General features: G+C 74.5%; 8 protein-coding genes (1 of these 8 running past the window's edge). 7 read left to right on the top strand and 1 reads right to left on the bottom strand.

Going from position 1 to position 57,671, the window contains the following annotated elements; all coding sequences use genetic code 11:
• The 6 genes from ACFVT2_RS26690 to ACFVT2_RS26665 all read left to right on the top strand — a co-directional run.
• On the top strand, nucleotides 1-2,189 hold the 3' portion of the coding sequence (locus ACFVT2_RS26690) for an AAA family ATPase (RefSeq protein ID WP_390021936.1). The gene continues 631 nt to the left of window position 1, outside the view; the window shows 2,189 of its 2,820 coding nt (coding positions 632-2,820); the start codon falls outside the window, past its left edge; the stop codon is at nucleotides 2,187-2,189.
• Nucleotides 2,190-2,192: 3 nt separating this feature from the next.
• Nucleotides 2,193-4,901, top strand: a complete 2,709-nt coding sequence (locus ACFVT2_RS26685) for an AAA family ATPase (protein WP_390021935.1) — start codon at nucleotides 2,193-2,195, stop codon at nucleotides 4,899-4,901.
• A 354-nt stretch (nucleotides 4,902-5,255) separates the two neighbouring features.
• The gene (locus tag ACFVT2_RS26680; RefSeq protein ID WP_390021934.1) at nucleotides 5,256-5,957 is read left to right on the top strand and encodes a LuxR C-terminal-related transcriptional regulator; all 702 of its coding nucleotides are present in this window, start codon (nucleotides 5,256-5,258) and stop codon (nucleotides 5,955-5,957) included.
• 352 nt (nucleotides 5,958-6,309) lie between these two features.
• On the top strand, nucleotides 6,310-34,833 hold the full coding sequence (locus ACFVT2_RS26675) for a type I polyketide synthase (RefSeq protein ID WP_390021933.1): 28,524 nt from the start codon (nucleotides 6,310-6,312) through the stop codon (nucleotides 34,831-34,833).
• Between the two features lie 56 nt (nucleotides 34,834-34,889).
• Nucleotides 34,890-40,226: an SDR family NAD(P)-dependent oxidoreductase gene (locus tag ACFVT2_RS26670; RefSeq protein WP_390021985.1), complete on the top strand. Its 5,337-nt coding sequence runs from the start codon at nucleotides 34,890-34,892 to the stop codon at nucleotides 40,224-40,226.
• Nucleotides 40,227-40,260: 34 nt separating this feature from the next.
• Nucleotides 40,261-47,289 carry an SDR family NAD(P)-dependent oxidoreductase gene (locus ACFVT2_RS26665; protein WP_390021932.1) on the top strand — a complete coding sequence of 2,343 codons (7,029 nt, stop codon included), beginning with the start codon at nucleotides 40,261-40,263 and terminating at the stop codon, nucleotides 47,287-47,289.
• Nucleotides 47,290-47,354: 65 nt separating this feature from the next.
• Here the strand turns inward: ACFVT2_RS26665 and ACFVT2_RS26660 are convergent, their stop codons facing one another.
• Nucleotides 47,355-48,545: a cytochrome P450 gene (locus tag ACFVT2_RS26660; protein ID WP_390021931.1), complete on the bottom strand. Its 1,191-nt coding sequence runs from the start codon at nucleotides 48,543-48,545 to the stop codon at nucleotides 47,355-47,357.
• Nucleotides 48,546-48,794: 249 nt separating this feature from the next.
• Between ACFVT2_RS26660 and ACFVT2_RS26655 the strand changes: the two genes are divergently transcribed.
• The coding region (locus tag ACFVT2_RS26655; protein WP_390021984.1) for a type I polyketide synthase at nucleotides 48,795-57,671 on the top strand (8,877 nt) is incomplete at its 3' end.

Raw genomic sequence — 57,671 nt, 5'->3', positions numbered from 1 at the left:
CCGCCGTACTGCACGCGGCACTGCACTGCCTCGCCGACGCCGGCCACCGCCCCACCGCCGACCTCGTCCCGCAGCTGCGCACCGTGATCACCGGCATCATCGGCGAGCGCGCCGGGCGCGCCCTGCGGGGCCTGTCCGACGAGTCCACCGCCGTCCTGCGCGCGCTGGCCGTCGGCGGCGACCTGCTGGACTTCACCCTGATCTGCAACCTCGCCGGACTGCGCACCGAACCCGAATCCCGGCTGCGCTCGGCGCTGGAATCGGCCGGCTTCACCGTCCCCGACGGCCCCTACGAACGCATCCGCCTGCCCATCGTCAGAGCGCGCATCCTGGAAGACACGCCGGCCGCCGAACGCGGCGGCCTGTACGCCCGCGCCGCCGACCTCGCCTACCGGTCCGGCGCCGGCGACGAGGACATCGCCCGCCTCCTCCTCCACGCACCCCCCATCGGCGAGCCCTGGGCGGTCCACGCGCTGTACGGCAGCTTCGGCGCCGCCGCACGCCGCAGCGAGGACATCGCCCGCACCCTCCTCCACGCGTCCCCCAACGGCGAGCCCCGGGAGGCGCCCGCGCCGCACGGAGGCTTCGGCGCCGACGTGCACCGCAACGAGTTCGCCCGTGCCGCCGCCTACCTGAACCGCGCCCTCGACGAGCCCCAGCACCCCGTTCAACGCGCGCAGATCAGTCTCGACCTGGCCAGCGCCGAGGCCGTGGCCGCCCCCGTGGCGAGCGACCGCAGGCTCGCCGCCGTCGTCAACAGTACGGGCGAGGGCGAACTCTGGTCCCAACTGCGGGTACGGGCCCTGGACATGGGCCTGGCCCGCGGCGACGACTCCTGGGGCCGTTGCATCGCCCCCCGGGCCCTGGCCACCGCCCACGGCACCGAGCGCGACGACCTGATCGCGCTGTACTGGTACGCCGTCCAGACCCGCCCCGAGGTCACCGACGTCCCCGCCCCCGGCGTCCCGGCCCTGCCCGAACACCCCCTCGCCCCCGCCCAGGCCGGCATCCGCGCCGGGCAGATGGTGGTACGCGGCCAAGACCGGGAACGGGCCGCGGAGCTGGCCCGCCGTGCCCTGGAAGCAGGCCACACCGCACCCGTCATGCCCCGCCTGGTCGCCGTCAGAGCGCTGTGGCTCACCGACGCCGCCACCGAAGCCGAGGACCACCTCGCCGCCATCGTCGACGAACTGCGCCGCCGCCACTGCCGCCCCACACTCGCCCGCGCCCTGGTCCTGTCCGCCGAACTCCACCTTCGGGGTGGCCGGCTGGCCGCCGCCGAACGCACCGTGGACGTCGCCGAACAGGCACTGCCCGCCACTGCCTGGCACCCCTTTGCCGTCACGCACCTCGTGGCCGTACGCGGCATCATCGCCGTCGAGACCCGCCAACGCGACGTGGCCCGGGCCGTGACCGGCGCCCCCGCCCCGCCCGGTTCCGAATCCAGCGTCCACTGGCCCTTCCTCCTGTTCGCCCGGGCTCGGGTGGCTGCCGACGAGGGACGCTGGGCCCAGGCCGCCGAACTGTTCAAGGAGAGCGGACGCTGGCTGCTGCGCCGGCAGTGGGTCAACCCCGTCATACTGCCGTGGCGTTCGCTGGCCGCCAGAGCCTGTCTCACCCTCGGCGACCGGGAGCAGGCCCGGCGCCTGATCGACGAGGAACTCACCCTCGCCCGCCGCTGGGGCGCCCCCAGCGCACTGGGCCTGGCCCAACTGTGCGCCGGAACCCTCGACCACCTGGGGCCGGCGGACGCCGCCGGCGAACTCACCGGCATCCCGCGCGGACCCAACCAACTCGCCTACGCCTGGGGCCTGGCCGATCTCGTCACCGAAGAGGCCACCAAGGGCGACCGCACCACCGCGGCCCGTCTGCTGACCGAACTGTCCGGCCACTGCGTCACCCGCACCTCCAGCCGCTTGGCCGAACGCGTACGGTGGCTGTCCGCCCGGCTGGAACAGACCGCCGCCCCCGACGAGTCCGCCGCCGCCAAGGAGTGGGCCGCCCTGTCACCCGTCGAGCGGCAGACCGCCGAACTGGCCTGCCGCGGCCTGGGCAACCGCGAGATCGCCGAACAGCTCTCGGTGAGCCGGCGCACCGTCGAGCTACGGCTGAGCAGTACGTACAAGAAACTCCGGATCACCTCACGCGAGGAACTTCGTGCACGGAGCCGGCCGACGGAAGGGACATAACCGATGCTGTACGAGCGGAAATCCGAACTGGCCCGTATCGACACCGCAGTGCGTCAGGCACAGGAGGGCCGTTCCCCCCTGCTCCTCCTGACCGGACCCCTGGGCATCGGCCGGTCCACACTCCTCCAGGAGGCCGGCAGCTCACCGCCGGGCAACTTAAGGGTGTTACGAGCCAACGCCGCCCCCATGGAGCAGGACTTCGCCTTCGGCATCGTCCACCAGCTCCTCGGGCCCCTCGTGGCCGATGGCCTCCCCGCCCCCGGCGACCACGACGTCCCCGCCTCCGAAGCCGTTCTGCACGATCTGCGGTCGCTACTGGCCGACGTCTGCGCAACCACCCCCGTCCTCATCCTCGTCGACGACCTGCAGTGGGTCGACCTCCCCTCCCTGCGCTGGCTCACCTACCTGGCCCGGCGCGCCCACGGGATGCGCGTCGCCCTCGTGTGCACCCTGCGGGACGGCGACCCCCGAGCCCGGCACCCGCTCGTCGGCGATCTCGCGGCCGCCGCCGACATCCTGCGCCTCACCCCGCTCTCGCTCGACGGCACCCGGGCCCTGATCCAGCACCACCTGGGCGAACCCGCCGACGACAGTTACGCCCGCGCCTGCCACGACTCCTGCGCCGGCAACCCGCTGTTCCTCCACTCCGTCCTGCGCGACCAGGCCCTCAACGGCCACCGCCCCACCGCCGACCAGGCCGACCAGGCCCGCGCCTCGCGCCCCACACAGCTCCGCGATCGGCTGGCCGGCTGCCTCCACGACCAGCCCGGCTCCGTACGCGACGTGGCCGCGGCCATCGCCGCCTTCGGTGATCACGGCGAGCCCGACCTCATCCAACGCCACGCACGACTCGACACCATCAGCTATCAGCGGGCCCTGCGCGCCCTGCGCCACCTCGGCCTGCTCGTCCTCCACGACACCCCGCGCTTCCTCCACCGCGTCGTACGCGACGCCGTCGAATCCGCCCTCACCATCGCCGAACGGGAACGCTCCCGGGACGCCGCGGCCGAAATCCTTCACCAGGCCGGCCGCCCCGCCGAACATGTCGCAGAGCTGCTGATGGCCGTCACCGCGACCCACCGCCCATGGGCCGTCGGGGTACTGCGGACGGCCGCGGAAGTCGCGCTGCGCCGCGGCGAGCCGGCCGCCGCCGCCCGCCACCTGCGGCGCGCACTGCTGGAGTGCACCGCGGGCGACGGCGAACGGGCCCGCCTACTGATCGACCTGGCCAAAGCCGAACGCGGCATCGACCCCGCCGCCTGCGAACGCCACATCAGCCAAGCCGTCCGCCTCCTGTCGTCGGCCACCGACCGGGCCGCCGCCACCCTCCTCATCCCGCCCAGCTACCTCGGCGAGGCCACCCCCTCGGTGGTGGACCTGCTGCGTAACGTCTCCGAGGACTTCGAGCCCGCAGGGCCGCAGCAAGGGTGTCCTGGCGAGATCGCCCTGCGCCTCGAAGCGCGCCTGTGGCACGCCGGGCACGAGAACCCGGCGGAGCTGACCGGTGCGGTGAAACGCCTGCGCTCATTGGGCAGCTCGCTCCCCTTGGAGACCGGCGGCGCCCGGGAGCTGGCGGCCGTCCTGATCAACGCGGGGGTCCTCTCGACCGCCCTGCCGGCACCCGACATCGCGGCCCTGGCCGGACAGGTCCTGGAACGCGAGCCGGTGACCTCCGCAGGTGCCCGCACCGCACTACCACTGGTCGCGTTGGCCCTGTACGCCGCGGACGCGGTGGGAGCCATCAACGCCCACCTGTTCTGTGAGCAGCACACCGACCGCCCGCACGCGGGCGTGTACGCCGAGAACGCTCTGATCCAGCTCGCCCGCGGTCGCCTGACCGAGGCCCGCGAACATGCCGACCGGGCCGCCGAACTGGCCGACGCGGACTGGCGCGAGCCGACCGCGGTGGTCCGGGCCGCGGTGGCCATGGAATCCGGCGACATCCCGCTGATCGAGCACCTCCTCAAGGACTCCGGCAAACGCTGGCCGGCCAACCTCGCCACGACGGCCATGTGGCAACTCCTCGAAGCCTCGCTCGACACCCGCCACGGCCGCGACGCCGACGCCCTGAAATCCCTCTTGGCCTGCGGCCGCCAACTGGATGCGGCCAGTTGGCGCAACTCCACCCTCTTCCCCTGGCGGCCCCGCGCCATCGTCCTCCACCACCGCCTGGGCGAGACCCGGCCGGCCCTGGCCCTGGCGGATGAGGAACTGGCCCGGGCGCGACAGTGGGCGGCCCCCGCCGCTCTCGGCCGCGCCCTGCGCCTGCACGCCCTCCTGCCCGGCGGAGGGGGTGTCCCCGCCCTGCGCGAGTCTGCCGAGATCCTCCGCACGTCGGCCAACACCCTCGAACTGTCCCGTACGTTGCTCCAGTTGGGCCGGACCCTGGAGGGTGGCAAGGAAGCGGAGGCGGTACTGCGCGAGGCCGTTGACCTCACCACCGCCTGTGGCGCCCCCTGGCTGACCGAACGCGCCCGCGCGGCCCTGGGATCCGCAGCCCCCAGCCAGGAGGCACCGCTCACCCACGGCGAGCGCCAGGTCGTCTCGTTGGTGGGCCGGGGCCTGACCAATCAGGAAATCGCCGATGAACTGGGCGTGAGCACCCGTGCGGTGGAGAAGCGTCTGACGTCCTGCTACCGCAAGTTGGGCGTCGCGGGGCGACGTGAGCTGTTGGGCGGTCGGAGTGCGCGCGGGGCGTTCGTGTCGCGCTGAGTGCGCCGGGTCGAACGCCGCTCACGGTACGGGGATACCGGCGGTAAGTGGTGCGGAGTGTTCGGGGGGCCGAAAGATCGTGGCCGGACCGTACCGTGCGGAGTGTTCGACCGCAGGATTAGGGATGGGGGCCGGGTCAGCGTTGACGCTTGTCCGGATCGATCCTTAGTGTCGTTTGTGCAGGGGAGTTCAGAATTCCTTCCCGGTAGCTGTCGGGCCCTCGAACCCCCTCGTTCGCTTCATTCTCTGGATTTCTCCATCTCGCTCGATCTCTCTTGATTTTCTGGTTTGTAGGCGGGGGTTGGAAAGGATGTCGGTCCCTTGAGGTTTTCTGCTCTGGTGGACTCTCTGCAGTTGTCAACAAGCCACAGTACGGTCGGCGTGGCCGGTACGGCGGTTCGTGAGGAGGAACGGCCGAGCGTCTGCATATCCGTACTGGATCCGGCCCTGACGATCCGTCAGGCCAATCAGGACTTCTTCCGTGCTTTCGCGACGCCCGCCGAGGGTTCTGTCGACGTACTCGCCCCGCTCCCCTCCGATTCCTCGACGGCGGCCCCCGACGTCTTCGGGCGCAATTTCCGTGATCTGGTGCACCCCAGCGTGCGGCAGCCGCTCATGCGGCAGTTCGAGCGGCTGCTGGAGGGCCGCCGGGACCGGTTCGCCACGCAGGTCGTGGCGCTGCGGCCGACCGGCGACGTGTTCAACGGCAGCCTCACGGCCGCAGCCGTGCGCGGCTACGGCCCCGACCCGGCCGCCGTTCTCGTCGTGATGCGGTCGGGCGGGGACTCGGAGGACGATGCGGTGGTGGCGCCGCGAAGGAAACTCCTCAGCGAGATCGACGCGCGAATTCTGGAAGGAATCGCAGCGGGCCTGTCCACGATTCCGCTGGCGTCGAGGCTGTATCTCAGCCAGCACGGAGTGGAGTATCACGTCACCGGACTACTGCGGAAACTGAAGGCCCCCAACCGTGCGGCGCTGGTCTCCCGCGCATACGCAATGGGGGTGCTGACGGTGGGTACCTGGCCGCCCCGTGTCGTGGACGACTACATCAAGTAGTACCCCCTCCGCATTCTGGTGGTTCGCCGTGCGGGCTCGGGCCGAGGTCTGCCTTTGGGACCCGGACCGTTCGGAAGGCGAACCGAGAAGGTACAAGGCGCCGGGAGTGCCGTCGGGCATCCCCGGCGCCCTGGCGCATCCGTGCGCGGCAGGCCCAGAGCCCTGCCAACTCTACGGAATTCCATGGCCACCCCCACAGAGACTGGGCGTGTGGCGTGCGGGAAGTCGAGCTGCCTCGTGCAGGGCACGCAGATAACTCAGTCGTTGTGGAACAGCCGTCCCCAGTGCCGGCTGCCCACAGCGAAATCCTCTGCTGTCCGACGGTCTTGAGATGGGTTGGAACGTGGCGAACATGGATCAGGAACAGAAACTCCGCGACTACCTGAAGCGGGCCAGCGCCGATCTGCGGCGTTCCCGGCAGCGGGTGGGCGAGCTGGAGGCGGCGAACCGCGAGCCGATCGCGATCGTGGGCATGAGCTGCCGCTTCCCGGGGGGCGTCAGCAGCCCCGAAGAGCTCTGGTCCCTGCTCGCCGACGACGGGGACGGCATCACGGCTTCCCCCGATGACCGCGGCTGGGAGCTGCTGACCGAGGACGCGGGGAAGTTCTCCGGCGGATTCCTCCACGACGCGGCCGAGTTCGACGCCTCCTTCTTCGGGATCTCCCCCCGTGAGGCACTTGCCATGGACCCGCAGCAGCGACTGCTGCTGGAGTCCTCCTGGGAAGCCTTCGAGCGGGCCGGCATCGACCCGGCGGCGGTCCGGGGCGGCAGGACGGGCATGTTCGTCGGGGCGATGCCCCAGGAGTACCGGGTGGGTCCGGACGACGATGTCCAGGGCTTCGCCCTGACGGGCACGACCACCAGCGTCATCTCGGGCCGGCTCGCGTACTTCTTCGGGACCGTGGGCCCGGCGGTCACCATCGACACCGCCTGCTCGTCCTCCCTCGTGGCCCTGCACCTGGCCGCCCACTCCCTGCGCCAGGGCGAATGCTCCCTGGCACTGGCCGCGGGCGTCACCGTGATGTCCAGCCCCACCACCTTCGTGGAGTTCAGCCGCCAGGGCGGGCTCGCCGCCGACGGGCGCTGCCGCTCCTTCGCCGACTCCGCCGACGGCACCGGCTGGGGCGAGGGCGTGGGCGTCCTGGTCCTGGAGCGCCTCTCGGCGGCCCGCCGCAACGGGCACGAGGTCCTGGCCGTCATCCGGGGATCCGCCATCAACCAGGACGGCGCCTCCAACGGCCTGACCGCGCCCAACGGCCCCTCGCAGCAACGCGTCATCGAGCAGGCGCTGGTCAGCGCGCGACTCTCGGCCAACGAGATCGACGTCGTCGAGGCGCACGGCACCGGCACCGCACTGGGCGACCCGGTCGAGGCCCAGGCGCTGCTGGCGACCTACGGCCAGGGCCGGGACGCCGAACACCCCCTGCTGCTGGGCTCCGTCAAGTCGAACCTCGGCCACACCCAGGCGGCGGCCGGCATGGCCGGCGTCATCAAGATGGTGCTGGCCATGCGGCACGGCCTGCTCCCGCGCACCCTCCACGTGGACGCGCCGTCCTCGCACGTCGACTGGACACAGGGGGCCGTGCGCCTGCTCACCGAGCAGGTCCCCTGGCCGCAGGGCGAACAGCCGCGCCGCGCCGGCATCTCCTCGTTCGGGCTCAGCGGCACCAACGCGCACACGATCCTGGAGGAGGCCCCGGCCGCCCCGTCCCCGGAGGCAGGCCAGGGGAACCAAGAGGACACCGCGCTCCCGGCCGCTGCCGCACCCGTGGCGCCGGGCGCCGTCCCGTGGCTCGTTTCCGGCCGCACCCGTGAGGCACTGCGCGCCCAGGCGACGCGGCTGCTCGAACACCTCACGTCCCGCCCCGATCTCGCACCCGTGGACGTGGCCTACTCCCTGGCCACGGCCCGCTCCGGCCTTGAGCACCGCGCCGCGTTCACCGCAGCCGACCTGGACCGGGCCCGTGCCGCCCTGACCGCGCTGGCCGACGGCGCGCCGGCCCCCGGCCTGGTGCAGGACACCGCCCGGACCCGGTCCAAGCTCGCCTTCCTCTTCGCGGGCCAAGGCTCCCAGCGGCCGGGCATGGGGCGTGAACTGGATGCCCGCTTCCCCGCCTTCGCCACCGCCCTCGACGAGGTCGTCGGCCACCTCGACCAGGGCCTCGAACGGCCCCTGAAGGACGTGCTGTTCGCCGCCGAGGGCACGCCCGAGGCCGCCCTGCTCGACGAGACCGGCTACGCCCAGCCCGCGCTCTTCGCGATCGAGGTGGCGCTGTACCGGCTCGCCGAGTCCTTCGGCGTCAAGCCGGACTTCCTCGCCGGGCACTCCATCGGAGAGATCGCCGCTGCGCACGTGGCCGGGGTCTTCACCGTGGCCGACGCCGCGGCCCTGGTGCTCGCCCGTGGCCGCCTCATGCAGGCGCTGCCCGAAGGCGGCGCCATGGTCTCCCTCGAAGCCACCGAGGAGGAGGTCCTGCCCCTGCTGGCGGACCGGTCGGACCGCGTCTCGATCGCCGCGGTCAACGGGCCCGCCGCCGTCGTCGTCGCCGGCCGGGCCGACGACGTCAGCGCCGTCGCGGAGCACTTCGGCGCGCTGGGCCGCAAGACCAAGCGGCTGCGCGTCTCGCACGCGTTCCACTCGCCGCTCATGGAGCCCATGCTGGAGGACTTCCGCACCGTCGTCTCCCGGCTCACCCCTCAGGCGCCCGTCATCCCGGTCGTCTCCGGCCTGACCGGGACCCTCGCCACGGTCGAGCAGCTGACCTCCGCCGAGTACTGGGTGAACCACGCCCGGCACGCCGTACTGTTCGCCGACGCCGTCGACTGGCTCCACGGCCACGGTGCCGCCACCTTCCTGGAGTTGGGGCCGGACGGCGTCCTGTCCGCCATGGCCCAGACGTGCCTGGCCGCGACCGGCGCCCCCGACTCCGCCGACTCCGCTGACGCGGCCGTCGCCGCTGACGGCATCCCCGCCACGCTCGCCGTGCTGCGGCCGGGCCGCCCCGAGGCCGAGACCCTCACCGCCGCGCTGGCGGGCCTGCACACCCGCGGCGCGGCCGTCCAATGGGAGCCCTACTTCCAGGGCACCGGCGCCCAGCGCACCGTGCTGCCCACCTACGCCTTCCAGCGCCGCCGCTACTGGCCCAAGAGCCTGCCCGCGACGGGCGGTGACGTGCGCGCCGCCGGCCTGGGCGCGGCGCACCACCCGCTGCTGACGGCGGCCGTGTCGGTCGCCAACTCCGACGGCCTGCTGCTGACCGGTCGACTCTCGCGGCGTACCCACCCCTGGCTCGCCGACCACGCCGTACGCGGCACGGTGCTGCTGCCGGGCACCGCCTTCCTGGAGCTGGCCGTGCGCGCCGGGGACGAGGCCGGCTGCGGTCGCGTGGAGGAACTCACGCTGGCCGCCCCGCTGCTGCTGCCCGAGGAGGGCGGCGTCCAGGTGCAGGTCTGGGTGGGCAGCCCCGACGAGTCGGGTCGCCGCGCCGTCAGCGTCCACTCCCGCCCCGACGGGCCGGAGGAACTCCCCTGGACCCAGCACGCCTCAGGCACCCTCGTCGCCGGCGAGCACCACGCCGACTTCGACGCCACCGCCTGGCCGCCCGCCGACGCCCAGCCGCTGGACCTCGACGGCTTCTACGACCGGATGGCCGACACCGGCTTCGGCTACGGCCCGCTGTTCCAGGGCCTGCACGCCGCCTGGCGCAGCGGCGACGACGTCTACGCCGAGGTGACGCTGCCCGACACGAACGGCTCCGACGCCGACTCCGCGGCGTCGTTCGGGATCCACCCGGCCCTGCTGGACGCCGCCCTGCACGCCGCGGCCTTCGCCGACCTGGGCGAGCACGCCCGCGGCGGCCTGCCCTTCTCGTGGCAGGACGTGACGTTGCACGCGAGCGGGGCGACGACGGTCCGGGTGAAGCTGACCCCGGTCGGCGACGACGCCGTGGCGATCGCCGTCGCCGACACCGCCGGCGCCGCCGTCGCCTCCATCGGCTCGCTGGTCCTGCGCGCGGTGCCCGACGAGCGGTTCGGCGCCGCCGACTCCCTCGTCCGGGAAGCCCTGTTCGAACTGCGCTGGACCGCACCACACCAGTCCCCGCAGACGGCGCCCGCCTCGGTCGGCGTCCTCGGCCCGGACCTCTTCGGCCTGGAGCGGGCGCTTTCGTCGCCGGACCTCACCGTCATGGCGCTGCCCGGCGCGGACGGCACCCGAGCACCGGACGTGGTACTCGCCCCCCTCGCGGGTGCGGACGCCGACACCGGTGACGAGGTCGTCACCTCCGTGCACGCCCGCACCGCCCACGTCCTGGCCTGCCTGCGGAGCTGGCTGGACAGCGAGCAGTACGCCGGGTCCCGGCTGGTCTTCGTCACGCGTGGCGCCGTCGCCACCGACGCCCGACAGGCGCCGGACCCGGTGGCCGCCGCCGTCTGGGGCCTGGTGCGCGTCGCGCAGAGCGAACACCCCGGCCGCTTCGGCCTGTTGGACCTCGACCCCGCTCTCGACGAGCCCACCGCGCAGCCGCTGCTGCGGGCTCTGGCCCTGGACGAGCCGCAGACCGCCGTCCGCGGCACCGCCGTGCTCACCGCCCGGCTCGCCCGCGCCCAGGCGCCGCAGACCGCCGCCGAGTGGGCCCCCGAAGGCACCGTGGTCCTCACCGGTGCCACCGGCGGCCTGGGCCGCGTCATGGCCCGGCACCTCGTCACCGAGCGCGGCGTACGGCACCTCCTGCTCGTCAGCCGCCGCGGCGCCGACGCCGAGGGCGCCGGCGAACTCGTGGCCGAACTCGCCGGACACGGCGCCCAGGTGGCCATCGCCGCCTGCGACCTGGCCGACCGCGCCGCCGTGGACCGCCTGCTGGCCGGTGTGCCCGCCGAGCACCCCGTCACCGCCGTCGTGCACAGCGCCGGCACCCTCGACGACGGCGTGCTGGAGTCGCTCACCCCCGAGCAGATCAGCGCGGTCCTGCGCCCCAAGGCCGACGCCGTCTGGCACCTCCACGAGGCCACCCGGGACCTGGACCTGGCCGCCTTCGTCGTCTTCTCCTCCCTCTCCGGCACCGTGGGCACCGCGGGCCAGGGCAACTACGCCGCCGCGAACGCCTTCCTCGACGCGCTCGCCCAGCTGCGCCGCGCCCAGGGCCTGCCGGGCCTCTCCCTGGCCTGGGGCCCGTGGGAGCCCACCGCCGGTATGACCGGCGGCCTCACCGACGAGGACCTCGCCCGGCTGGCCCGGATGGGCACCCCCGCGCTCACCGCGGAAGAGGGCACCGCCCTCTTCGACGCCGCCACCGCCATGGACACCGCCGTCCTCGTGCCGACCAGGCTCGACCTGTCCGTCCTGCGCCTCCAAGGTGCCCAGGGCGCAGTACCGCCGCTGTGGCGCGGCCTGATCCGCACCCCGGCCCGCCGTTCGGTCGTCTCGGGCTCGGAAGCGGCCGTCACCCTCGTCCAGAAGCTGTCCCGGCTGGCGGAGACCGACCGCCGCGAGGTCGTGCTCGACCTCGTCGCCGGGCAGGTGGCGGGCGTACTCGGCCATTCCGGCACCGCCGACATCGACGCCCGGCGACCCCTGCGGGACCTGGGCTTCGACTCGTTGACCGCAGTCGAACTGCGCAACCGGCTCAGCGCCGCCACCGGCCTGCGCACCGCCGCGACGGTCATCTTCGACTACCCGACCGTCGACGCCCTCGCCGCGCACGTCCTCGCCGAACTCATGGGCTCCGAAGCCGCCACCGCGACCAGCGCGCCCCGCGCCGCCTCGGACGAGGACCCCATCGTCATCGTCGGCATGAGCTGCCGCTACCCGGGCGGCGTCGCCTCGCCCGAGGACCTGTGGCGGCTGGTCAGCGAGGGCACCGACGCCATCTCGGGCCTGCCCACCGACCGCGGTTGGGACCTGGACGGGCTCTACGACCCGGACCCGGACCGCACCGGCACCTCCTACTCCCGCTTCGGCGGATTCCTGCACAACGCCGCCGACTTCGACCCCGCGTTCTTCGGGATGAGCCCCCGCGAGGCCCTGGCCACCGACTCCCAGCAGCGGCTGCTGCTCGAAGCGTCCTGGGAGGCCATCGAGCGCACGGGCATCGACCCGGCATCCCTGCGCGGCAGCCGGACCGGTGTGTTCGCCGGCGTGATGTACAACGACTACGCCACGGTCCTCTCCGGCGGACAGTTCGAAGGCCACCAGGGCAGCGGCACCGCCCCGAGCGTCGCCTCCGGGCGGATCTCCTACACGCTCGGGCTGGAAGGCCCCGCCGTCACCGTCGACACCGCCTGCTCGTCGTCGCTGGTCGCCATGCACTGGGCGATGCAGGCGCTGCGCGCGGGGGAGTGCTCGCTCGCACTCGCCGGCGGCGTCACGGTCATGTCGACGCCGGGCGCCCTCATCGAGTTCTCCCGGCAGCGTGGCCTGTCCCCGGACGGCCGCTGCAAGGCGTTCTCCGACGGCGCCGACGGCGTCGGCTGGTCCGAGGGCGTCGGCGTCCTCGTCCTGGAACGCCTCTCCGACGCCCGCCGCAACGGGCACCAGGTGCTGGCCGTCGTCCGCGGCTCCGCCGTCAACCAGGACGGCGCCTCCAACGGCCTGACCGCCCCCAACGGCCCCGCCCAACAGCGGGTGATCCGGCAGGCGCTGTCCGCCGCCGGCCTGTCCGCCACGGACATCGACACGGTCGAGGGCCACGGCACCGGCACCACCCTCGGCGACCCCATCGAGGCGCAGGCCCTGCTCGCCACCTACGGCCAGGACCGCGACCCGCAGAACCCGCTGCTCCTGGGCTCCGTGAAGTCCAACATCGGCCACACCCAGGCCGCCGCCGGCGTCGCCGGCGTCATCAAGATGGTCATGGCCATGCGCCACGGCGTGCTGCCCCGCACCCTCCACGCCGACCAGCCGTCCTCCCACGTGGAGTGGGATGCCGGCGCGGTGCGCCTGCTCACCGAGGAGACGCCCTGGCCGCAGGCCGACCGGCCGCGCCGCGCCGCCATCTCCTCCTTCGGCTTCAGCGGCACCAACGCCCACCTCATCGTCGAGGAGCCGGCGGCCGTCCCCGAGCGGCGCGAGGAGCCCGCGCGCACCCCGGCCGTCGTGCCCTGGACGCTGTCCGGCACGAGCCGGGCCGCGCTCCGGGACCAGGCCGCCCGCCTGCGGTCCTTCCTCGACGAGCGCCCCACTCTTGACCCGGTCGACGTCGCGCTCTCCCTCGCCACCACCCGCACGGCCTTCGACCAGCGCGCCGTCGTCACCGGCGACCGCGACGAACTGCTGCGTGCACTCGCCGACCTGGCCGCCGACCGGCCCGGCTCCGCACTCACCGAGGGCGAGATCGGCGGCGCCGGCAAGCTGGCCGTGATGTTCTCCGGGCAGGGCAGCCAGCGCCCCGGCGCCGGTCGTGAACTCGCCGCCCGCTTCCCCGCTTTCGCCCACGCTGTCGACGAGGTCGCCGCCGCCCTCGACCCGCACCTGGACCGTCCCCTCAAGGAGATCCTGTTCGCCCCGGAGGGCAGCCCCGAGGCCGCGCTGCTGGACCACACCGAGTGGACCCAGCCGGCGCTGTTCGCCGTCGGGGTCGCGCTCCACCGGCTGCTGGGCACCTGGGGCATCCGCCCCGACGTGCTGCTGGGCCACTCCATCGGCGAGATCACCGCCGCGCACCTCGCGGGCGTCCTCTCGCTGCCCGACGCGGCCCGCCTGGTGGCCGCACGGGGACGGCTGATGCAGGCGCTGCCCGCCGGCGGCGCGATGATCTCCCTCCAGGCCACCGAGGAGGAGACCGCGCCGCTGCTCGCCGGGCGCGAGCACGAGGTCTCCCTCGCCGCCGTCAACGGCCCCCACAGCGTCGTGGTCGCCGGCGACCTGGCCGCCACCGAGGAGATCGCCGCCCACTTCGCCGCCCAGGGCCGCAAGACCAAGCGCCTGGCGGTCAGCCACGCCTTCCACTCGCCGCTCATGGAGCCCGCGCTCGACGGACTGCGCGAGGTCGCCGCCGAACTCACCTACCATGCGCCGGACGTGACCGTCATCTCCGGCCTGACCGGGCGCCCCGCCACCGACGACGAGCTGCGCTCCGCCGACTACTGGGTCGCGCACGCCCGCCAGGCGGTCCGCTTCGCCGACACCCTGCACGCCGCGCACGACTGCGGCGCCGGCACGTTCCTCGAAGTCGGCCCCGACAGCGTGCTGTCGGCCCCCGCCCAGGAGGCCCTCGGCGACGCGGCGGACGTGCACGTCGTCCCGCTGCTGCGGTTCGGCCGCGACGAGGAACGCTGTGCGGCCACCGCACTGGCCCGCCTGCACGTGCGCGGCACCGCCGTCGACTGGCCCGGCTACCTCGCCGGCACCGGCGCCCGCACCGTCGAGCTGCCCACCTACGCCTTCCAACACGAGCGCTACTGGCCCGAACCGGCCCCGGCCCGCTCCGCCCAGGCCGCCGTCGACCCGGCGGACGCCGCACTGTGGGGCGCCGTCGAACGCGGCGACGCGACCGAACTGGCCACCCTCCTCGGGCTGCGCGACGAACAGCACGCCTCCCTCTACGCGCTGCTGCCCGCACTGTCCTCCTGGCGCCAACTGCGGCAGGAGAAGGCGCTGCTGGACTCCACCCGCTACCAGGTCGCCTGGCGTCCCGTGACGGCCGCCGCCGCGCCCGTACTCGACGGCACCTGGCTGTTCGTCACCGCCGACGGCATCGACGGCGACGAGATTCTGGACGCACTGCGCGGCCACGGCGCCCAGTTCGAGACCCTCACCCTGGACGACGCCTGCCGCGACCGGGCCGAACTCGCCGCCCGGCTCGACGCCGTACGGGCCCGGGAGGACCGCGCCTTCGCCGGCATCCTGTCCCTGCTCCCGCTCGCCGACCGCCCCGGCACCGAGGTCAGCGCGGACCTGCCCACCGGGCTCGCGCTCAGCCTCGTCCTGGCCCAGGCGCTGGTCGACGTCGACCTCGCCGCCCCCCTGTGGACCCTGACCCGCGGCGCGGTCGCCACCGACCCGGCCGACCCGCTCGGCAGCCCCCTCCAGGCAGCCGTCTGGGGACTGGGGCGGGTCGCCGCCCTGGAGCACCCGCAGCTGTGGCGCGGCCTGATCGACCTGCCGGCCACGCTCGACGCCCCCGCCACCCAGCACCTGGTCAGCGCGTTGGCCACCCGTGGCGGCGAGGACCAGCTCGCCATCCGGGCCACCGGTGCGCTCGGCCGTCGCCTGGTGCGCCACCCGCAGGCCGAACTGCCGCCCGCCGACGCCTTCACCGCGCCGCGCGGCACGGTGCTCGTCACCGGCGGCACCGGTGCGCTCGGCGCCGAGGTGGCCCGCTGGCTCGCCCGCAGCGGCGCCGACCACCTCCTCCTCACCAGCCGCCGCGGCCCCGACGCCCCCGGCGCGGCCGAACTCGCGGCGGAAATAGAGGACTTGGGGGCTCGGGTCACGATCGCGGCCTGCGACACCGCCGACCGCGACGCACTGGCCGCCCTGCTGGCCGCCGTCCCCACCGAGCACCCGCTGTCCGGCGTCGTGCACGCCGCCGGCGTCGGCCAGAACGCCGCCCTCACCGACACCCCGCTGGCCGACGCCGCGGACGCGATGGCCGCCAAGATGCTCGGCGCGGCCCACCTCGACAGCCTCCTGGACGGCCACGACCTGGACCTCTTCGTCCTGGTCTCCTCGATCGCGGGCGTGTGGGGCAGCGCCGGACAGAGCTCCTACGCCGCCGCCAACGCCTACCTCGACGCCCTGGCCGAGCACCGCACGGCGCGCGGCCTGCCCGCCACCTCCGTTGCCTGGGGCCCCTGGGCCGAGGCCGGAATGGCCACCCACGAGGCCGTCACCGACGAACTGCACAAGCGCGGACTGCGCTTCCTCGCGCCCGCGAACGCCCTCACCGAACTGCGCCGCGCCGTCCTCCACGAGGACGTCACGGTCACCGTCGCCGACATCGACTGGGAGCGCTACCACCCGGTCTTCACCGCCGCCCGCGCGAGTGCCCTCTTCGACGAAATCGCCGAGGTCCAGGCACTCGACCGCACCGAGGACGGCAACGCCGCGCCGGAATTCGCCGCACGCCTGCGGGGTCTCGACGAGGACGAGCAGACGCGGCTGCTGATCGACCTGGTGCGCGCCGAGGCGGCCGTGGCCCTCGGCCACGACTCCGCGGACGCCATCGCGGAGCGGCGGGCCTTCCGCGACGCCGGCTTCGACTCGCTGACCGCTGTGGAACTGCGCAAGCGACTGGCCGCCCTCACTGGCCTGGCCCTGCCCGCCACCCTGGTCTTCGACTACCCGACCCCCGCCGCCCTCGTCCGCCACCTGCGCGAGGAACTGCTGGGCACCGCCGGCGACCCGGCCGCTCCGACGGCCGTGGCCGCGACGTCCGCGGGCCGCTTCGACGAGCCCATCGCCATCGTCGGCATGAGCTGCCGCTTCCCGGGCGGCGTCCGTTCCCCGCGGCACCTGTGGGACCTGGTCAGTGACGGCGTCGACGCCATCACCGACTTCCCCATCAACCGTGGTTGGGACACCGGCCTCTACCACCCCGACCCGGACAACCCGGGCACGACCTACTCCGCCCAGGGCGGCTTCCTCCACGACGCGGGCGAGTTCGACGCCTCCTTCTTCGGCATCTCGCCGCGCGAAGCACTGTCGATGGACCCCCAGCAGCGGCTGCTGCTGGAGACCACCTGGGAGGCGTTCGAGTACGCCGGCATCGACCCCACCACCGTCCACGGCAGCGCCACCGGCACCTTCATCGGCTCCACCTACCAGGAGTACGGACTCGGCGTCGAGGACGGCTCCGCCGGCCACCTGGTGACCGGCACCAGCCCGAGCGTGCTCTCCGGCCGCCTGGCCTACCTCTTCGGCCTCGAAGGACCGGCGGTCACCGTCGACACCGCCTGCTCCTCCTCCCTGGTCGCCCTGCACCTGGCCTGCCAGTCCCTGCGCAACGGCGAGAGCTCCCTGGCCCTGGCCGGCGGCGCGACCGTCATGACCAACCCCAACCCGTTCGTCGCCTTCAGCCGGCAGCGGGCCCTGGCCGGCGACGGCCGCTGCAAGGCGTTCTCCGACGGTGCCGACGGCATGACCCTCGCCGAAGGCGTCGGCGTCCTCGTCCTGGAGCGCCTCTCCGACGCCCAGCGCAACGGCCACGAGATCCTCGCCGTCGTCCGCGGCTCGGCCATCAACCAGGACGGCGCCTCCAACGGCCTCTCCGCCCCCAACGGCCCCTCCCAGCAGCGCGTCATCCGCCAGGCCCTGGCCAACGCGCGACTGGCCGCGAAGGACATCGACGCCGTCGAGGCACACGGCACCGGCACCGCCCTCGGCGACCCCATCGAGGCGCAGGCCCTGTTCGCCACCTACGGCCAGGGCCGCGACGCCGAACACCCGCTGCTGCTGGGCTCGGTGAAGTCCAACATCGGCCACACCCAGTCGGCGGCCGGCGTCGCCGGCGTCATCAAGATGGTCCTGGCCCTGCGCCGGGGCGCGCTGCCGCGCACCCTGCACGCCGACACCCCCTCCAGCCACATCGACTGGACCCCGGGCACCGTCGCGCTGCTGCACGAACCCCACGACTGGCCCGAGGGCGAACGCCCGCGCCGCTGCGCCGTCTCCTCCTTCGGCATCAGCGGCACCAACGCCCACACCATCCTCGAAGAGGCCCCGCGCCCGCAGGACGCGGCCCCGGCACCGTCGGTGCCCCCGGCCGGCGACGCCATCCCCTGGATGCTGTCCGCCCGCACCCCGGGCGCGCTGCGCGCCCAGGCAACCCACCTCGCCGCCCACCTCGACGCCGAACCGACGCCCGACGCCCTCGACGTCGGCCACTCCCTGGTGAGCGCGCGCACCCTCTTCGACCACCGCGCGGTCGTCGTCGGCACCGACGACCGGACCCGGCGCGCGGCCCTCGACGCCCTCGCCACCGGCGGCTCCGCGCCCGGCGTCGTCCAGGGCACGGCCGACACCGAAGGCAAGACCGTCTTCGTCTTCCCCGGCCAGGGCTCCCAGTGGGTCGGCATGGGAGCGCGGCTGCTCGACGAGTCCCCGGTCTTCGCCGAGCGCCTGACCGAATGCGCCACCGCCCTCTCGGAGTTCGTCGACTGGTCCCTGCTCGACGTGCTGCGCCAGGCCGACGGCGCACCGACGCTGGACCGCGTCGACGTCGTCCAGCCGGCCTCCTTCGCCGTGATGGTGTCGCTGGCCGCACTGTGGCGCTCCTACGGCATCGAGCCGGACGCCGTGGTCGGCCACTCGCAGGGCGAGATCGCCGCGGCGGCCGTCGCCGGGGCGCTCTCCCTGGAGGACGCGGCCCGCGTCGTCGCCCTGCGCAGCCAGGCCATCGCCCGCGGACTGGCCGGCACCGGCGGCATGCTGTCCGTCCCGCTGCCCGCCACCGACGTCGAAGCGCGCCTGGCCGCCTACGAGGACCTGTCGATCGCCGCGGTCAACGGCCCCCGCTCCACCGTCGTCTCGGGGGCCACCGCGCCGCTGGACGCCCTCCAGGCCGCACTGGTCGCCGAGGACGTCCGCGCCAAGCGCATCGCCGTGGACTACGCCTCGCACTCCGCGCAGGTCGAGCGGGTGCGGGAGGAACTGCACAGCGTCCTGGCGCCGGTCCGCCCGCGCCCGGCCGAGGTGCCGTTCTTCTCCACCGTCACCGGTGACTGGCTGGACACCACCACCATGGACGCCGACTACTGGTACACCAACCTGCGCCAGACCGTCCGCTTCCAGTCCGCCGTCCGCGAACTCCTCGGCCAGGGCCACGGCTTCTTCATCGAGGTCAGCTCGCACCCCGTGCTCGTCATGGGCGTCCAGGCGATCGCCGAGGAGACCGGCGGCACGACCGCGGTCCTCGGCACCCTGCGGCGCGACACCGGCGGCACCGACCGCTTCCTGACGTCCCTGGCCGAAGCCTTCGTCCGGGGCGCGGACGCCGACTGGTCCGCGGTCTTCGCCGACACCGGCGCCCGCCGGGTACCGCTGCCCACCTACGCCTTCCAGCGCGAGCAGATGTGGGCCATCCCCGACCGGACCCAGAACCAGGCCGAAGCGGACCCCGCCGACGCGGAGTTCTGGACCGCGGTGGAGGAGGCGGACGTCGATTCCCTCGCCTCCCGCCTGCATCTGGACCGCGCCGCCCTGGAACCCGTCCTGCCGGCCCTGTCCGACTGGCGCCGGCGCCGGCGTGACCTGGCGGCCGTCGACTCCTGGCGCTACCGCGCCACGTGGCAGCCGCTGACCGCCCTCCCCACGGCGGCCCTGACCGGCACCTGGCTCGTCGTCACCACCGACGACACCGACGGCGACGACGTCACCGCCGTCCTCACCGCGCACGGCGCCGAGGCCCGCACCCTCGTCCTGGACGACGTCTGCCTGGACCGCGCGACGCTGACCACGCGCCTGGCCGACCTCGACGGCGCCGCGGACCTCACGGGCGTGGTGTCCCTGCTGGCCGCCGCCGAGGGCCCGAGCCCGCAGCACCCGGCGCTCAGCCGCGCGACGGCCCTGTCCGTCACGCTCGTCCAGGCGCTCGGCGACGCCGGCCTCGACGCACCGCTGTGGTGCCTGACCCGGGGCGCGGTCTCCACCGGCCGCGCGGATCGGCTCACCCGGCCCGACCAGGCCCAGATCCACGGCCTCGGCTGGACCGCCGCCCTGGAACACCCGCAGCGCTGGGGCGGTCTGGTCGACCTGCCCGACGCACTGGACCGGCGGGCCGCCGAGCGCCTGGCCGCCGTCCTCTCCGGTCGCACGGGCGAGGACCAACTCGCCGTCCGCGCCTCGGGCGTCCTGGCCCGCCGCGTCGTGCGCGCCACCCCCGCCGACCCGGCGCCGGACCGGCCCTGGACGCCGCGGGGCACCACCCTGGTCACCGGCGGCACCGGCACCCTCGCCCCGCACCTGGCCCGCTGGCTCGCCCGGCAGGGCGCCGAGCACGTCGTGCTCACCAGCCGCCGCGGCCCGGCGGCCCCCGGCTCCGACGACATCGTCCGGGAGCTGGCCGAGTTGGGCTGCGAGGCCAGCGTCGTCGCCTGCGACCTGACCGACCGCGACGCGGTCGCCGGGATGCTTCACGCGCTCGTCGCCGACGGCCGCACCGTGCGCACCGTCGTGCACACCGCCGTCACCATCGAACTGGCGACGCTGGAGGAGACGACCCTCGACGACTTCGCGAAGGTCATGGACGCCAAGGTCAACGGCGCCCGACACCTGGACGAGCTGGTCGGCGACGACCTGGACGCCTTCGTCCTGTACTCGTCCACCGCCGGCATGTGGGGCAGCGGCGCCCACGCCGCCTACGTGGCCGGCAACGCCCACCTCAACGCCCTGGCCGAGCACCGCCGCGCCCGCGGCGCCCGGGCCACCGCCGTCTCCTGGGGCATCTGGTCCGACGACCTCAAGCTCGGCCGGGTCGACCCCGGTCAGATCCGCCGCAGCGGACTGGTCTTCATGGACCCAGAACTGGCCCTCACCGGCCTGCGCCAGGCCCTCGACGGCGACGAGACGCACCTGGCCGTCGCCGACGTGGACTGGGAGCGCTACTACCCCGTCTTCACCTCCGCGCGTCCCACCCGGCTCTTCGACGACCTGCCCGAGATCCAGCGGCTCGCCGAACAGACCGGCGGGCCCGCGGAATCCGGCAGCGAGTTCGCCGACCGGCTGCGCGGGCTGGCCCCCGTCGAGCAGGAACGGCTCCTGCTGGACCTGGTCCGCGGCGAGGCCGCCACCGCACTGGGCCACGCCTCGCCCGACGTGCTCTCCGAACAACGCGCCTTCCGCGACGTCGGGTTCGACTCGCTGACCGCCGTCGATCTGCGCAACCGGATCGCCACCGTCACCGGGCTCGCGCTGCCCAGCACCATGGTCTTCGACCACCCAAACCCGCGCGCCCTCGTCACCTTCCTGCGCGACTCCCTCACCGGGGCCGCGGCCGACTCCGGCGCCCCCACCACGTACACCGCGGCCGCCGACGACGAGCCCATCGCCATCATCGGCATGAGCTGCCGCTACCCCGGCGGCGTCGGCTCGCCGGAGGACCTGTGGCGCCTGGTCGTCGAGGGTGGCGACGCCACCGGCGAGTTCCCCACCGACCGCGGTTGGGACGCCGAGGGCCTCTACGACCCCGACCCCGACCGGGCCGGCCACACCTACTCGACCCGCGGCGGCTTCCTGCACGACGCCACCGAGTTCGACGCCTCCTTCTTCGGCATCTCGCCCCGTGAGGCCCTCGCCATGGACCCCCAGCAGCGCCTGCTGCTGGAGACGTCCTGGGAGGCGATGGAGCACGCCGGTCTCGACCCCGCCACCCTGCGCGGCAGCAGCACCGGCACCTTCATCGGCGCCAGCTACCAGGACTACGGAGCCTCCGGCGCGAGCCCGGAGAGCGCCGAGGGCCACCTGATCACCGGCACCATCTCCAGCGTCCTGTCCGGCCGGCTCTCCTACACCTACGGCTTCGAGGGCCCGGCCGTCTCCCTCGACACCGCCTGCTCCTCCTCCCTGGTCGCGCTGCACCTGGCCTGCCAGTCCCTGCGCAACGGCGAGAGCTCCCTGGCCCTCGCGGGCGGCGTCAGCATCATGTCCACGCCCGCCGCGTTCGTCGGCTTCAGCCGCCAGCGCGCGATGGCCGCCGACGGCCGCTGCAAGGCCTACTCCGACCAGGCCGACGGCATGAGCCTGGCCGAGGGCGTCGGCCTGCTCCTCGTCGAACGCCTCTCCGACGCCCGCCGCAACGGGCACCGGGTCCTCGCCGTCGTCCGCGGCTCCGCCGTCAACCAGGACGGCGCCTCCAACGGCCTGACCGCGCCCAACGGCCCGTCCCAGCAGCGCGTCATCGGGCAGGCACTGGCCAACGCCAAGGTGGACGCCGGCGGCATCGACGTCATCGACGGACACGGCACCGGCACCGCCCTCGGCGACCCCATCGAGGCGCAGGCCCTGCTCGCCACCTACGGCCAGGGCCGCGACCCCGAACACCCGCTGCTGCTGGGCTCGGTGAAGTCCAACATCGGCCACACCCAGATGGCGTCCGGCGTCGCCAGCGTCATCAAGATGGTGATGGCCCTGCGCCACGGCACCGTGCCGCGCACCCTGCACGTCGACCGGCCCTCCTCGCACGTCGACTGGAGCTCCGGCGCCCTCCGACTGCTCACCGAGCCGCTGCCCTGGCCGAGCACCGGACACCCGCGCCGCGCGGGCGTCTCCTCCTTCGGCCTCAGCGGCACCAACGTCCACACCATCCTCGAACAGGCCCCCGAGGACCCGTCCGAGGACACCACCGCCACCCCGCCCACCGGCGCGGTCGATGCCGCCCCCGTGCCGGTGCTGCTGTCCGGGCACACCGAAGCGGCACTGCGCGCCCAGGCAGGCCGGCTGCTGTCCCACCTCGCCGACCACCCCGACCTGCCGCTGACCGACCTCGCACACTCCCTCGCCACCTCCCGGTCCGCCCTGGAGCACCGTGCGGCCGTCGTCATCGACGACCACGACGCCCTCACCCGGGCCCTGACCGCACTGCGCGACGCGACCGCCGACGCCGGGCTGCTCACCGGCCGCCCGGACCACGGCCGATTGGCCTTCCTCTTCACCGGCCAGGGCAGCCAGCGCCCCGGAATGGGCCGCGAGCTCTACGACCGGCACCCGGTCTACGCCGAGGCACTGGACGCCGTACTGGCCCGCTTCGACCTGGAACTCGACCGTCCGCTGCGGGAGATCCTCTTCGCCGCCCCGCACACCCCCGAGGCCGCGCTGCTGGACGAGACCCACTACACCCAGCCCGCCCTCTTCGCCCTCGAAGTGGCCCTGTTCCGCCTCGCCGAGTCCTGGGGCCTGCGCCCCGACTACGTCGCGGGCCACTCCATCGGCGAGTTCGCCGCCGCGCACGCCGCGGGAGTCCTCTCCCTGGAGGACGCCTGCACCCTGGTGGCGGCCCGCGGCCGGCTGATGGCCGCACTGCCCGCCGGCGGCGCCATGACCTCCGTCGAAGCCACCGAGGACGAGGTGACCGCCGCGCTCGCCCCGTACGAGGGCCGGGCCGCGATCGCCGCCGTCAACACCCCGACCTCCCTGGTCGTCTCGGGCGACGAGGACGCGGTGCACGCCGTCGCGGCGCACTTCGAGGAGCGCGGCCGCCGCACCAGGCGACTGCGCGTCAGCCACGCCTTCCACTCGCCGCACATGGACCCGATGCTGGCGGACTTCGCCCGCGTCGTTCGCGACGTCACCTGCCAGGCACCCACCGTGCCGCTGGTGTCCACCGTCACCGGCACCCTGCTCACCCACGACGAACTCGCCGCACCGGAGTACTGGACCGGGCAGGTCCGCGGCACCGTCCGCTTCGCCGACGCCGTGCGGCAGCTCACCGAGCACGGCGTGACGACCTTCTTCGAGCTCGGCCCGGACGCGGTGCTCAGCGGCGCGGTCCGCGAGGGCACCGACGAGGAGACCCGCGCCACCGCCGTCCCGGCCCTGCGCCGGGACCGGCCCGAGGCCCCGGCCCTGACCACGGCACTGGCCCAACTGCACCTCCACGGGGTCCGGGTCGACTGGGACGCGGTGTTCGCGGGCCGGGCGGCCCGCCGCATCGACCTGCCGACCTACCCGTTCCAGCGCCAGCGCTTCTGGCCCGAGCCGAGCGCCGAAGCCGCCGCACCGGCCCACCCCGCCGACGCCGCGGACGCGGACTTCTGGTCGGCGGTGGAGCGCGCGGACCTCGCGTCCCTGGGATCCGCACTGGACCTGGACGACGACACCCTCACGACCGTCGTGCCCGCCCTCTCCGCCTGGCGGCGGCGCAGCCGGGAGCGCTCCACCATCGACGGCTGGCGCTACCGCACCACCTGGAAGCGCCTGACCGCCCCGACGGTCACCGCCCGCCCCGCCGGGACCTGGCTGGTGCTCGTACCGGCCGACGGCGATCCGGCGTGGTGCGAGGCGGTCGCCGGTGCCCTGGGCGCCGCCGCGGTACGCCTCACCGTCACCGCCCCGGACCGCCGCGAGCTGACCGGGCTGCTGACCGAACTCGTCGCGGAACACGGCACGTTCGACGGTGTCCTGTCCCTGCTGGCCACGGCCGGCGACGGCGCCGAGGACCCCGCCGACACCACGACCACCGGACTGCTGCTGACGGCGACCGCCGTCCAGTCCCTCGGCGACGCGGGCATCGAGGCGCCCCTGTGGTGCGTGACCCGCACCGCCGTCGCCGTGGACCGGGCCGAGCACCCGGCCCGGCCGGCACAGGCCGCCGTCTGGGGCCTGGGCCGCGTGGCCGCACTGGAGCAGCCGCAGCGCTGGGGCGGTCTCGTCGACCTGCCCGACGCGCTCGACGGCACCACCCTCGGTCGCCTGACCGCCGTCCTCACCGACAGCGGCGGCGAGGACCAACTCGCCCTGCGCGCCACCGCGGCCTTCGCCCGCCGCCTGTCCCACCACCGCGCCGAACCGGCCCCCGAGACCGGCACCTTCCGCCCCACCGGCACCGTGCTGGTCACCGGTGGCACCGGCGCCCTCGGCGGACACGTCGCCCGGTGGCTGGCCGCGGCGGGCGCCCCGCACCTGCTGCTCGTCAGCCGTCGCGGCGCCGACGCGCCCGGCGCCGCCGACCTGGCCGCGGAGATCGAGGAGTCGGGCGCCCGGGTCACCCTCGCGGCGTGCGACACCGCAGACCGCGACGCGCTCACCGCGCTCCTGGCCACCGTCCCCGACGAACAGCCGCTCACCGCGGTGTTCCACACTGCGGGCACCGTCGACGACGGCACCCTGGACACCCTCACCCCCGAGCAGTTCAGCGCCGTCCTGCGCGCCAAGGTCACCGCCACCGTCAACCTCCACGAGGCCACCCGCGAGAAGGAGTTGAGCGCGTTCGTGCTCTTCTCCTCCGTCGCCGGCACCCTCGGCGCATCCGGCCAGGGCAACTACGCGGCGGCCAACGCCTTCCTCGACGCCTTCGCCGAACGGCGCCGCGCCCACGGCCTGCCCGCCACCTCGCTGGCCTGGGGCCCCTGGGCGGAGACCGGGATGGCGGCCGACGGCACCAGCGTCCAGGAACGCATCCGCCGCGGCGGCTACACCCCCTTGCCACCCCAACTCGCCCTCACCGCCCTGCGGCGGGCGATCGAGCACGGCGCCCCGACGCTGACCCTCGCGGACATCGACTGGCCCCGCTACGCGGAGGTGTTCACCGCCCTGCGCCCCAGTCCCCTCGTCGGCGACCTGCCCGCACTGCGCCGGGCCACCACGCCCACCGGGACCGAGCACGCCGCCCTGCCGGAGCCGGCTCTGCGCCAGCGGCTCGCCGGACTCTCGCCGACCGCGCGCCCCGGCTTCGTCCTGGACCTGGTGCGCACCCGGGTGGCCGCGGTCCTCGGACACGCCGGCACCTCGGACATCGGCGCTGACCGCGCCTTCAGCGACCTGGGCTTCGACTCGCTGACCACCGTCGAACTGCGCAACACCCTCACGGCCACCACCGGCCTGAAACTGCCCGCGACCCTCGTCTACGACTACCCGACCCCGACCGCACTCGCCGACTTCCTGCTCGGCGAACTCCTCGGCACCCTCCCCGCGGTGGACGTGGCCGGCCCGGCCCCCGCCGGCCGCGCGGCGGACGACGACCCCATCGCCGTCGTCGGCATGAACTGCCGCTTCCCCGGCGGCATCCGGTCGCCCGAGGACCTCTGGCAGCTGCTGAGCCGTGGCGAGGACGCCATCGGCGGCTTCCCCGCGGACCGCGGCTGGGACCTCGACGCGCTCGCCCACGGTGCCTCCGCCACCCTCGAAGGCGGGTTCCTGGACGGCGTGGGCCTCTTCGACGCGGCCTTCTTCGGCATCTCGCCGCGCGAGGCACTGGCCATGGACCCGCAGCAGCGGCTGCTGCTGGAGACCTCGTGGGAGGCGTTCGAGCGCGCCGGCATCGACGCCACCACCCTGCGTGGCAGCCGCACCGGCGTGTTCGTGGGCACCAACGGCCAGGACTACACCGAGCTGCTGCGTCAGGGCACCGGCACCGCCGACCTCCGCGGCCACGTCGCGACCGGCAACACCGCCAGCGTCCTGTCCGGACGGCTGTCCTACACCTTCGGGCTGGAGGGCCCGGCCGTCACCGTCGACACCGCCTGCTCCTCCGCGCTGGTCGCCCTGCACATGGCCGCCAACGCGCTGCGCAACGGCGAGTGCACCCTCGCCCTGGCCGGTGGCGTCTCGGTGATGTCCAGCCCCGGTGCCTTCACCGAGTTCACGATCCAGGGCGGTCTGGCCCCCGACGGGCGGTGCAAGCCCTTCGCCGAAGCGGCCGACGGCACGAGTTGGTCCGAGGGCGTGGGCGTGCTCGTCCTGGAACGCCTCTCCGAAGCCCGCCGCAACGGCCACGAGGTGTGGGGCATCGTGCGCGGCACCGCCGTCAACCAGGACGGTGCCTCCAACGGGCTGACCGCGCCCAACGGGCGGGCCCAGCAGCGCGCCATCCGCCAGGCCCTCGCCGACGCCCGCCTCGCCCCCGCCGACATCGACGTCGTCGAGGCGCACGGCACCGGCACCACCCTCGGCGACCCCATCGAAGCGGGCGCCCTGATCGCCGCCTACGGGCCGGACCGGCCGCGGCCGCTGCTGGTCGGAGCCGTCAAGTCCAACCTGGGCCACACCCAGGCGGCCGCCGGCGTCGCCGGCACCCTCAAGCTGCTCCTGGCGATGCGCCACGGCGTCCTGCCCAAGACCCTGCACATCGACGCCCCGTCCTCGCACGTCGACTGGACCGACGGTTCGGTCGCGCTCGTCACCGAGCAGCAGGACTGGCCCGCGACCGGGCAGGTCCGACGGGCCGGCGTCTCGGCCTTCGGCGTCAGCGGCACCAACGCCCACGTCATCCTCGAACAGGCACCGGACACCGAGGAGCCGGCGGCGCCGGAGCCCGTGACGGTGCCGGGCCTGGTGCCGTGGCCGGTGTCGGGCAAGTCCGCGGCCGCGCTGGCGGCCCAGATCGAGCGGGTCTCGGCACTGACCGAGGCGTCACCACTCGACGTCGGCCACTCCCTGGCCACCGGCCGTTCGGCCTTCGCCCACCGCGCGGTGCTCGCCACCGACGGGACGGCGGTGCGGGAACTCGCCCGCGGCGCCTCCCGCGGCAGCGACGGGAAGCTGGCGGTGCTGTTCTCCGGTCAGGGTGCGCAACGGGTCGGCATGGGCCGGGAGTTGTACGACAGGTTCCCGGTGTTCGCGGCGGCGTTGGACGAGGTGCTGGCGCACTTCGACGACGAGCTGCGGGAGGTGCTGTTCGGCGCTGCGGACGGCCTGGACGAGACGGGCTTCACCCAGCCGGCGTTGTTCGCCGTCGAGGTGGCGCTGTTCCGGCTGGCGGAGTCCCTCGGAGTACGACCGGACTTCGTCGCCGGGCATTCGATCGGTGAGATCGCGGCGGCGCATGTCGCCGGGGTGTTCTCGCTCGCGGACGCGTGCGCGTTGGTGGCGGCCCGGGCGCGGTTGATGCAGGCGCTGCCCGCGGGCGGCGCGATGGTGGCCGTCCAGGCGTCCGAGGACGAGGTCGGTCCGCGGTTGGTCGAGGGCGTGTCGATCGCGGCGGTCAACGGCCCCGAGGCGCTCGTCCTCGCCGGCCGGGAGGCCGACGTGCTCGCCCTGGCGGCAGAGCTGGCAGGCGAGGGGCGCAAGACGCAACGCCTGGCGGTGAGCCACGCCTTCCACTCGGCGTTGATGGAGCCGATGTTGGCGGACTTCCGCCGGGTGGCCGAGGAGCTGTCGTACGAGGCCCCGCAGATTCCCGTCGTGTCCAACGTGACGGGTCAGGTCGCCGCCGCGGAGTCGCTGTGCTCGCCCGACTACTGGGTGCGGCACGTGCGGGAGACGGTGCGCTTCGCCGACGGCGTGCGCACGCTTGAGGCCGAAGGCGCCTCGGTCTTCCTGGAGTTGGGCCCGGACGGCGTGCTGACCGCGATGGCCCAGCACACCCTGGACGGGACCGCGACCGTCGTTCCGGCGCTGCGCAAGGACCGGCCGGAGGAGACCGCGCTGCTCACCGCGCTCGCCCAGCTGTACGTGGTGGGCGTCGCGGTGGACTGGTCGGGCGTCTTCGCTGGTACCGGCGCCCGCCGCGTGGACCTGCCCACCTACCCCTTCCAGCAGGAGTGGTTCTGGCCCGAGGTCGCGGCCGCCGAGCCCCACCACGACGGCCCGCAGGACTCCGCGGACGCCGACTTCTGGGACGCGGTGGAGCGCGCGGACCTCCCGGCGCTCGCCGACGACCTGGAACTCGACGACGCCGCACTGGCGACCCTCGTCCCCGCCCTGTCCGCCTGGCGCCGCAAGCGCGTCGAACGCTCCACCGTCGACGGTTGGCGCTACCGGGTGACCTTCACCCCGCTGGCCGGCACCGCGCCCGGCACCCTCACCGGACGGTGGCTGGCGCTCGTCCCGACGGGCGGCACCGACGACGTGTGGACCGCCGCCGTCCTCGCCGCCCTCGGCGAGACGGCCGTCCTCGTCGAGGCCGACCCGACCGACCGCGCCGCGCTCACCGGCCGGCTGACCGAACTCGCGGCGCAGGAGGACGGGTTCACGGGAGCGGTCTCACTGCTCGCCGCCCCGTACGCCGACGCGCTCCCCGCCGGACCGGCCTGGCCGACCGAGGCCGTGGCGGCCCTGGCGGACGCCGGGATCGACGCCCCCCTGTGGTGCGTCACCCGCGACGCGGTGTCGGTGGGCCGCACGGAGACCGAGGTCAGCCCCGCCCAGGCGATGGTGTGGGGAATCGGCCGGGTCGCCGCCGTGGACCACCCGGACCGCTGGGGCGGTCTGGTGGACGTGCCGCCGGTGCTCGACCGGCGCGCGGCCGAACGGTTCCGCACCGTCCTCGCGGGCATCGGCGCCGAGGACCAGGTCGCGCTGCGGGCCTCCGGCCTCTACGGGCGACGGTTGGTGCGCGCCGCGCACGACGGCCCCGCGACACCGTGGCAGCCGACCGGCACGGTCCTGATCGTCGGCCCGGCCGCCGGCACCGGCGGCCAGTGCGTCCGCTGGCTCGCCGGGCAGGGCGCCCAGCACCTGGTGCTGGCCGACCCCACCGCCCCGGACGGGGCGCCGGCGCGGCCGGCATTCGACGATCTGGGCGTGCCGGTGACGGTCCTCGACTGCGGCCCCTCCGACGGGGAGGCACTGCTGACCGCGCTCGCCGCGCTGCCGGCCGAGGCACCGTTGACCGCCGTCGTGCACACCGACGAGCCGTCCGACGCGGCAGAGCCGCATGCCGCCCTGGCCGCACTGCGCGCCAACGTGGCGCAGCTCGCGGAGATCGCCGAGGCGGCGGCCGGCGACCGTCCCCTGGACGCGTTCGTCCTCTTCTCCACGATCGCCGCGACGTGGGGCGCCGGTGGCCGCGTCATCGAGGCCGCGGCGGGCGCCCAACTCGCCTGCGCGACAAGGGTGTTGCGTCAGCGCGGGCTGCCGGCCGTGACGGTCGCCTGGGGCGGCTGGGCCGGCCTCGCGTCCGACGGCCTGGCGGCCCACCTGAGGGTCAACGGCCTGCCGCCGATGGACTCCGCGCAGGCCCTGACCGCCCTCGCCCACTCGCTCGACACCGACACCGACACCGACGCGGTGACGATCGCCGACGTCCGCTGGGACCGGTTCGCGCCCGCCTTCACCCGCAACCGGAGCAGTGCCCTCTTCGCGGAACTGCCCGAGGCCCGGGCAGCGCTCGCGCAGCCGGACGCCGCCGAGGCGGGCCCGGCAGGCACCGCGACCGGCCTGCGCGCCGAACTCGCCGCCCGCCCGGCCGCGGAACGGACCGAGGTCCTGCTGGCCCTCGTCCGCACCCGGGTCGCCGCGGTGCTCGGGTTCGCGGACGCCGACGCCGTACCGTCCGGCCAGCCGTTCCGGGACCTCGGCTTCGACTCGCTGACCGGAGTGGACCTGCGCAACCAACTGGCCACCGCCACCGGTCTCGCACTGCCCGCGACCCTCGTCTTCGACTACCCCACGGCCGAGGCGCTCGCCGACCACCTGCGGGCCGAACTCCTCGGCGAGGAAACGGCGGAGCACGGCGCGGCCCTGCGGGTGGGGTCCGCCGCCACGACCGACGACCCGGTCGTCATCGTCGGCATGAGCTGCCGCTACCCGGGCGGGGTCAGCTCGCCCGAGGACCTGTGGCAGCTGGTCACGGACGAAGTCGACGCCATCGGGGGCTTCCCCACGGACCGCGGCTGGGACCTGGACCGACTGCTGCGCGGCGACCGGAACGGCCGCGGCCGGACCGTCACCCGCGAAGGCGGTTTCCTCTACGACGTCGCCGACTTCGACCCCGGGTTCTTCGGGATCTCGCCGCGCGAGGCGATGGTGATGGACCCGCAGCAGCGCATCCTGCTGGAAGCGACCTGGGAGGCGCTGGAGCGCGCCGGCATCGACCCCGTCGGGCTGCGCGGCGGCGACACCGGGGTGTTCGTCGGCGGCGGATCGGGCGACTACCGGCCCGAGGCCGGCCAGCTCGGCCACGCGCAGACCGCCCAGTCGGCGAGCCTGCTCTCCGGCCGGGTGTCCTACACCTTCGGTCTGGAAGGCCCCTCCGTCAGCGTCGACACGGCCTGCTCGTCGTCCCTGGTGGCGCTCCACCTGGCCGCCCAGGCACTGCGGGCGGGGGAGTGCGCCCTCGCCGTCACCGGCGGCGTGACGGTGATGTCCAGCCCGGTGAACTTCGTCGAGTTCGGCGAGATGGGGGCGCTCGCCGCGGACGGCCGCTGCCGGCCCTTCGCGTCCGCCGCGGGCGGCACCGGCTGGTCCGAGGGCGTCGGCGTCCTCGTCCTGGAACGGCTGTCCGACGCCCGCCGCAACGGGCACCAGGTGCTCGCGGTGCTGCGCGGCTCCGCCGTCAACCAGGACGGTGCCAGCAACGGCATCACCGCGCCCAACGGGCCCTCGCAGCGCCGGGTCATCCAGCGGGCGCTGGCCGCCGCGGCACTCGCACCGGCCGACGTGGACGCGGTGGAGGCCCACGGCACCGGAACCACCCTGGGCGACCCCATCGAAGCGCAGGCACTGCTGGCCACCTACGGACAGGGCCGGGCACCCGAACTGCCCCTCCTGCTGGGCTCGTTGAAGTCCAACATCGGCCACACCCAGGCCGCCGCCGGCGTCGCCGGCGTGATCAAGATGGTGTTGGCGATGCAGCACGGCGTACTGCCCAGGTCCCTGCACATCGACGAGCCCTCGGCGCACGTCGACTGGACCGCCGGCGGCGTCGAACTGCTGACCGGAGCGGTCGCGTGGCCGCAGACCGGACGACCGCGCCGGGCCGGCATCTCGGCCTTCGGCGCCAGCGGCACCAACTCCCACGTGATCATCGAGCAGCCCGCACCGGTCACGGCGGACGAACCCGCCCGCCCCGAGCCGGCCGGCCTGCTGCCGGTCCCGGTGACGGGCACCGTGCCGGAGGCGCTGCGGGCCCAGGCCCGACGGCTGCACGCCCACGTGGCCGCCCGTCCGGACCTCACCGTCGCCGAGGTGGCACTGTCCGCGGCCACCACCCGGTCGGCCTTCGCCCACCGGGCCGCTGTCCTCGCCGAAGACCGCGAGGAGCTCCTCGCCGGTCTGGCCGCGCTCGCCGACGGCCTCGACACCCCCCAGGTCCTGCACGGCCGGGCGGCGGAGCGCCGGGGCAAGCTCGCGGTGCTGTTCTCCGGCCAGGGCTCGCAGCGGGTGGGCATGGGACGTGAACTCCACGCCCGCTACCCGGTGTTCGCCGAGGCCCTCGACGCGGTGACGGCACACCTGGACACGGAACTGGACCTCCCCCTGCGGGACGTCATGTTCGGTGACGAGGAGGGCCTGAACGCGACGGGCTTCACCCAGCCGGCACTGTTCGCGGTCGAGGTGGCGCTGTTCCGGCTGGTCGAGTCGTGGGGCATCCGCCCGGACTTCGTGGCCGGGCACTCGATCGGCGAGATCACGGCGGCGCACGTGGCCGGGGTCCTCTCCCTGGACGACGCGTGCCGGCTGGTGGCCGCCCGAGCGCGGCTGATGAACGCCCTGCCCACGGGCGGCGCCATGATCGCCGTCCAGGCGTCCGAGGAGGAGGCCCGGTCGCACCTGGCCGACGACGTGTGCCTCGCCGCGGTCAACGGGCCGCGGTCGGTGGTGCTCTCCGGCGACGAGGACGCCGTGTCGGAGGTGGCGGAGAAGTTCACCGCGGACGGCCGGAAGACTACGCGTTTGCGGGTCAGCCATGCGTTTCACTCCGTGCACATGGATGCCATGCTCCAGGACTTCCGACGGGTCGCCGCGACCCTCACCTACCACGCCCCGGCGATCCCGCTCGTGTCCAACGTGACCGGCCGGGCCGCCACCGACCAGCAGGTGTGCGACCCGGACTACTGGGTCAGGCACGTCCGCGAGGCGGTCCGCTTCGCCGACGGGGTGCAGACCCTGGCCGAACGCGGCGTGACCGCCTTCCTGGAACTCGGCCCCGACGGCACGCTCTGCGCCATGGCCCAGGACACCCTGGACGCCCTGCCCACGCAGCCGGTCACCGTACCGGCGCTGCGCCGGGACCGAGGTGAACAGGAGTCCGTGCTCAGCGCGCTGACCCGGCTGTACGTCGGGGGAGTCGCCCCCGACTGGGACGCACTGTTCGGCACCGCCGCGACCGCGCCCCGCCGCACCGACCTGCCCACCTACCCCTTCCAGCACCAGCGGTACTGGCCGGCCACCGAGTCCGCCGCCGACCCCGGGGCCCCGGCCGAGGGGGACGACGGCTTCTGGTCGGCGGTGCGCGAGGCCGACTTCGCCGCGCTGGAGACGACCCTCAACGTCGACGGTGACGCCCTGGCCAAGGTGCTGCCCGCGCTCGCGGACTGGCGCCGCCGGCGGGACGAGGAGCACACCGTCGACGGGTGGCGGCAGCAGATCGGCTGGCAGCCGCTCACCGCACAGCCCGCCCCCGCCCCGGCCGGCACCTGGCTCGCCGTGCTCCCCGCCGGCTCGTCCGACGACGCCTGGGCCGCCGACGCCGTCGCCGCCCTGGGCCCGAACACCGTGCGCCTGGAAGTGCCCGGCCCGGACCGCGTGGCGCTGGCCGCGCGACTGCACCAACTGGTCGACGAAGGGGGCGAGTTCACCGGAGTGGTCTCCCTGCTCGCCCTCGCCGAGGGGCCCGGCCCCGACACGGCGACGGCCCCCGCGGGACTGGCCCTGACCACCGCCCTGCTCCAGGCGCTCGGCGACGCGGAGATCGCCGCACCCCTGTGGTGCGTCACCCGCGGCGCGGTAGCGGCCGCCCCCGCCGAACCGGTGCCCGGGCTCGCCCAGGCCGCCGTGTGGGGCCTGGGGCGGGTCGCCGCCCTGGAGTACCCGCAGCGCTGGGGCGGACTGATCGACCTGCCCGACACCCTCGACGAGCGGACCGCGGCCCGCTTCGCGGAAACCCTCACGGCCCCCGGGGGAGAGGACCAGATCGCGATCCGGCCCTCCGCCGCCCTCGGCCGCCGACTGGTGCCCGTACCGGCCGGGCAGGGCGCGGCGGAGTGGGAGCCCACCGGCACCGTCCTGATCACCGGCGGCACCGGAGCCCTGGGCGCCCAGGTCGCCCGCCGGCTCGCCGCGGCGGGCGCCCGGCACCTGCTGCTGCTCAGCCGCCGGGGCGCCGACGCCCCCGGCGCGGACGGCCTGCGGGCCGAACTGACCGCACTGGGCGCCGAGGTCACCCTCGCCGCCTGCGACGCCGCCGACCGCGACGCGCTCGCCGCGGTCCTCGCCGCGGTCCCCGACGACGCGCCGCTGACCGGGGTGATCCACACCGCGGGCGTCCTGGACGACGGTGTCCTCGACAGCCTCACCCCGGACCGCTACGAGGCCGTATTCCGCGCCAAGGCCGCCTCGGCCCTGGCCCTGCACGACCTCACCCGGGACCGGGACCTGGCGGTCTTCGCCCTGTTCTCCTCGTCCTCCGGAGCGGTCGGCAACCTCGGCCAGGCCAACTACGCCGCCGCCAACGCCTACCTGGACGCCCTGGCCGAACACCGCCGGGCCCGGGGCCTGGCCGCGACCTCGGTCGCCTGGGGCGTGTGGGGCGGCGAGGGCATGGCAGCCGACCAGCGGGCGGCCGACCTGGCCCAGCGCACCGGAATCCGTGCGCTGGACCCGGACCTCGCCGTCGTGGCGCTGCGCCGGGCCGTCATGGACGGACGGCCCACCGAGATCGTCGCCGACCTCGACCGCGACCGGTTCGTCCGTTCCTTCACCGCCGTACGGCCCAGCCCGCTGCTCGGCGTGCCGGCCGGCACCGAGGACCAGGCGGCGCAGGACAGTGGCGCCGGCGCCACCGCTGACGCCCTGCGCGAGCAGTTGACGGGCCAGACACCGGCGCAGCGCGCCCGGACCGTACTGGACCTGGTCCGCAGCCGCGCCGCGGCGGTACTGGGACACCCCACGGCCGACGCCGTGGGGGCCGACCGGGCCTTCCGCGACCTCGGCTTCGACTCCCTCAGCGCCGTCGAACTGCGCAACCAACTCGGCGCCGCGACCGGACTGACCCTGGCCGCCACGCTCGTCTTCGACCACCCCAACCCCAGCGAGCTGGCGGACCACGTCCTGGCCCGGCTCGTCCCCGACGAGGGGCCGGGGCAGGATGCGGCCGGCGACGACGAGGCGGACGCCGCGGGCATCCGGGCCCTCCTCACCTCCGTCCCCATGAAGCGACTGCGCGAGATCGGCGTGCTCGACCCCCTGCTGAAGCTCGCCGCCGAACAGGCCGCGGCCTCCGACGACGCGGCCGCCACGACGGCGGACGACGCCTACGACGCATCGATCGACGCCATGGACGTCGCCGACCTGGTGCAGGCGGCGTTCGACGGCAACTCCTCCCACGAGCGTGGACAGAGCTGAAAGAGCGGACCATGACCACATCCAGTGAAACCGTCGTCGCAGCCCTCCGCGCCTCGTTGAAGGAGGCCGAGCACCTGCGCCGGCAGAACCACAAGCTCGCCGCCGCGGCCACCGAACCGATCGCGATCGTGGCGATGGCCTGCCGGTACCCCGGTGGCGCGCACTCGCCCGACGACCTCTGGGAGCTGCTGGCCGCGGGCAAGGACGCGATCGGCGCCTTCCCCACAGACCGCGGCTGGGACCTGGGCGCCCTGCGGGACGCCGGCGTCGACGAACGCGGCAACGCCGTCAGCCAGGAAGGAGGATTCCTCGACGGCGTGGGGGACTTCGACGCCGATTTCTTCGGCATCTCCCCGCGCGAAGCCGTCACCATGGACCCGCAACAGCGGCTGCTGCTGGAAACCTCGTGGGAGGCCATCGAGCGCGCCGGTATCGCCCCCACCGCCCTGCGCGGCAGCCGCACCGGGGTGTTCATCGGCACCAACGGCCAGGACTACGCCCACCTGCTCATCCGTTCCCTGACCGACGCCACCGGGGACATCGGCACCGGCATCGCCGCCAGTGCCACGTCCGGCCGGCTGTCCTACACGCTGGGCCTGGAAGGCCCCGCGGTGACCGTCGACACGGCCTGCTCCTCGTCCCTGGTGGCCCTGCACTCGGCGGCCCACGCCCTGCGGGCCGGCGAGTGCACGCTGGCCCTGGTCGGCGGCGTCAACGTGATGGCGTCCCCCGGCTCCCTGATGGAGTTCAGCCGGCAGGGCGGCCTCGCGGCGGACGGCCGCTGCAAGGCGTTCGCCGACGCCGCCGACGGCACCGGCTGGTCGGAGGGCGCCGGGGTGCTCCTCGTGGAGCGCCTGAGCGACGCCCGCCGCAACGGGCACCCCGTCCTCGCCGTCGTGCGCGGCTCGGCCGTCAACCAGGACGGAGCCTCCAACGGCTTCACCGCCCCCAGCGGCCCGGCCCAACAGCGGGTGATCCGGCAGGCCCTGGCCAGCGCCGGACTGTCGACCGGCGACGTGGACGTGGTCGAGGCGCACGGTACCGGCACCGCGCTGGGCGATCCGATCGAGGCCCAGGCGCTGCTGGCCACGTACGGGCAGGGCCGTGACCCCGAACGTCCGCTGCTGCTGGGCTCGGTGAAGTCCAACCTCGGCCACACGCAGGCGGCCGCGGGCGTGGCCGGGGTCATGAAGGTGGTCCTGGCGATGCAGCACGGCGTGCTGCCCCCGACCCTGCACGTCGACGAGCCGTCGTCGCACGTGGACTGGTCGGCCGGTGCGGTGGAGCTGCTGACGGAGGCCCAGGGATGGCCCGGGGTCGACCGACCGTGGCGGGCCGGGGTGTCGTCGTTCGGGATCAGCGGCACCAACGCCCACGTCATCATCGAACGGGCCGACCCCGACGACGCGCCCCGCACGGAACCGGGCGGGGCGCCCGCCGAGGTGCCATGGCTGGTGTCGGCCAAGTCCGAGCAGGCACTGGCGGCACAGATCGAGCGGATCGGGTCCGACCGCGGCACGGCGACACCGCTGGACGTGGGCTTCTCGCTCGCCTCGGGGCGTTCGACGTTTGCGCACCGCGCGGTGCTGCTCGCGCCGTACCCCGACGGCGCGTTGACCGAGGCGGCGCGGGGCCGGGCGGAGACGGACCGCCCGCTCGCCGTGCTCTTCTCGGGGCAGGGCGCGCAACGCGCAGGGATGGGCCGGGAGTTGTACGACCGGCACCCGACGTTCGCGACGGCCCTGGACGCGGTGCTGGCGCAGTTCGAAGGCGCACTGCCGGAACTGCGGCCGGTGATGTTCGGGGACGCCGACGGCCTGGACGGGACCGGGTTCACCCAGCCCGCGTTGTTCGCCGTCGAGGTGGCGCTGTTCCGGCTGGTGGAGTCCTGGGGGATCCGACCCGACTTCGTCGCCGGGCACTCGATCGGCGAGATCACGGCGGCGCACGTGGCCGGGGTGCTGTCGTTGGAGGATGCCTGTGCGCTGGTGGCGGCGCGGGCGCGGTTGATGCAGGCGTTGCCGAGGGGCGGTGCGATGGTGGCCGTCCAGGCGTCCGAGGAGGTGGTGCGGCCGCGGCTGGTGGACGGGGTGTCGATCGCGGCGGTCAACGGCCCCGAGGCGGTCGTCCTCGCCGGTGACGAAGCCGAAGTGCTCCGCATATCAGCGGAGTTGAAGGACGAAGGCCGCAAGACGCAACGCCTCGCGGTCAGCCACGCCTTCCACTCGGCGTTGATGGAGCCGATGCTGGCGGACTTCCGGCGGGTGGCCGAGGGACTGTCGTTCTCGCCGCCGCGGCTCCCCCTTGTGTCCAACGTGACCGGACGCCTGGTCACCGGGGAATCGGTGTGCTCGCCCGACTACTGGGTGCGGCACGTGCGGGAGACGGTCCGCTTCGCGGACGGCCTGCGGACCCTCGCGGACGAAGGCGCCTCGGCGTTCCTGGAGTTGGGGCCGGACGGCGTGCTGACGGCGATGGCGCAGCACACTCTGGACGAGGCCGCGCTGTGCGTCAGCGCCCTGCGCGCGGACCGTCCCGAGGAACGGGCCCTGCTGACCGCGCTGGCCCGGCTGCACGTCGCGGGCATGGCGGTGGACTGGGCGGCGTGGTTCGCCGGCACCGGCGCGCGCCGCGTGGACCTGCCCACCTACCCCTTCCAACGCGCGCGCTACTGGCCCGCGCCGACCGCGTCGACCGGGGACGTGACCGGCGCCGGCCTGCTCCCCGCCGACCACCCCCTGCTGGGCGCGGCGGTGCCCCTGGGGGCCTCGGGCGGGCTGCTGCTCACCGGCCGGCTGTCCACCCGCACCCACCCCTGGCTGCTGGACCACGTGGTGGACGGCGCGTGCGTCCTGCCCGCCGCCGGCTTCCTCGAACTCGCCGTCCGCGCGGGCGACCAGGTCGGCTGCGACCGCGTGCACACGCTCACCCTCACCGAGCCGCTCGTACTGGCCGGCGACGACGCCGTGCTGCTCCAAGTGTTGCTCGGCGCACCCGACGTGAACGGCGAGCGCGAGGTCCGGGTGTCCTCGCAGCCCGCGGGCGCCCCCGACCGGCCGTGGACGGACCACGCCTACGGCACGCTGACGCCCGCACCGTCGGCCGGGGGGACGGCGCACGGCACCGCGGCGTTCGACGCCTCCGCCTGGCCGCCGGCCGGAGCCGAGGCGACGCACCCCGCGGACCACGACGAGGGCGTCGAGCACGGCCCGGTGTTCCGGACCGTCCGCGCCCTGTGGAGCCACGGCGACGAGACCTTCGTCGAGGCCGTGCTGCCCGACGAGGTCGCCGACGCGGCGGACTTCGGCCTGCACCCGGCGCTGCTGGAAGCCGTGACGCAGGCGGCCGCACCCGACGGCGACCTCGCCCCCTCTGCCTGGCACGGCGTCGAACTGCACGCCAGCGGGGCGTCGGAGGTCCGCATACGCCTGGCGAAGACCGGCCCGGGCACGTACGCCGTCGCCGTCGCCGACGCCGCGGGGGCCCCCGTCCTGTCGGTGGACTCCCTGGTCCTGGAAGCCAGGAAACCGCTCCCGCGCGCGGCCGGCAGCGGCGCCGAAGAAGGCACCCTGCTGCGACTGGACTGGGTGCCGGCCGCCCCGACACCGGCCACCGACGACGTGCGCAGCGTGACGCTGGGCACCGGCGGACTGGCGTCGCTGGAGGACGTGCCCGAACTCGTCGTCGCCACGGTGCCGGGCACCGGCGACGACGTCCCGGGCACCGTCCACGAACGGACCGCGTGGGCGCTGGGGCTGATCCAGGCATGGCTGGCGGACGAGCGGTTCGACGCCGCCCGGCTGGTGTTCATGACCGACGGCGCGGTGTCCGGCGACGACCTGGCCGCCGCGGCGGTGTGGGGCCTGGTGGCCTCGGCGCAGTCGGAGCACCCGGACCGCTTCGCCCTGGTGGACACGCCGGAAGCGGACCTCCCGGCCGCGCTGCCGGGCCTGCTGGCCGCCGGCGACGCCCAGTTCCTCGTGCGCGACGACACGGTGCACCTCGCCCGGCTCGCCCGGCTGCCCGCACCCGACGACGCCACCCCCCGCCTCCCCGCCTGGGACCCGGACGGCACGACGCTGATCACCGGCGGTACGGGCGGCCTGGGCGGTCTCCTCGCCCGGCACCTGGTGGCCGAGCACGGGACCAAGCACCTCGTCCTGGTGAGCCGCAGTGGTGAGAGCGCACCGGGTGCCGCCGCGCTGCGCGCCGAACTGACGGCCCTCGGCGCCGACGTGACGATCGCGGCCTGTGACACCACCGACCGGGCCGCGCTCGGCCGGGTGCTCGACTCCCTCGCCCATCCGCTGGCCGCGGTGATCCACACGGCCGGTGTACTGGACGACGGCGTGGTCACCGCGCTGACGCCGGAGCGACTGTCGGGCGTGCTGCGCCCGAAGGTGGACGCCGCCTGGCACCTGCACGAGCTCACCCGGGAGACGGACCTCGGCGCGTTCGTCGTCTTCTCCTCGATCTCCGGCGTCATGGGCGGCGCCGGCCAGGCCAACTACGCCGCGGGCAACGTCTTCCTCGACGCCCTGGCCAGGCACCGCGCCGCCCGGGGCCTGCCCGCCCAGTCCCTCGCCTGGGGCGCGTGGGCACAGGCGAGTGGCATGACGGGGGCACTGTCCGACGCGGACATGCAGCGGATCGCGGCGACCGGCGTGCCGCCGCTCACCGCGGAACAGGGCCTGGCGCTGTTCGACGCCGCCACCGCGACGGACGCACCCCACCTCGTCCCGATCGGTCCGGTCGCCGCCGGAACCCGGGTCCGCGGCGCGGTTCCGCCGGTGCTCCGGGGCCTGATCAAGGGCGCCCGGCGGACCGCCGCGAGCTCCGCCCCCGGCGCCGACGCCCCCGCCGAGCTCGCCCGGAACCTGGCGCAGGCACGGCCGGAGGACCGGGTCCGGCTGCTGACCGACCTCGTACGGACCGAGGCCGCCGCCGTGCTCGGACACCCCTCGGCCAAGGCGGTGGACGCCCGGCGGGAGTTCCACGACCTGGGCTTCGACTCGCTGACCGCCGTCGAGCTCCGCAACCGTCTGGCCACCGCGACCGGACTGCGGCTGACCGCCACCCTCGTCTTCGACTACCCCACCCCCCTCGCCCTCTCCGCACACCTCGTCCCGCAGCTCGTGGACGAAGCCCGGACCGCGGCGGGCCCGGCCCTGCTCGCGGAACTCGATCGGCTCGACGCCGCACTCGCGGCCGGCGCGCCCGACTCCCGCACGCGGACCGCCGTCGCCAACCGCCTGTCGCAACTCCTGGACACCTGGCGGGGGACCGCGGCGCAGGAGAACGGCTCCGGGGTCGCCGAACGCCTCGAATCCGCCAGCGCGGTGGAAATCCTCGCCTTCATCGACAACGAACTCGGGCGTCACAGCGACCGCTGAACCCGGCCCCCATTCACACGGAAGGTTCCTCGTCATGCCGAACGACCACGAGCTCGTTGATTACCTGAAGTGGGTCACCAACGACCTGCACCAGACCCGCGAACGGCTCCGGGAGGCCGAGTCCGCCCAACAGGAGCCCCTCGCCATCGTCGGGATGTCCTGCCGCCTGCCGGGCGGAGTGCGCTCGCCGGAAGACCTCTGGCAGTTGCTCAGCGAGGGACGCGACGGCATCGCGGAGTTCCCCGCCGACCGCGGCTGGGACCTGAGCTCGCTCACCGGCGGGGGCAGCGGCAGCAGCACAACGGCCGAGGGCGGCTTCGTGGACGCCGCCGCGTTCGACGCCGGCTTCTTCGGCATCTCGCCCCGCGAGGCCATGGCCATGGACCCCCAGCAGCGCATCCTGTTGGAGACCTCCTGGGAAGCCCTGGAGCGCGCCGGCATCGACCCGGTTTCGCTGCGCGGCACCGACACCGGTGTCTTCGTCGGCACGAACGGCGTCGACTACACCAACGTCGTGCTGAACTCCCGCGAGGACGTCGAAGGACACGCCAGCACCGGCCTGGCAGGCAGCGTCCTGTCCGGGCGGCTGTCCTACACCTTCGGCCTGGAGGGCCCGGCCGTCACCGTCGACACGGCCTGCTCCTCCTCGCTCGTCTCCCTGCACCTGGCGGCCCACGCACTGCGCTCCGGCGAGTGCGGGCTCGCCCTCGTCGGCGGTGTGACGGTGCTGTCCTCGCCGATGAGCTTCGCCGGATTCAGCCGGCAGGGCGGACTGGCCGCGGACGGCAGGTGCAAGGCGTTCGCCGAGGCGGCCGACGGGACCGGCTGGTCCGAAGGCGTGGGCCTGCTGGTGCTGGAGCGCCTGTCCGACGCCCGCCGGCACGGGCACGAGGTCCTCGCCGTCGTGCGCAGCTCGGCCGTGAACCAGGACGGCGCCTCCAACGGTCTGACGGCGCCCAACGGCCCCTCCCAACAGCGGGTGATCCAGCAGGCACTGGCCAACGCCGGACTGTCGACGGATGACGTGGACGCCGTCGAGGCACACGGCACCGGCACCACCCTCGGCGATCCGATCGAGGCCCAGGCACTGCTGGCGACCTACGGCCAGGGCCGTGACCCCGAACGCCCGTTGCTGCTGGGCTCGGTGAAGTCCAACCTCGGCCACACGCAGGCGGCCGCGGGCGTGGCGGGCATCCTGAAGGTGGTCCTGGCGATGCGGCACGGGGTGCTGCCGCCGACCCTGCACGTGGACGCACCGTCGTCGCACGTCGACTGGTCCTCCGGCGCGGTACGACTGCTGACGGAGTCTCAGGAATGGCCCAAGGCTGGCCGGCCGTGGCGGGCGGGCGTGTCGTCGTTCGGGATCAGCGGCACCAACGCCCACGTCATCATCGAGCAGGCGCCGGTCGCCGGGGAGGGCGACGAGGAGGACGGCGAGGCGGTGCCCGCGGCGCCGGCCGTTGCGCCGTCGACCGTGCCGTGGCCGGTCTCCGCACGCACCGAGGAGGCACTGGCCGCACAGCTGGAGCAGATCACCGCGCTGACCGACCCCGCCCCCGTCGACCTGGGCTACTCGCTGGCCACCTCCCGCGCCCACCTGGAGCGTCGCGCGGTGCTGCTGGCCGGGGACGACGGGACCGTCGAGGTCGCGCGCGGCCTCGCCCAGGACGTCGACGGCAAGGTGGCGGTGCTGTTCTCCGGGCAGAGTGCGCAACGCGCCGGCATGGGGAAGGAGTTGGCCGCCAGGTTCCCGGTGTTCGCGGCGGCCTTGGACGAGGTGTTGGCACACTTCGACCAGGGGCTGCGGGAGGTGATGTTCGGCGAGGCCGACGGCCTGGACGAGACGGGGTTCACCCAGCCGGCGTTGTTCGCCGTCGAGGTGGCGCTGTTCCGGTTGGCGGAGTCGCTCGGCGTGCGGCCGGACTTCGTCGCCGGGCATTCGATCGGTGAGGTTGCCGCGGCGCACGTGGCCGGGGTGCTGTCGTTGGAGGATGCCTGTGCGTTGGTGGCGGCGCGGGCGCGGTTGATGCAGGCGTTGCCGAGGGGCGGTGCGATGGTGGCCGTCCAGGCGTCCGAGGAGGTGGTGCGGCCGCGGCTGGTGGACGGGGTGTCGATCGCGGCGGTCAACGGCCCCGAAGCGGTCGTCCTCGCCGGTGACGAAGCCGAAGTGCTCCGCATATCAGCGGAGTTGAAGGACGAAGGCCGCAAGACGCAGCGGCTACAGGTCAGCCACGCCTTCCACTCGCCCCTGATGGAGCCGATGTTGGAGGAGTTCCGGCGGGTGGTGCAGGGGCTGTCGTACGAGGCTCCGCGGATCCCCGTCGTGTCGAACGTGACGGGTGAGGTCGCCGCCGCGGAATTGTTGTGCTCGCCGGACTACTGGGTGCGGCACGTGCGGGAGACGGTGCGATTCGCCGACGGCGTGCGGGCGTTGGAATCCGAAGGCGCCTCGGTGTTCCTGGAGTTGGGCCCGGACGGTGTGCTGTCGGCGATGGCCCAGCACACCCTGGACGGGGAGGCGGCCGTCGTCCCGGCGCTGCGCAAGGACCGTCCCGAGGAGACCGCCCTGCTCACCGCCCTGGCCCGGCTGCATGTCACGGGCGTGCCGGTGGACTGGGCCGAGTGGTTCGCCGGGACCGGCGCCCGCCGCGTGGACCTGCCCACCTACCCCTTCCAGCACGAGCGGTACTGGCCCCGGCCCGCCGTCTCGGCCGGGGACGTGACCGGCGTCGGGCTGCTCCCGGCGCACCACCCCCTGCTGGGCGCGACACTCACCCTTGCGGACTCCGACGAGGCCGTGTTCACCGGCCGGTTCTCGCTTGGGACCCACCCGTGGCTGACCGACCACGCCATCGGCGAACACGTCCTCTTCCCGGGTGCCGGATTCCTGGAGCTGGCCCTGCGCGCCGGAGACCAGGTCGGCTGCGGCCGGGTCGAGGAGTTCGTCCTGCTTGCCCCGTTGGTGCTGACGGAGGAGAGCGCCGCCCAGGTCCAGGTGCTGATCGGCGCCCCCGACGAGCGGGGCACCCGGACGATCTCCGTCCACTCGCGCTCCGCCGACGCGCCCGACCAGCCGTGGATCCAGCACGCCAACGGCACGCTGACCACCACCGAGCGCATCGCCGACTTCGGTGCCCCGGTCTGGCCGCCCCGCGACGCGGTCGCCGTCGACCTGGAAGGCTTCTACGACGGCACCGGGTACGGCCCGGCCTTCCAGGGCCTGCGCGCGGTGTGGCGCCGTGCCGACGAGGCGTTCGTCGAGGTCGCACTGCCGTCCCAGGTCGCGGACGACGCCGCGTCCTACGGCCTCCACCCGGCCCTGCTGGACGCGGTGTTGCAGACCCACCGGATGGCCGGTGTCGGCGCCGACGACGACCAGCTCCTGCCGTTCGTCTGGCAGGGCGTCTCGCTGCACGCCGGCGGCGCCTCCGTGCTGCGCGCCCACGTGGTGAAGACCGCTGACGACGCGGTGTCCATCGCGGCCGTCGACGTCGAGGGCGCCCCCGTCCTGTCCGCCGAGGCACTGGTACTGCGCGGTCAACTGGCCGGCGCGGCGGCCCCGGTGGCCACCCGGCGCAGCCCGGAGCACGACGCGCTGCTGTCGTTGGACTGGGTGGCCGCCCCCGAGGTGCAGCCCGCCGCCGTCCGCAGCGTGGCCCTGGGCGCCGACGACATCGGCGTGGGTGCCTCCGTCGCCTCCCTGGCGGAACTGACCGGCAACGAGGACCTCGTGATCGTCCCCGTGTCCGGGGCGGGCGAGGACGTGCCCGCCGCCGCGCACGCGCTGACCGCCAAGGTGCTGGGTCTGCTCCACGAGTGGGAGGAGTGGGCGTCCGGCTCCGCACGCCTGGTGTTCCTCACGCAGGGTGCCGTCTCCACCGCCGAGGGCGAGCCCGTGCGGGACGTGGCCGCGGCCGCGGTGTGGGGCTTGGTCCGCTCGGCACAGACCGAGAACCCGGGGCGCATCGCGCTGCTGGACCTCGACGACACCGACGGGGACCTCGCCACGCTGCTCGCGGAACTCCCGGGCCTGCTGGCCACCGAGGACGCCCAGTTCGTGCTCCGCGACGGAGTCATCAAGGTGGGACGGCTGGCGCTCCTGGGCAGCGACGCGGGACTGCTGCCGCCCGCCGGGCCGTGGCGGCTGGACAGCGCGGCCCGCGGCAGCCTCGCCAACCTGGTGCTCGCGCCGTGCCCGCAGGCCCTGGAACCGCTCACCGACGGACAGCTCCGCATCCAGGTCCAGGCCGCCGGTGTGAACGTCCGGGACGTGGACAACGCCCTGGGCGCGCACCGGGACGCGACCGCCCCGCTGGGCGTCGAGGCCGCCGGCGTGGTGACCGAGACCGGACCCGGAGCGGACCGGCTGCGCCCCGGTGACCGCGTGATGGGCCTGGTGCCCGGCGGCTTCGGGCCGGTGGCCGTCGCCGACGGGCGGCTGCTGACCCGCATTCCCGACGGCTGGACACCCGAGCAGGCCGCTTCCGTACCGCTGGCCTTCCTGACCGCCCACCACGCGCTGAAGGACCTCGCCGGGCTGCGGCCGGGCCAGTCGGTCCTCGTGCACGTGGACGCCGACGGCATCGGCCTGGCGGCGGTCCAACTGGCCCGGCACCTTGGCGCCGAGGTGTTCGCCACGGCCGACGAGGGCCAGGGCGCGTCCCTGCGGGAGCTGGGCGTGGCGCCCGACCGCATCGCCCCCGCCCTGACCACCGACGTCGAGCAGCGCTTCCGGGCGGCCACCGCAGACCGCGGGGTGGACGTGGTGCTGACCGCCCAGACGGGCGAACCCGCGGCCGCCGCCCTGCGGTTGACCGCGCCCGACGGCCACTTCCTGCACCTCGGCGGCGACGCCCCCGAGCCCGGCCCGGACGCCGCCGAGCGCCACCGCACCGTCGACCTCGCCGCGGCGGGCCCGGAGCGCCTCCAGGAGACGTTCGAGGAACTGCTGGCGCTGTTCGACCGGGGCGTGCTGCACCCGCTGCCCGTCACCGTCCGGGACGTCCGACGGAGCGCCACGGCGTTCGACGCGGTGCACCGCGGCGAGCACCCCGGCAAGGCCGTGCTGACCATGCCGCGCGCCTGGGACCCGGAAGGCACCGTCCTGATCACCGGCGGCACCGGCGGCCTGGGCCGCGAGCTGGCCCGCCACCTGGTGACCGAGCGGGGCGTGCGCCACCTGCTGCTGCTCAGCCGCAGCGGCCCCGACGCCCCCGGCGCGGACGCCCTGCGCGACGAACTGGTCGCCCACGGCGCCGAGATCGACGTCCGCGCTTGCGACGTGGCCGACCGCGAGCAGCTCGCCGCCGCCGTGGCGGCGGTGCCCGCCGCACACCCGCTGACCGCCGTGATCCACACCGCCGGTGTCCTCGACGACGGCGTGGTGACCTCGCTGACGCCCCAGCGGTTGGCGGCCGTGCTGCGCCCGAAGGTGGACGCCGCCTGGCACCTGCACGAGGTCACCAAGGACCTCGACCTGGCCGCGTTCGTGCTCTACTCCTCGATCGCGGGCGTGACCGGCGCCCCCGGCCAGGGCAACTACGCCGCGGGCAACGTCTTCCTCGACGCGCTCGCCCGGCTCCGCACGGCCAACGGACTGCCCGCGCAGTCCCTCGCCTGGGGTGCCTGGGCCCAGGGCAGCGGCATGACCGCCGACCTGACCGACGCCGACCTCCAGCGGATCGCCGCGTACGCAGCCAAGCCGCTCACCGTCGAGCAGGGCATGGCGCTGTTCGACGCGGCCGGGGTGTGCGACGCGGCCCACCTCGTCGCACTGGGCCGGACCGCCGGCCCGCTGCGCATCGACGGCCCAGTGCCGCCCGTACTGCGCGGACTGGTCGCCACCCGCCGGCGCGCCGCCGGCAAGCCCGCCGCCGACTCGGCGGGCGACCTCGCCGCGCAGCTCGCGGACCTGGCCGAGGACGAGCGGATGGACGTCCTGGTCGACCTGGTGCGGACCGAGGCGGCCGCCGTGCTCGGGCACGCCTCGCCGCAGGGCATCGAGACCCAGCGGGAGTTCCTGGAGCTGGGCTTCGACTCGCTGACCTCCGTCGAACTGCGCAACCGGCTTGCCGCGGCCACCGGTCTGCAACTGCCCGCGACCGTGGTCTTCGAGAACAGGACCACCGAGAAGCTCGCCACCTGGCTGGACGGCGAACTCGTCGCGCGGCCGGGCGGGGTCGCCGCGTCCGCCAGTGCCGGGGGAGCCCGCTCGGGCAGCGCCGACCAGGACGACTGGCTGGTGCAGCACTTCCTCACCTCCATCAGGGAGGACCGGATCAGCGAGGCGCGGCGCCTGGTGTCGGCGATGGGCGGCGTCGGCCCGTCCTACGAGAACACCGCCGAGCTGGAGGACCTGCCGCTGCCGACCACGCTCGCCGAGGGCCCGGCGTCACCGCGGCTGATCTGCATCAGCACGCCCACCGCCAACGGCGGCGTCCACGAGTACGCCAGGTTCGCCGCCCGCTTCCGCGGCCGACGGAACGTCTGTGCCCTGCCGCTGGTCGGCTTCGCCCCGGGGGACCCGCAGCCGGCCACGGCCGAGTGCGCCGCCCGGACGATCGCGGAGAGCGCGCTGCGCGCCAGCGACGGCGAACCCTTCATCCTGGTCGGACACTCCTCCGCCGGCGCGTTCTCCTACGCGGCCGCGGGCGTGCTGGAGAGCACCTGGGGCATCAAGCCCGCGGGACTGGTGCTGCTGGACACCCTCAGCATCCGGCACGAGGAGAACGAGGACATCGACTACGGCGGCCTGCTGAAGGCGAACTTCCTGGCATCGGAGGCGACCCAGGTCCGGATCCTGAACGCCAACCTGTCCGCGATGGGGCGGTGGATGCACCTGCTGAACAGCATCGACGTGCCCCAGATGAACACCCCCGTGCTCAGCATCCAGGCGACCCGGCTGTACCCGGGCATCGCGGCCGGCGGCGAAGGGCTGAGCGAGATGATCCCGTCGGCCGAGATCGTCAAGCTCGACGCGGACCACCTGTCCATCGTCCGGTCCGACGCCTCCGCGGCCTCCCAGATCGCGGACGACTGGCTCGCGGCGACCTTCGGCGAGTGACGGCGGCGCCGTGACACGGCAACGGCGGGCGGCCCACCGGGCCGCCCGCCGTTGCGTCGCGCCGACTACCAGGTCACCGGCAGCTCACTGAGCCCGCCGGACAACCGGCCTTCGTTCTCCGCCAGTTCGCCTGCCGGCAGCGCCAGTCGCAGGTCGGGCAGGCGCGTGAACAACTGGGTGAAGACCGTGTTCAGCTCGATCCGCGCCAGGGGCGCGCCGATGCAGTGCCACATCCCGTGCGCGAAGGTCAGATGCTGGTTGGGACTCCGGGTGACGTCGAACCGCTCCGGCTCGTCGAAGGCCCGCTCGTCGAAGTTGGGGAGGCTGAAGTCGAACAGGACCAGGTCCCCGGCCCGGATCGTCTCTCCGCCGACCGTCAGGTCCTCCGTGGCGTAGCGCGGCAGGATCGACCCGCCGGCCTTCGCGGCCCGCAGCACTTCCTCGACGGCGTGCGTCATCACGTCCGGGTCTGCCAGCGCCGCCGCCCGCTGCTCGGGGTGGGTCGCCAGCAGCACCACGCCGTGGTCCATGATGGTCACGACGCTGTCCAGCCCGGCGAACAGCAGGCCCACGGCCAGGTGCGTCACGCGCTCGTCGGACAGTCCGCCCTCGGCCAGGCGGGTGATGATGTCCTGGCCCGGTTCGGCCCGCTTGTGCTCGACCAACCCCCCGACGAAGGCGTACAGGTCGCGCTGCGTGCGCTGCACCCCCTCGCGGTCCCCGAGCACGGCCGTCTGGGACAGCAGCGCCGTGAGGTGTTCGCGGTTCTGCGGCGGCACGCCGATGATGTCGCAGAGCACCGTCCTCGCCACCGGCACGGAGACGCCGCCGTGCAGGTCGCCGGGCGGCTCCTGGGCGGTGAAGTCGTCCAGCACGGCGTCCACGACCGCCGCTACCCGCGGCTCCATCTCGCGCACCCGCCGGGCGGAGAACATCGGGGCCAGGAGCCGGCGGGACTCGGTGTGCGTGCGACGGGCGGTCTCGGCGTCGGTGTCGGCGATCATCAGGTCCAGGAACGGGTTGCGCACGTACTGTGCCGCGTTCGCCGGGTCCGGATGCGAATGGCCGATGCGTTCGTCGTTCAGCAGCTGCTTGAGCACGGAGTGGCGGGTCACCAGCCAGCCCTTGTCCCCGGCGGGGGTGCGCACCAGGCAGACCGGCCCCCGTTCCTGGAGGTCCCGCAGGAGCGGGCTGACGCGCAGTAGGGCGGGCGTTTCGAGGTCGAGGGACGGCAGATCACGGTGGGGGGAGGTCATGAAGGATCCCTTTCACAAGTGCGGTGGAGCTCCGCGCACGGTGCGTGTACGCGCGAAAGCGCGACGCTAGTGGCCAGGCAACCCGGAATCTCTTAGCGCTATTTGGCCGCCGTGGCGTGGATCTGCCGTCGTGCCGGCGAGACTACGGAAACCCGCAGTACGCCTCGGTTGAGGATGACCGGGAACAGTGGGTCAGACGTGAGTGTCGTCGCTCTGTGCCCCAGAACCGGCATTCCATGAGGGGTTGGCATTCTGATGTCGAACGAGGCGAAGCTTCGCGAGTACCTCAAGCGCGCGATCGCGGACCTCCAAGAGACTCGCCAGCAATTGGACGAGACGGAGCAGAAGCAGCGCGAACCCATCGCGATCGTGTCGATGGCCTGCCGCTTCCCCGGCGGCGTGCGGTCGCCGCAGGAGCTGTGGGAACTGCTCCACGGCGGAGTCGACGCGATGGGCGCCTTCCCCGGGAACCGCGGCTGGGACCTCGACGGGCTCCACGACCCCGATCCGGAGCGCCAGGACACCACGTACGCCCACGAGGGTGGATTCCTCTACGACGCGGGCGAGTTCGACCCCGGATTCTTCGGGATCTCGCCGCGCGAGGCGCTCGCCATGGACCCGCAGCAGCGGCTGCTGCTGGAGACCGCGTGGGAGGCCGTGGAGAGCGCCGGCATCGCCCCGCAGTCCCTCGCGGGCAGCCACACCGGCGTGTTCGTCGGCACCAACCACGCCGGCTACGACGCGGACAGCAGCCAGCGGACGGAGGAGACTGGCGGGCATCTGCTGACCGGCAACCTCATCAGCGTCGCCTCCGGCCGGATCTCCTACGTCCTCGGTCTCGAAGGCCCCGCCCTGACCGTGGACACCGCGTGCTCCTCGTCGCTGGTGGCGCTGCACCTGGCGGCGCAGTCGCTGCGGCGGGACGAGTGCAACCTGGCCCTGGTCGGCGGCGCGACGATCATGTCGACCCCGCAGATGTTCGTGGACCTGGCCCGTCAGCGCGGCCTGGCCGCCAACAGCCGCTGCAAGCCGTTCGCCGCGGCCGCCGACGGCACGGCCTGGGGCGAGGGCGTCGGCCTGCTGGTCGCCGAGCGGCTCTCCGACGCGGTGCGCAACGGCCACCCCGTGCTCGCGGTGCTGAGGGGCTCGGCCGTCAACCAGGACGGTGCCTCCAACGGACTCACCGCCCCCAACGGCCCGTCCCAGCAGCGCGTCATCCGCCAGGCACTGGCCGACTCCGGGCTCGGCTCCGCCGACGTCGACGCCGTGGAGGCCCACGGGACCGGCACCCGGCTCGGCGACCCCATCGAGGCGCAGGCCCTGCTCGCCACCTACGGACAGCAACGCCCGGCGGACCGGCCCGTGTTGATCGGCTCCATGAAGTCCAACATCGGGCACACCCAGTCGGCCGCGGGCATCGCCGGCGTCATCAAGATGGTCCTGGCGATGCAGCACGGCGTGCTGCCGCAGACCCTGCACATGGACGCGCCCACCCCGCACGCGGACTGGAGCGAGGGCAACGCCAAGCTCCTCGCCGAGCCCGAGCCCTGGCCGACGCTGGACCGCCCGCGTCGCGCCGCCGTCTCCTCCTTCGGCATCAGCGGCACCAACGCCCACGTCGTGCTGGAACAGGCGCCCGAGCCCGAGCCCGAGGCCGCTTCCGAGCCGGCTCCCGCGCCGGCCGCCCGGCCTGGCGTGCTGCCCTGGATCCTGTCCGCGCGGACCGGCGAGGCCCTGCGGGCCCAGGCGGCGCAACTCGGCCGCCACGTCCGCGCCCGTGCCGCCCTGGAACCGGCCGACGTCGCCCACTCCCTGGTCACCACCCGGTCCCTCATGGAGCACCGCGCCGCCGTCGTCGCGGGCGACCGGGACGCCTTCCTCCGCGGCCTGGACGCCCTCGCCGAGGGCCGCACCGCGGCGGGGCTGGTGACCGGTGTCGCGGCCCAGGCGCCGGCCGCGTTCCTGTTCACCGGCCAGGGCCCCCAGCGGGCGGGCATGGGACGCGAACTGCACGCCGCATACCCGGTGTTCGCCGCGGCCTTCGACGCGGTCTGCGCCGCGTGCGACCCGTACCTCGAACGGCCGCTGCGCGACATCGTCTTCGCCGAGGAGGGCACGGAGGAGGCCGCCCTGCTCGACCGCACCGACTACACCCAGCCCGCGCTCTTCGCCTTCGCCACCGCGCTGTTCCGGCTCGTCGAATCCTGGGGCGTCACCCCGCAGTTCGTCGCCGGCCACTCCGTCGGCGAGCTCACCGCCGCCCACGTCTCCGGCATCCTCTCCCTCCAGGACGCCGCGAAGCTCGTCGCGGCCCGTGGCGCCCTCATGGCGACGCTGCCCCCGGGCGGCGCCATGGTGGCCGTGCAGGCGACCGAGGAGGAGATCTGGGCCTCCCTCGCCGGCAAGGAGGACCGCGCCACCATCGCCGCGGTCAACGGACCGCAGGCCCAGGTCATCGCCGGCGACGAGGACGTCGTCGCCGACGTCGCCGCCCACTGGGAGGGCCAGGGGCGCCGGGTCAAGCGGATCAAGGTGCGCGTCGCCGGCCACTGCCCGCGCATGGACAGCATCCTGGAGGACTTCCGGAGCGTCGCCGCGACCCTGGAGTACCACGCCCCGCGCATCCCCGTCGTCTCCACGGTCACCGGGGAGCTCGCCGTCGACGACGACCTGCGCACCCCCGACTACTGGGTCCGGGAGATCAGGGAGGGCGTCCGCTTCTGCAACACCGTGCGCACCCTGGAGGCCGAGGGCGTCACCTCGTTCGTCGAACTCGCCCCCACCAGCGTGCTCACCACGATGGTCCAGGACTCCCTGACCACCCTCGAACGGCCGCTCCTGCTGTCCCTCCTGCGCAGCGGCCACCCCGAGGCCCAGTCCCTCTCCGAGGGCGTCGCCGCCCTGTCCGCGCACGGCGTCCCCGTCGACTGGACCGCCCTGCTCGGCCCGCTCGACGCCCACCGCGTCGAGCTGCCGACCTACGCCTTCCAGCGCCGCTGGTTCTGGCTGGACGCCGCCGACGAGGCCACCGGCGGCCCCGATGCCGCCGCCGACGCCACCGAGGCCGGCGAGGCCGGATTCTGGGAAGCCGTCGAACGCGAGGACCTGGAAGGACTCTCGGCCGTCCTGGCCATCGACGGCAGCACGGTCGACTCGCTCGGCAGCCTCCTGCCCACGCTCTCGGCATGGCGCAGGCAGCGCAGGACCCAAGCGGTGGCGGACGGCTGGAGCTACCGGGCGGGCTGGACCCCGGTCACCGCCCGCACCGGCTTCACCGCCACCGGGAACTGGCTCGTCGCGCTGCCCGACAGCGTCACCGACGACCCGTGGACCGCCCGGCTCCTCGACGCGCTGCGCGCTCAGGGCCTGCACACCGAGGTGCTGGTGCTCTCCGGCACCGAGGACCCGTCCGAGCCCCTCGCCTGGCCCGACGGCCCGATCGACGGCGTGCTGTCGCTGCTGGCCCTGGACGAGCGCCCGCACCCCGACCTGACCTCCGTACCGCGCGGCCTGGCCGCCACCACCGCCCTGCTGCGCGCCGTGGAGGGCTCCGGCAAGCCGGTCCCGCTGTGGTGCGCGACCCGCGGCGCCGTCGCCGTCGACGACCGGGACGCGCTCACCAACCCGCTCCAGGCGCAGCACTGGGGCTTCGGCCGGGTGGCCGCGCTGGAGTACCCGCGGATCTGGGGCGGACTCGTCGACCTCCCCGAAACCCCGGACGCCCGGGCCGTCTCCGGCCTCCTCGACGTGCTCGCCGGGGCGGAGGACCAGGTCGCGATCCGCGCCGCCGGGACCTTCGCCCGCCGCCTGGCCCGGATCGCCCCCGGCGGCGACACCGGCGCCGGGTGGACCGCTCACGGCACGGTGCTGATCACCGGTGGCACCGGTGCGCTCGGCGCCGAACTGGCGCGCTGGTTCGCCGACGCCGGGGCGGAGCACCTGGTGCTCACCAGCCGGCGCGGCCTGGAGGCTCCCGGCGCACCGGAACTCGCGGCCGAACTCACCGACCGGGGAACCCCGGTCACCATCGTCGCCTGCGACGCCGCCGACCGCGACGCCCTGGCCGCCGTCCTCGCAGACATCCCCGCCGAGACGCCCCTCACCGGCGTCGTGCACGCCGCCGGCGTCATGGACGCCGGCATGCTGGACGCGCTGACCCTCGAACGCTTCGAGGCCGTGCTGCGCCCCAAGGCCACCGCCGCCCTGAACCTCCACGAACTCACCCGGGACCTCGACCTGGAACTGTTCGTGCTGTTCTCCTCGATCGCCGGATCGCTGGGCAACGCCGGGCAGGCCAACTACAGTGCCGCCAACACCTTCCTCGACGCGCTCGCCGAGCACCGGCGCGCACAGGGACTGCCGGCCACCGCGACGGCCTGGGGCGCCTGGGCGGACCGCGGCATGGCGACGCAGAGCAACGTCGCCGACCGGGTGAGCCGCGACGGACTGATCCCCATGGCCCCGGCCTCCGCGCTCGCCGCCCTCCGCCAGGCACTGGCCCAGGGGCTGACGAACGTGACCGTGGCCGACGTGGACTGGACGGCGTACGCCCCCGCCCTGACCGCGGTCCGCCCCAGTCCGCTCCTCGCCGACCTGCCCGAGGCGCGCCGCGTCCTGGCCGCCGCGCCCGAGTCCGCGCGCGCGGACTCCTCCCCGCTCGGCGGCCGGCTCGGCGCGCTCTCCGCCGACGAGCGGGAACGGGTGGTGTTGCAGACGGTCCAGGAGGAGGCCGCGAAGACCCTCGGACTGGACTCGGCGGACGGCATCGAGGCGCGGCGGGCCTTCCGCGACGTGGGCTTCGACTCGCTGATGTCGGTCGAACTGCGCAACCGCCTGGCCACGGTGACCGGCCTCGCCCTGCCCACCACCTTGCTGTTCGACCACCCCACGCCCAGCGCGGTCACCGCGTACCTGCTCGCCGAGATCCTGGGCACGGAACAGACCACGGCCGTCGTGGAACGGACCGTCGCCGCCCTCGACGAGCCGGTGGCGATCGTCAGCATGGCCGGCCGGTTCCCCGGCGGCGTGAAGTCGCCCGAAGACCTCTGGGAGCTGCTGGCCGAGGGCCGGGACGCCATCTCCGTCCTCCCCGACAACCGGGGCTGGAACCTCGACCGGCTCTACCACCCCGACCCCGAGCACCCCGGTACGAGCTACGCCCGCGGGGGCGGCTTCCTCTACGAGGCGGCCGACTTCGACGCCGAGTTCTTCGGCATCTCGCCGCGCGAGGCCCTCGCCATGGACCCGCAGCAGCGGCTGCTGCTGGAGGCGTCCTGGGAGGTCCTCGAACGGGCCGGCCTCGACCCGGAGACCCTGCGGGGCAGCAGCACCGGCGTCTTCGTGGGCACCAACACCCAGGACTACCGCTCGGTGCTGAACTCCGGCCGGGAGGACGTCACCGGCCACTCGCTCACCGGCAACTCGATGAGCGTGGTCTCCGGCCGGGTGTCGTACACCTACGGATTCGAAGGCCCGGCGGTCACCGTCGACACGGCGTGCTCGTCGTCGCTGGTGGCCCTGCACATGGCGGTGCAGTCGCTGCGGTCGGGCGAGTGCTCGCTGGCGCTCGCCGGCGGCGTGACGGTCATGGCGACGCCGGAGACGTTCGTGGAGTTCTCACGGCAGCGCGGCCTGTCCGAGGACGGCCGCTGCAAGCCGTTCGCGGCGGCGGCCGACGGCACCGGATGGGCCGAGGGCGTCGGACTGCTGCTCGTGGAGCGGCTCTCGGACGCCCGGCGCAACGGGCACCAGGTGCTCGCCGTCGTCCGCGGCTCGGCGGTCAACCAGGACGGCGCGTCCAACGGACTGAGCGCGCCCAACGGCCCGTCCCAGCAGCGCGTCATCCGCCAGGCACTCGCCAACGCGGGCGTGACAGCGTCGGACGTCGACGCCGTCGAGGCGCACGGCACGGGCACGCGGCTCGGCGACCCCATCGAGGCCCAGGCACTGCTCGCCACGTACGGGCAGGACCGGCCGCAGGACCGTCCGCTGCTGCTGGGGACCCTGAAGTCCAACATCGGACACACCCAGGCCGCCGCCGGCGTGGCCGGCGTCATGAAGATGGTCCTGGCCCTGCGCCACGGCGTGCTGCCCCGCACCCTGAACGTCGACGCGCCCACCCCGCACGTCGATTGGACCGCGGGCGCCGTCGAGCTGCTCACCGAGCCGCTGCCGTGGCCCGAGACGGACCGCCCGTGGCGCGCCGGCGTCTCCGCGTTCGGCGTCAGCGGCACCAACGCGCACGTGATCCTGGAGCAGGCCGAACCGACCGAGGACGAGGCGCCGTCGGTCGCCCCCGCGACGCCGGTCCCCCTGCTGCTGTCCGGCAAGTCCGACCGTGCGGTACGGGACCAGGCGGCCCGGTTGCTGGCCCACCTCGACCGCGCGCCCGAAGCGCGGCTCGCGGACCTCGCGTTCACGCTGGCCGGCCGGACGGCCTTCGGCCACCGCGCCGCCGTCGCGGCCGACAGCCACGAGACCGCGGTGCGCGCCCTGGCCGCCCTCGCCGAGGGCGACGCCGACGGCGCACTGACCACGGGCACCGCGCACGACGGCAAGGACGCCGTCCTCTTCTCCGGCCAGGGAGCGCAACGCCTCGGCATGGGACGGGAGTTGTACGACACCCACCCGGTGTTCGCGGAGGCGTTCGACGCGGTGTGCGCCGGCCTCGACGCGCACCTGGACCGCCCGCTGCGCGACGTGGTGTGGGGCGAGGACCCGGAACCGCTGAACCAGACCGGCCACGCCCAGGCCGCACTGTTCGCCGTCGAGGTCGCGCTGTTCCGCCTGGTGGAGTCCTGGGGAGTGCGGCCGGAGTACGTCGCCGGACACTCGGTCGGGGAGATCGCCGCGGCCCACGTGGCCGGCGTGTTCTCACTGGCCGACGCCTGCGCCCTGGTGGCGGCCCGCGGACGGCTGATGCAGGCGCTGCCGGCCGGCGGCACCATGGCGGCGATCCGGGCCACCGAGGACGAGGTCCGCCCGCGGCTCACCGACGACGTCGCGATCGCGGCCGTCAACGGCCCGTCGTCCGTGGTCGTCTCCGGGGCCGAGGACGCCGTCGAGGCGGTCCGCGCGCACTTCGCCGGCGAGGGCCGCAAGACCAGCCTGCTGCGGGTCTCGCACGCGTTCCACTCCCCGCTGATGGACCCGATGCTCGCCGACTTCCGCGCCGTTGCGGAGAACCTGACGTACGACGAGCCGCACCTGACCGTCGTCTCCAACGTGACCGGCGCCCCGGCCACCCCGGACGACCTGCGCACCCCCGACTACTGGGTCACCCACGTCCGCGAGGCCGTACGGTTCGCGGACGGCATCCGCGCCCTCCACGACGCGGGCGTGACGCGCTTCTTGGAGCTGGGCCCCGACGGCACCCTCGCGGCCATGGCCCGCGAGTCGCTGCCGGACGAGACCACGGTCGTCCCCGCGCTGCGCAAGGACCGCCCCGAGGAGCCGACGCTGCTCGCGGCCCTGTCCCAGCTCCACGCGCAGGGCACCGCGGTCGACTGGGCCGCGCTCTTCGCCGGCACCGACGCGCACGCCGTCGACCTGCCGACGTACGCCTTCCAGCACCGGCGCTACTGGCCCGTCCCCGACCGCACCGCCACCGGCGACCTCGGCGCGGCCGGCCTCGACGCGGCCGGGCACCCGCTGCTGAGCGCCGCCGTGGAACTGTCCGACGGCGCCGGCCTGCTGTTCACCTCACGCCTGTCGCTCCAGTCGCACCCATGGCTGGCCGACCACGCGGTGAACGGCTCGGTGCTGCTGCCGGGAACGGCCTTCGTCGAACTCGCCGTCCGGGCCGCCGACGAGGCGGGCTGCGACCGGATCGAGGAACTCACCCTGGCCGCCCCGCTGGTGCTGCCCGAGCACGGCGGCGTGCAGCTGCAACTGCACGTCGGCCCCGCCGACGAGGCCGGCGGCCGGCCGGTCACCATCCGTTCCCGTCCGGAAGGCGACGGCGACCGGCCGTGGACCCAGCACGCGAGCGGCGTGCTGACGCCCGGCGAGCGGGCGGCCCACGCCGGCTACGACTTCCAGGCCGAGTCCTGGCCGCCGGTCGGCGCCGAACCCGTCGACCTGACCGGCCTCTACCCGCAACTGGCCGCCAGCGGATACGACTACGGACCGCACTTCCAGGGCCTGCGCGCCGCATGGCGCCGCGGCGACGAGGTGTTCGCCGACGTCGCCCTGCCCGACGTCGCCGAGGGCGACGCGTCCGCGTACGGTCTGCACCCGGCGCTCCTGGACGCGACCCTGCACGCCTGGGCCCTCGACGGCCTGGACCGGGGCGTGCTGCCCTTCTCGTGGGAGGGCGTCTCGCTCCACGCCTCCGGCGCCGCGGCCGTGCGCGCCCGGATCGTCCAGCATGGCGGCGACACGCTGTCCGTCGAGGTCGCCGACACCTCCGGCGAGCCGGTCGCCTCCATCGGCACCCTCGACCTGCGGGCGCCCGCAACCGAGCAGTTGGCGGGCGCCGCGGACCGGATCGGGCGTGACGCGCTGTTCCGCCTCCAGTGGAACCCGGTCCGGCTTCCCCCGGCCGGGGCCGCGGAGTCCGTGGCCCTGCTCGGCTCCCTGCCCGGCGCACCGTTCGACAGCTACCCGGACCTGGCGGCGCTGGCCGAGGCCGGTCAGGTGCCGGGCGCGGTGGTGGTGCCGGTGACGGCCGCCCCCGACGACGTGGTGGAGGCGGCGCACGCCACCGCCACCCACACGCTGGCGCTGGTCCAGTCCTGGCTGGCGGACGAGCGGTTCGCCACTTCGCGGCTGGTGTTCGCCACGCGCGGCGCGGTGGACGGCACGGACCTCACCGGGGCCACCGTGTGGGGCCTGGTGCGGTCGGCGCAGTCGGAGCACCCGGGCCGGTTCGGCCTGGTGGACCTCGGTCCCGACGCGGACCCCGCGGTGCTGCCGCGGGCCCTGGCCGCGGACGAGCCGCAGCTCCTGCTGCGCGACGGCGCGGTGCTGGCGGCGCGGCTGGAACGGGCGCCGGTGACGCGGGCCCGGGTCGGCGCCCCCTGGGACGCCGCCGGCACGGTGTTGATCACTGGTGGTACCGGTGGTCTGGGGCGTGTGGTGGCGCGGCACTTGGTTGCTGAGCATGGTGTGCGGAGTCTGTTGTTG

This window comes from Streptomyces sp. NPDC058000, from assembly GCF_042886435.1.
Taxonomy (GTDB): Bacteria; Actinomycetota; Actinomycetes; order Streptomycetales; family Streptomycetaceae; genus Streptomyces.
This window is presented reverse-complemented; position numbering and strand designations above follow the sequence as displayed.

Excerpts from the sequence above, each read along its gene's own strand:
- ACFVT2_RS26675 (WP_390021933.1), top strand. The coding sequence starts at position 6,310 with ATGGATCAGGAACAGAAACTCCGCGACTACCTGAAGCGGGCCAGCGCC.
- ACFVT2_RS26660 (WP_390021931.1), bottom strand. The coding sequence starts at position 48,545 with ATGACCTCCCCCCACCGTGATCTGCCGTCCCTCGACCTCGAAACGCCC.
- ACFVT2_RS26685 (WP_390021935.1), top strand. The coding sequence starts at position 2,193 with ATGCTGTACGAGCGGAAATCCGAACTGGCCCGTATCGACACCGCAGTG.
- ACFVT2_RS26665 (WP_390021932.1), top strand. The coding sequence starts at position 40,261 with ATGCCGAACGACCACGAGCTCGTTGATTACCTGAAGTGGGTCACCAAC.